Source organism: Streptomyces sp. NPDC030021 (assembly GCF_055574035.1).
This window is the reverse complement of sequence record NZ_JBVIAH010000027.1, coordinates 1-56171: the sequence shown is the minus strand read 5'-3', so window position 1 is coordinate 56171 and position 56171 is coordinate 1. Positions and strand designations below refer to the sequence as shown.

At 69.6% G+C, this 56171-nt stretch carries 54 protein-coding genes (1 of these 54 running past the window's edge); 15 read left to right on the top strand and 39 right to left on the bottom strand.

Features of this window, described 5'->3' with window-relative positions:
* The 4 genes from ACZ4YL_RS36245 to ACZ4YL_RS36230 all read left to right on the top strand — a co-directional run.
* Positions 1 to 642, top strand: the 3' end of a protein-coding gene (locus tag ACZ4YL_RS36245; RefSeq protein ID WP_468122339.1) for a dihydrolipoyl dehydrogenase family protein. The gene continues 786 nt to the left of window position 1, outside the view; only the last 642 of its 1428 coding nucleotides appear in the window; its start codon lies beyond the left edge, outside the window; its stop codon occupies positions 640 to 642.
* 225 nt (positions 643 to 867) lie between these two features.
* Positions 868 to 1407 (top strand): hypothetical protein, encoded by a 540-nt coding sequence (locus ACZ4YL_RS36240; RefSeq protein ID WP_468122274.1) that lies wholly within the window; start codon positions 868 to 870, stop codon positions 1405 to 1407.
* Positions 1408 to 1450: 43 nt separating this feature from the next.
* Positions 1451 to 3205, top strand: coding sequence for a hypothetical protein (locus ACZ4YL_RS36235; protein ID WP_468122273.1), 1755 nt, complete (start codon positions 1451 to 1453; stop codon positions 3203 to 3205).
* Positions 3206 to 3297: 92 nt separating this feature from the next.
* On the top strand, positions 3298 to 4098 hold the full coding sequence (locus ACZ4YL_RS36230) for a metallophosphoesterase (RefSeq protein WP_468122271.1): 801 nt from the start codon (positions 3298 to 3300) through the stop codon (positions 4096 to 4098).
* Here the strand turns inward: ACZ4YL_RS36230 and ACZ4YL_RS36225 are convergent.
* Positions 4071 to 4388 (bottom strand): DUF2087 domain-containing protein, encoded by a 318-nt coding sequence (locus ACZ4YL_RS36225; RefSeq protein WP_468122269.1) that lies wholly within the window; start codon positions 4386 to 4388, stop codon positions 4071 to 4073. The genes ACZ4YL_RS36230 and ACZ4YL_RS36225 overlap by 28 nt on opposite strands.
* Positions 4389 to 4552: 164 nt before the next feature.
* Between ACZ4YL_RS36225 and ACZ4YL_RS36220 the strand changes: the two genes are divergently transcribed.
* Positions 4553 to 7303, top strand: coding sequence for a penicillin acylase family protein (locus tag ACZ4YL_RS36220; protein ID WP_468122268.1), 2751 nt, complete (start codon positions 4553 to 4555; stop codon positions 7301 to 7303).
* An 87-nt stretch (positions 7304 to 7390) separates the two neighbouring features.
* Here ACZ4YL_RS36220 and ACZ4YL_RS36215 read toward each other — a convergent pair whose 3' ends face one another.
* The 6 genes from ACZ4YL_RS36215 to ACZ4YL_RS36190 all read right to left on the bottom strand — a co-directional run bounded on the left by ACZ4YL_RS36215 (position 7391) and on the right by ACZ4YL_RS36190 (position 11700).
* Positions 7391 to 8041, bottom strand: coding sequence for a hypothetical protein (locus ACZ4YL_RS36215; RefSeq protein WP_468122266.1), 651 nt, complete (start codon positions 8039 to 8041; stop codon positions 7391 to 7393).
* Positions 8038 to 8511, bottom strand: coding sequence for a DUF6114 domain-containing protein (locus ACZ4YL_RS36210; protein WP_468122264.1), 474 nt, complete (start codon positions 8509 to 8511; stop codon positions 8038 to 8040). The genes ACZ4YL_RS36215 and ACZ4YL_RS36210 overlap by 4 nt, the downstream gene beginning before the upstream one ends.
* The gene (locus tag ACZ4YL_RS36205) at positions 8502 to 9134 is read right to left on the bottom strand and encodes a DUF6230 family protein (protein ID WP_468122263.1); all 633 of its coding nucleotides are present in this window, start codon (positions 9132 to 9134) and stop codon (positions 8502 to 8504) included. The genes ACZ4YL_RS36210 and ACZ4YL_RS36205 overlap by 10 nt, the downstream gene beginning before the upstream one ends.
* Before the next feature lie 107 nt (positions 9135 to 9241).
* Positions 9242 to 10057, bottom strand: a complete 816-nt coding sequence (locus ACZ4YL_RS36200) for a MerR family transcriptional regulator (protein WP_468122261.1) — start codon at positions 10055 to 10057, stop codon at positions 9242 to 9244.
* 28 nt (positions 10058 to 10085) lie between these two features.
* The gene (locus tag ACZ4YL_RS36195; protein ID WP_468122259.1) at positions 10086 to 11288 is read right to left on the bottom strand and encodes a methyltransferase; all 1203 of its coding nucleotides are present in this window, start codon (positions 11286 to 11288) and stop codon (positions 10086 to 10088) included.
* Positions 11289 to 11349: 61 nt separating this feature from the next.
* Positions 11350 to 11700 carry a tetratricopeptide repeat protein gene (locus ACZ4YL_RS36190; RefSeq protein ID WP_468122257.1) on the bottom strand — a complete coding sequence of 117 codons (351 nt, stop codon included), beginning with the start codon at positions 11698 to 11700 and terminating at the stop codon, positions 11350 to 11352.
* 105 nt (positions 11701 to 11805) lie between these two features.
* Between ACZ4YL_RS36190 and ACZ4YL_RS36185 the strand changes: the two genes are divergently transcribed.
* Positions 11806 to 12771, top strand: a complete 966-nt coding sequence (locus ACZ4YL_RS36185) for a pirin family protein (RefSeq protein ID WP_468122255.1) — start codon at positions 11806 to 11808, stop codon at positions 12769 to 12771.
* Between the two features lie 550 nt (positions 12772 to 13321).
* Here the strand turns inward: ACZ4YL_RS36185 and ACZ4YL_RS36180 are convergent.
* The 5 genes from ACZ4YL_RS36180 to ACZ4YL_RS36160 all read right to left on the bottom strand — a co-directional run bounded on the left by ACZ4YL_RS36180 (position 13322) and on the right by ACZ4YL_RS36160 (position 18368).
* Entirely contained in the window at positions 13322 to 13900 is a 579-nt protein-coding gene (locus ACZ4YL_RS36180; RefSeq protein ID WP_468122253.1) for a hypothetical protein, read from the bottom strand.
* A 228-nt stretch (positions 13901 to 14128) separates the two neighbouring features.
* Positions 14129 to 14284 (bottom strand): hypothetical protein, encoded by a 156-nt coding sequence (locus tag ACZ4YL_RS36175; RefSeq protein ID WP_468122252.1) that lies wholly within the window; start codon positions 14282 to 14284, stop codon positions 14129 to 14131.
* Positions 14285 to 14682: 398 nt separating this feature from the next.
* Positions 14683 to 15519 (bottom strand): hypothetical protein, encoded by an 837-nt coding sequence (locus ACZ4YL_RS36170; RefSeq protein WP_468122251.1) that lies wholly within the window; start codon positions 15517 to 15519, stop codon positions 14683 to 14685.
* Between the two features lie 177 nt (positions 15520 to 15696).
* On the bottom strand, positions 15697 to 17964 hold the full coding sequence (locus tag ACZ4YL_RS36165; protein ID WP_468122250.1) for a hypothetical protein: 2268 nt from the start codon (positions 17962 to 17964) through the stop codon (positions 15697 to 15699).
* Between the two features lie 35 nt (positions 17965 to 17999).
* On the bottom strand, positions 18000 to 18368 hold the full coding sequence (locus ACZ4YL_RS36160; RefSeq protein ID WP_468122249.1) for a hypothetical protein: 369 nt from the start codon (positions 18366 to 18368) through the stop codon (positions 18000 to 18002).
* 260 nt (positions 18369 to 18628) lie between these two features.
* Here ACZ4YL_RS36160 and ACZ4YL_RS36155 point away from each other — a divergent pair, with 260 nt between their 5' ends.
* On the top strand, positions 18629 to 19066 hold the full coding sequence (locus tag ACZ4YL_RS36155; RefSeq protein ID WP_468122248.1) for a hypothetical protein: 438 nt from the start codon (positions 18629 to 18631) through the stop codon (positions 19064 to 19066).
* Positions 19067 to 19141: 75 nt separating this feature from the next.
* Here ACZ4YL_RS36155 and ACZ4YL_RS36150 read toward each other — a convergent pair whose 3' ends face one another.
* The 4 genes from ACZ4YL_RS36150 to ACZ4YL_RS36135 form a co-directional block, all read right to left on the bottom strand.
* Positions 19142 to 20326: a nitric oxide synthase oxygenase gene (locus ACZ4YL_RS36150; protein ID WP_468122338.1), complete on the bottom strand. Its 1185-nt coding sequence runs from the start codon at positions 20324 to 20326 to the stop codon at positions 19142 to 19144.
* 74 nt (positions 20327 to 20400) lie between these two features.
* On the bottom strand, positions 20401 to 21621 hold the full coding sequence (txtE, locus tag ACZ4YL_RS36145; RefSeq protein WP_468122247.1) for a 4-nitrotryptophan synthase: 1221 nt from the start codon (positions 21619 to 21621) through the stop codon (positions 20401 to 20403).
* Complete coding sequence (locus ACZ4YL_RS36140; RefSeq protein ID WP_468122246.1) at positions 21618 to 22151, bottom strand: quercetin 2,3-dioxygenase; 534 nt, start codon at positions 22149 to 22151, stop codon at positions 21618 to 21620. Before ACZ4YL_RS36140 ends, txtE begins: the two co-directional genes overlap by 4 nt.
* Positions 22152 to 22162: 11 nt before the next feature.
* Positions 22163 to 23689, bottom strand: a complete 1527-nt coding sequence (locus ACZ4YL_RS36135) for a cytochrome P450 (protein ID WP_468122244.1) — start codon at positions 23687 to 23689, stop codon at positions 22163 to 22165.
* A 414-nt stretch (positions 23690 to 24103) separates the two neighbouring features.
* Between ACZ4YL_RS36135 and ACZ4YL_RS36130 the strand changes: the two genes are divergently transcribed.
* Positions 24104 to 26629 carry a sensor histidine kinase gene (locus ACZ4YL_RS36130; protein ID WP_468122242.1) on the top strand — a complete coding sequence of 842 codons (2526 nt, stop codon included), beginning with the start codon at positions 24104 to 24106 and terminating at the stop codon, positions 26627 to 26629.
* An 86-nt stretch (positions 26630 to 26715) separates the two neighbouring features.
* Here ACZ4YL_RS36130 and ACZ4YL_RS36125 read toward each other — a convergent pair whose 3' ends face one another.
* From ACZ4YL_RS36125 to kdpF (ACZ4YL_RS36105), 5 genes are all read right to left on the bottom strand, one after another.
* A complete protein-coding gene (locus ACZ4YL_RS36125) occupies positions 26716 to 27273 on the bottom strand; it encodes a hypothetical protein (RefSeq protein ID WP_468122240.1) in 558 nt (185 codons plus the stop codon).
* 111 nt (positions 27274 to 27384) lie between these two features.
* Positions 27385 to 27609, bottom strand: coding sequence for a hypothetical protein (locus tag ACZ4YL_RS36120; RefSeq protein ID WP_468122238.1), 225 nt, complete (start codon positions 27607 to 27609; stop codon positions 27385 to 27387).
* 66 nt (positions 27610 to 27675) lie between these two features.
* Positions 27676 to 28110, bottom strand: a complete 435-nt coding sequence (locus tag ACZ4YL_RS36115; RefSeq protein WP_468122236.1) for a hypothetical protein — start codon at positions 28108 to 28110, stop codon at positions 27676 to 27678.
* A gap of 55 nt (positions 28111 to 28165) precedes the next feature.
* Positions 28166 to 30712, bottom strand: a complete 2547-nt coding sequence (locus ACZ4YL_RS36110; RefSeq protein WP_468122235.1) for a sensor histidine kinase — start codon at positions 30710 to 30712, stop codon at positions 28166 to 28168.
* Positions 30713 to 30714: 2 nt separating this feature from the next.
* On the bottom strand, positions 30715 to 30804 hold the full coding sequence (gene kdpF / locus ACZ4YL_RS36105; protein WP_107093322.1) for a K(+)-transporting ATPase subunit F: 90 nt from the start codon (positions 30802 to 30804) through the stop codon (positions 30715 to 30717).
* A gap of 182 nt (positions 30805 to 30986) precedes the next feature.
* On the opposite strand from kdpF (ACZ4YL_RS36105), the gene ACZ4YL_RS36100 reads away from it, so the two are divergent.
* Complete coding sequence (locus ACZ4YL_RS36100) at positions 30987 to 32579, top strand: Na+/H+ antiporter (protein WP_468122234.1); 1593 nt, start codon at positions 30987 to 30989, stop codon at positions 32577 to 32579.
* Between the two features lie 84 nt (positions 32580 to 32663).
* On the opposite strand, the gene ACZ4YL_RS36095 is transcribed toward ACZ4YL_RS36100, so the two are convergent.
* A complete protein-coding gene (locus ACZ4YL_RS36095; protein ID WP_468122233.1) occupies positions 32664 to 33752 on the bottom strand; it encodes a magnesium and cobalt transport protein CorA in 1089 nt (362 codons plus the stop codon).
* Positions 33753 to 34042: 290 nt separating this feature from the next.
* Here ACZ4YL_RS36095 and ACZ4YL_RS36090 point away from each other — a divergent pair, with 290 nt between their 5' ends.
* Positions 34043 to 35191, top strand: a complete 1149-nt coding sequence (locus ACZ4YL_RS36090) for a magnesium and cobalt transport protein CorA (RefSeq protein WP_468122231.1) — start codon at positions 34043 to 34045, stop codon at positions 35189 to 35191.
* A gap of 75 nt (positions 35192 to 35266) precedes the next feature.
* Here ACZ4YL_RS36090 and ACZ4YL_RS36085 read toward each other — a convergent pair whose 3' ends face one another.
* The 3 genes from ACZ4YL_RS36085 to ACZ4YL_RS36075 form a co-directional block, all read right to left on the bottom strand.
* Positions 35267 to 36085 carry a GNAT family N-acetyltransferase gene (locus tag ACZ4YL_RS36085; RefSeq protein ID WP_468122230.1) on the bottom strand — a complete coding sequence of 273 codons (819 nt, stop codon included), beginning with the start codon at positions 36083 to 36085 and terminating at the stop codon, positions 35267 to 35269.
* A 469-nt stretch (positions 36086 to 36554) separates the two neighbouring features.
* Positions 36555 to 37784: a hypothetical protein gene (locus ACZ4YL_RS36080; protein WP_468122228.1), complete on the bottom strand. Its 1230-nt coding sequence runs from the start codon at positions 37782 to 37784 to the stop codon at positions 36555 to 36557.
* Entirely contained in the window at positions 37781 to 38770 is a 990-nt protein-coding gene (locus tag ACZ4YL_RS36075) for a hypothetical protein (RefSeq protein ID WP_468122227.1), read from the bottom strand. Before ACZ4YL_RS36075 ends, ACZ4YL_RS36080 begins: the two co-directional genes overlap by 4 nt.
* Before the next feature lie 560 nt (positions 38771 to 39330).
* On the opposite strand from ACZ4YL_RS36075, the gene ACZ4YL_RS36070 reads away from it, so the two are divergent.
* Both ACZ4YL_RS36070 and ACZ4YL_RS36065 read left to right on the top strand, forming a co-directional pair.
* The gene (locus tag ACZ4YL_RS36070; protein ID WP_468122225.1) at positions 39331 to 40017 is read left to right on the top strand and encodes a response regulator transcription factor; all 687 of its coding nucleotides are present in this window, start codon (positions 39331 to 39333) and stop codon (positions 40015 to 40017) included.
* A 319-nt stretch (positions 40018 to 40336) separates the two neighbouring features.
* The gene (locus ACZ4YL_RS36065; RefSeq protein ID WP_468122223.1) at positions 40337 to 41761 is read left to right on the top strand and encodes a hypothetical protein; all 1425 of its coding nucleotides are present in this window, start codon (positions 40337 to 40339) and stop codon (positions 41759 to 41761) included.
* A gap of 63 nt (positions 41762 to 41824) precedes the next feature.
* On the opposite strand, the gene ACZ4YL_RS36060 is transcribed toward ACZ4YL_RS36065, so the two are convergent.
* The 5 genes from ACZ4YL_RS36060 to ACZ4YL_RS36040 all read right to left on the bottom strand — a co-directional run bounded on the left by ACZ4YL_RS36060 (position 41825) and on the right by ACZ4YL_RS36040 (position 44416).
* Positions 41825 to 42655 carry an alpha/beta fold hydrolase gene (locus tag ACZ4YL_RS36060; protein ID WP_468122221.1) on the bottom strand — a complete coding sequence of 277 codons (831 nt, stop codon included), beginning with the start codon at positions 42653 to 42655 and terminating at the stop codon, positions 41825 to 41827.
* A 17-nt stretch (positions 42656 to 42672) separates the two neighbouring features.
* On the bottom strand, positions 42673 to 43035 hold the full coding sequence (locus tag ACZ4YL_RS36055) for a GNAT family N-acetyltransferase (protein WP_468122219.1): 363 nt from the start codon (positions 43033 to 43035) through the stop codon (positions 42673 to 42675).
* Complete coding sequence (locus ACZ4YL_RS36050; protein WP_468122218.1) at positions 43032 to 43448, bottom strand: hypothetical protein; 417 nt, start codon at positions 43446 to 43448, stop codon at positions 43032 to 43034. The genes ACZ4YL_RS36055 and ACZ4YL_RS36050 overlap by 4 nt, the downstream gene beginning before the upstream one ends.
* A 72-nt stretch (positions 43449 to 43520) precedes the next feature.
* Complete coding sequence (locus ACZ4YL_RS36045) at positions 43521 to 43595, bottom strand: 50S ribosomal protein bL37 (protein ID WP_466395514.1); 75 nt, start codon at positions 43593 to 43595, stop codon at positions 43521 to 43523.
* A 14-nt stretch (positions 43596 to 43609) separates the two neighbouring features.
* Positions 43610 to 44416, bottom strand: coding sequence for an SDR family NAD(P)-dependent oxidoreductase (locus tag ACZ4YL_RS36040; RefSeq protein WP_468122217.1), 807 nt, complete (start codon positions 44414 to 44416; stop codon positions 43610 to 43612).
* 743 nt (positions 44417 to 45159) lie between these two features.
* Here ACZ4YL_RS36040 and ACZ4YL_RS36035 point away from each other — a divergent pair.
* Positions 45160 to 45576 (top strand): hypothetical protein, encoded by a 417-nt coding sequence (locus ACZ4YL_RS36035; RefSeq protein ID WP_468122215.1) that lies wholly within the window; start codon positions 45160 to 45162, stop codon positions 45574 to 45576.
* Positions 45573 to 45905, top strand: coding sequence for a winged helix-turn-helix domain-containing protein (locus tag ACZ4YL_RS36030; RefSeq protein ID WP_373040477.1), 333 nt, complete (start codon positions 45573 to 45575; stop codon positions 45903 to 45905). Before ACZ4YL_RS36035 ends, ACZ4YL_RS36030 begins: the two co-directional genes overlap by 4 nt.
* Before the next feature lie 63 nt (positions 45906 to 45968).
* Here the strand turns inward: ACZ4YL_RS36030 and ACZ4YL_RS36025 are convergent, their stop codons facing one another.
* From ACZ4YL_RS36025 to kdpF (ACZ4YL_RS35985), 9 genes are all read right to left on the bottom strand, one after another.
* Positions 45969 to 48512 (bottom strand): DUF4118 domain-containing protein, encoded by a 2544-nt coding sequence (locus ACZ4YL_RS36025; protein WP_468122213.1) that lies wholly within the window; start codon positions 48510 to 48512, stop codon positions 45969 to 45971.
* 58 nt (positions 48513 to 48570) lie between these two features.
* Positions 48571 to 49260, bottom strand: coding sequence for a response regulator (locus ACZ4YL_RS36020; protein ID WP_468122211.1), 690 nt, complete (start codon positions 49258 to 49260; stop codon positions 48571 to 48573).
* A 123-nt stretch (positions 49261 to 49383) separates the two neighbouring features.
* On the bottom strand, positions 49384 to 50100 hold the full coding sequence (locus ACZ4YL_RS36015) for a potassium-transporting ATPase subunit C (protein ID WP_468122209.1): 717 nt from the start codon (positions 50098 to 50100) through the stop codon (positions 49384 to 49386).
* 6 nt (positions 50101 to 50106) lie between these two features.
* Complete coding sequence (kdpB, locus tag ACZ4YL_RS36010; protein WP_468122208.1) at positions 50107 to 52212, bottom strand: potassium-transporting ATPase subunit KdpB; 2106 nt, start codon at positions 52210 to 52212, stop codon at positions 50107 to 50109.
* Entirely contained in the window at positions 52209 to 53873 is a 1665-nt protein-coding gene (gene kdpA / locus ACZ4YL_RS36005) for a potassium-transporting ATPase subunit KdpA (protein WP_468122207.1), read from the bottom strand. Before kdpA ends, kdpB begins: the two co-directional genes overlap by 4 nt.
* Before the next feature lie 6 nt (positions 53874 to 53879).
* On the bottom strand, positions 53880 to 53969 hold the full coding sequence (gene kdpF / locus ACZ4YL_RS36000) for a K(+)-transporting ATPase subunit F (protein WP_037789535.1): 90 nt from the start codon (positions 53967 to 53969) through the stop codon (positions 53880 to 53882).
* Positions 53966 to 54121, bottom strand: a complete 156-nt coding sequence (locus ACZ4YL_RS35995) for a hypothetical protein (RefSeq protein ID WP_008734570.1) — start codon at positions 54119 to 54121, stop codon at positions 53966 to 53968. Before ACZ4YL_RS35995 ends, kdpF (ACZ4YL_RS36000) begins: the two co-directional genes overlap by 4 nt.
* Positions 54122 to 54208: 87 nt before the next feature.
* A complete protein-coding gene (locus ACZ4YL_RS35990; RefSeq protein WP_468122205.1) occupies positions 54209 to 54967 on the bottom strand; it encodes a DUF4118 domain-containing protein in 759 nt (252 codons plus the stop codon).
* 34 nt (positions 54968 to 55001) lie between these two features.
* Positions 55002 to 55091: a K(+)-transporting ATPase subunit F gene (gene kdpF / locus ACZ4YL_RS35985; RefSeq protein WP_468122203.1), complete on the bottom strand. Its 90-nt coding sequence runs from the start codon at positions 55089 to 55091 to the stop codon at positions 55002 to 55004.
* 241 nt (positions 55092 to 55332) lie between these two features.
* On the opposite strand from kdpF (ACZ4YL_RS35985), the gene ACZ4YL_RS35980 reads away from it, so the two are divergent.
* A partial coding sequence (locus ACZ4YL_RS35980; RefSeq protein WP_468122202.1) for an APC family permease occupies positions 55333 to 56171 on the top strand: 839 nt, incomplete at its 3' end.

The following is a 56171-nucleotide window of genomic DNA, read 5'->3' as shown; positions in this document are numbered from 1 at the left end:
GAGGGCGACGAACTGCTGATGGCGACGGGCCGCGCGCCGCGGACCGAGGACATCGGGCTGGACACCGTCGGCCTGCCCGCCGGCCGGTGGATCGACGTGGACGACACCTGCCGGGTGCCCGGGCACGACTGGCTGTACGCCGTCGGGGACGTCAACCACCGCGTGCTCCTCACCCACCAGGGCAAGTACCAGGGACGGATCGCGGGTGCCGTGATCGCCGCCCGCGCGGCCGGCACCCCGCTGGACACCGCACCCTGGGGCGCGCACACGCCGACCGCCGACATCCGCGCCCTCCCGCAGGCGGTCTTCACCGATCCGGAGGCCGCCGCCGTGGGCCTGACCCTGGCCGAGGCCGAACGGGCCGGGCACCGGGTGCGCGCGGTCGACTACGACATGTCCAAGGTCTCCGGGGCCGGTCTGTACGCCGACGGTTACAAGGGCCGGGCCCGAATGATCGTCGACCTCGACCGCGAGGTCCTCCTCGGGGTGACCTTCGTCGGCCCCGGCGCCGCGGAGATGATCCACGCGGCCACCATCGCGGTCGCGGGGGAGGTCCCGATCCAGCGCCTGTGGCATGCGGTGCCTTCGTTCCCGACCATCAGCGAGGTCTGGCTGCGGCTGCTGGAGACCTATCGGGGGTGAGGGTCCCCGGCGTCCTGGACACGGCCCGGCCGCGCCGCACGGCGCAGCCGGGCCGTTTCGTTGCCCCTCGCTCCTCCCCGGCCTCCGGATCGGCGTGCGCGGGACCGGAGCTGACCGGCCGTCACGGCATGGGAGATGGCGTGAAGTAGGTGCGCAACCTTGATCGATATTAGGTTAGCCTTACCTCAATTCTTCGACTCCCTGTGCCTGAAAGGTGTTCCAGTGATGCGTGCTGCCTCCCTGCCCCGTACCGCCGCCCGCGCGGCCGTCGCCGCCTCCGCCGCCGTCGCGCTCGCCGTCGGCGCGGCCGGTTCCGCCTCGGCCGCCACCTCGACGCGTACGGTCACCGACGGCGCGACCACCTTCAGCCTCGGCCTCACCGCGCCCTCCTCCGCCGCCGCGGCCGGTCAGAACGTCACGGTCACCGGCAGCGGATACAACACCGCCAAGGGCATCTACGTGAGCCTCTGCGCCGTCAGCGGCGCACCGGGTGCGAGCAAGCCCACCCCCTGCCTGGGCGGTTCGGACCAGTCGGGCACCACCGGGGCCTCGCACTGGGTCAACAACGTCTTCGGCGGGACCCTGGCCAACACCTCCAAGTTCGGTACGGGCGGCACCTTCAGCGTCACCATCCACGTCAAGGCCGACCTCGGCGGAGGCCAGATCTGCGGCGAGACGGTCGAGTGCGCCATCGTCACGCGCGCCGACCACTTCAACTCCTCGAACCGCAAGTACGACGTCCACGTCCCGGTGACCTTCAACTGATCCCGCTCCGGGACCGATTCCCCGACCCGCCGACGAGGAAGCCATGACACCCCGACACCCCCTCACCCCCGGTCGCGCGGGCGCCGCATCCGCCGCGCTCGCGCTCGTACTGGCCTCGGCCGCCACCGGAAGTCCCGTATCGGCAGCCGGGGGTGAGGGGGCCGACGTACCGCAGGGCACCGTCGCGTACCGGTCGGTGGCGCAGTTCACCACGGCGGGCAAACCCCGTGACCTGCTGCTGCACCCGGACTCGAAGAAGCTGTACGTCGGTTCGGACGACCTGCCCGAGACCGCCGGCGTCAACGAGAGCGGGCTGCACGTCCTGGACCCCGCCGACGGCAAGCTGCGCAGCACCGTCGGCCAGGCTCCCGGGCCCACCGGCACGCTCGGCCGGCGGGCGGTGCGGCAGCTGCTCGCGCCGCTGCCCGGTGACGGGGCGGTCTTCCTCTATCCGCTCCGCGGCATCGGCAGCGCGAAGGACGGCGACGCCGCCGCGGCGGGCGCGTGGGTGCCGGGTGCGGCCGTCACCCACGCCACCGCCGGGCTCACCCCCTCGACGGTGCTGGTCGCGCAGGGCCCCGTACTGTCGGAGGTCGAGATCGCGACCGCCGCCGTGAAGCGTTCCGTCACGCTGGAGGGCGGGGACGGGTTCGCGGTGGACGCGGCGCGCGGCACGGTGTGGTTCACGGACACCGGCAACCGCCGGATGTACCGGATCGACGCGGCCACCTTCCAGGTCGCCGCGACCGTCGAACTCCCGGGCGACGGGGGATTCGGCGGGTTCACGGAGGTGGATCCCGAGACCGGCGCGGTCTGGGTCGGGCTGGACTCCTCCGTCGTCGTCCACGACGCTACGGGCAAGCGGCTGGGCACCCTCCGGGGCGCGGGCACCGACATGCCGCGCGCGGCGGGTTTCGACGCCACCACGCACGAGGCGTTCGTCGTGTGGCAGGACGCGGGGGACACCTCGCAGCCGGGCAGCGACAACGACGGAACGCTCACCGTCCACCGCACCCGCGACCTCCAGGAGGTCGTGAAGCCGGTCGTACTCCCCGGAATGCACGTGCAGTTGGGCAGTGCGGCCGTCGCCGTCGAGCCCGGCGGCGCGGCCGTCTTCGTATCGGACCCGGTCGCCGGCCGGATCACCCGGCTGGAGCGGGCGGCGTCCCCGAAGGTCACCAGGAACCCGGCGGACCAGGCGGTCACGGCCGGCTCGCGGGTCTCGCTCACGGCGGAGGCCGAGGGGACCCCGCGGCCCACCGTCGCCTGGCAGGTCAGTACGGACGCGGGCCGGACCTGGCAGGCCGTGGCGGGCGCCACCTCGCCGACGTACACGTTCACGGCGGCGCTCTCCGACAGCGGCCGCCGCTACCGGGCGGAGTTCGGCAACGACGTCGGTGTGGGCCGTACCGTTGCCGCCACCCTCAACGTCACCATCGCGGACCCCACGACGGGCGGCAGCGGCGAAGGCGGCTCCGCCACGACCGGGGGCACCGGCGGGACGGGCTCCACCGGCTCCACGGGCTCCACCGGCTCGGCCGGTTCGGCCGGTTCGGCCGGGAGTGCGACAGGCGGCTCCGGTGGTGCGGGCGGCCCCGACGGCACGTCCGGCACCCCCGGCAGCGTCGGCGGCGGTTCGGCCGGTGCCACGGCCGGCGGCGGCGATCACACCGCTACCGGCGGCGGCGCGCTGGCCTCCACCGGAGTGGCCGTGGCCTCCCTCGCCGGGAGCGCCGTCGTGCTTACAGCGGCCGGGTGGGTGCTGATGCGCCGCGCACGGCCGCGCAGCAACGGCTGAGGGCCGGCAATCCGCAGCGCGCGGGCGGTGGTTCGGCGTGTTGAATGGGTGTCCACCCCCTCTCTTGACCAGAGACGAAGGAGACACCGCACGTGATCGTGATCGCCCACCTCAGCGACGTCCATCTCGACGGTGACCGGCGCGCGGCCGACCGCACCCGCGCCGTCATGGAGTACCTCGACGCCCTTCCGTACGACCTGGACGCCGTACTCGTGAGCGGCGACATAGCCGACCACGCCGAGGACGCCGAGTACGAGGAGGCCGCGAAGCTGCTGCGCTCGCGCCACCCCCTGGTGGTCTGCCCCGGCAACCACGACGAGCGCGCCGCCTTCCGCCGCGGCCTGCTGGGGGAGGGCTCCCCGGGGGAGTCTCCCGAGGCGGCACCCGGGGAGTCCCTCTCCACCGGGCCCGTCGACCAGGTGCTGCGCGGCGAGGGCTTCGTCCTCGCCGTGTGCGACTCGTCCGTTCCCGGCGAGCACCACGGCTTCCTGGAGGAGTCCACCCTGGCCTGGCTGGACGGCGTACTGACCGACACCCCGCAGGAGATCCCGGTCCTGGTCGCCTTCCACCACCCGCCGGTGCCGCTGCACACGCCGTACGTGGACGAGATCCGCCAGTTCGGGGAGGAGCGGCTCGCCGCCCTCGCCGAGCGCCACCCGCACCTGACCGCTTTCCTGTGCGGGCACGCGCACACCGCCGCGGCCACCACCTTCGCGGGGCGGCCGGTGCTCGTCGCGCCCGGGGTGGTCTCCACGCTCCGGCTGCCGTGGGAGGCGCCGACCGGGTCCTCCGAGCACGTGCACCTCGACGAGCCGCCGGCCGTCGCCTTCCACGTGATCGGCGACGACGGTCGGCTGACGACCCACTACCGGGTGATCGTCGCCCGCCGGTAGGTACGTCCGTCACGGGTCCGCGTGAGCCGGCCCGAGGTGATCAGATAGCGCCGCAGCGCCGAGCAGTCCTCGTGCACGGTGCGCAGCGCGTCGTTCACCTCGGGCTCCGTGTACTCCCGGTCCGCCGTGAAGAGGGTCTCCGCGAGGTGGTCGAGCAACTGCTCGCGCCGGGCGGCCTTGCGCGGGATCACGGTGAGGCGACCGCCGGAGAAGAGGTCGGAGACGTCCCGTCGTGTCGGGCGCGGGGCGGCGGCGGACTGCGACGGCTGGTGTTCGGTGCTCTGGGACATGTCGGCGAGCTTCGTCCGTCCGCGCCGGTGGCGGCAACGCATTTTCCGCACGGGGGCGTTCGGCCGGGCCGTCGGCAAGAAGTGACGGTCGCTCATCTTACTGAGCGGTAGTTCCGCCGGTACCCTCCCCGTGACCGGTTCCTGCCCCCCACGGAGGAGCACGTATGCGACGTCCCACCGCACGCATGAGAACCGTCGTGGCCACCGGGCTGTTCGCCCTCGGTGCCGCGCTGCTGTCCCCCCTCGCCCCCGCTGCCGCCGCCGCGGACCCCGTACCGCTCCCCATCGCCGACTACTGCGGCAACCAGTGCTCCGACATCCTGCCGCCCGGCCAGAACGGCAACGCGACACTCGCCCAGATCCTCCTGCACAAGGCGTTCGGCACCATGCCCGCCCACGCCTCCGACCAACTGGCGCGCTACGACTCCCTGGTGGCCGGGTATCCCGGGCTCACGGACGCCAAGGTCAACGACTTCTTCAACAGCGCCTCCTTCGAGGTCCCCGCCGACCAGGTCGAGTCCACCACCAGCCCGCGCCCCGACGTCACCATCACCCGCGACAAGAAGACCGGCGTCCCGCACATCAAGGGCACCACCCGCTACGGCACTTCCTTCGGCGCGGGCTACGCCGCGGCCCAGGACCGCCTCTGGCAGATGGACCTCTTCCGGCACGTCGGCCGCGGGGACCTGACCCCCTTCGCCGGCGGTGCCCTCGCCAACCAGGGCCTGGAGCAGCAGTTCTGGCCGCAGGCCCCGTACACCGAGACCGACCTCCAGGCCCAGGTGGACCGGATCCGCACCACCGAGGGAGAGCGGGGGCGCCTCGCCATGGAGGACGCCCAGGCGTACGTGGACGGCATCAACCTCTACCGCACCCAGTCCAAGAACGGCCGCTACTTCCCCGGCGAGTACGTCCTCACCGGCCACATCGACTCGATCACCAACGCCGGTGAGATCCAGCCCTTCAAGATCACCGACCTGATCGCCCTCGCCTCCGTCGTCGGCGGCCTGTTCGGCGGCGGGGGAGGCGGCGAGGTCCAGGCCGCGCTGTCCCTGCTGGCCGCCCAGCAGAGGTACGGCCTGGAGGAGGGCACCCGGGTCTGGGAGTCCTTCAGGCAGCGCAACGACCCCGAGGCCGTGCTCACCGTTCACGACGGCACGAGCTTCCCGTACGCCCAGAAGCCCGCGAACCCGCAGGGCACGGCGCTCCCGGACGCCGGATCGGTCGTCGCCGAGCAGCTCGTGTACGACCGTACGGGCGCGGCGACGGCCCGGGAGGCCGCCGACCCGCCGAAGCCGGTCAGACCGAGCATGTCCAACGCCCTGCTCGTCTCCGGAGCGCACACCGCGAGCGGCCACCCGGTGGCCGTGTTCGGGCCGCAGACCGGCTACCTCGCGCCCCAGCTCCTCATGCTCCAGGAGATCCAGGGCCCCGGCATCAGTGCCCGCGGCGCCTCCTTCGCGGGCGTCAGCATGTACGTCCAGCTCGGCCGCGGCCAGGACTACGCGTGGAGCGCCACCTCCGCCGGGCAGGACATCACCGACACCTTCGCCGTCGAGCTGTGCGAACCGGGCGGGCAGGCGCCCACCCCGGCCAGTGCGCACTACCTCTACCGCGGCACGTGCACGCCCATGGAGAAGCTGGAGCGCACCAACGCCTGGAAGAAGTCCGTCGCCGACCCGACCCCCGACGGCTCCTACCGGATGCAGGTGTGGCGCACGCACTACGGCATCGTCACCCACCGGGCCACCGTCGCGGGCACACCCGTCGCGTATGCGGCGCTGCGCTCCACCTACCGCCACGAGGCCGACTCGATCATCGGCTTCCAGATGCTGAACGACCCTTCCTACGTCAAGGACGCCCGCACCTTCCAGCAGGCCGCCGAGCACATCGGCTATGCCTTCAACTGGTTCTACGCCGACTCGCGCGAAGCGGCGTACTACAACAGCGGGTCGAACCCGGTCCGGGCGCCCGGGGTCGACGCCTCCCTGCCCGTGCACGCCCGGCAGCAGTACGAGTGGCAGGACTTCGACCCGGCCGCCAACACCGCCGCCTACACCCCGCCCGCCGAGCACCCGCGGTCCATCGGTCAGGACTACTACATCAGCTGGAACAACAAGCAGGCCAAGGACTACGGGGCGGCCGGCTTCGGCATGGGCGCCGTGCACCGCGGCGACCTCCTTGACCGCCGCGTCAAAGCGCTGGTGGCGGCGGGCGGGGTGACCCGCGCGAAGCTGACCCAGGCCACGGCCGAGGCCGCGGTCACCGACCTGCGCGCCGAGAACCTGCTGCCCGAGCTGCTCGCCGTCCTGCGCAGCGCACCGGTCACCGATCCGGCGGTGAGCGCGGCGGTCGACAAACTGGCCGCCTGGCAGGCGAGCGGCGCCAAGCGCAAGGAGACCGCCCAGGGTTCGAGGACGTACGCGCACGCGGACGCCATCCGGATCATGGACGCCTGGTGGCCGCTGCTGATCGAGGCCGAGTTCAAGCCCGGCCTCGGGGCCCCGCTGTACGACGCCCTGCGCGCCTCGCTGACGGTCGACGAGGCGCCCAACGCGGGGCACGGGCCCACCGGTTCGCACGCCGGATCGGCGTTCCAGTACGGCTGGTGGAGCTACGCGGACGAGGACCTGCGCATGGTGCTCGGGCGGCCGGTCGCCGATCCTCCGTCCCAGGTCCACTGCGGCGGCGGCTCGCTCCCCGCGTGCCGGGACACTGTGGCCGCGACGCTGAAGCAGGCGGCCGCCGCCACCCCCGCGGCCGTGTACCCGGCCGACGGGACCTGCGCCGCCGGCAACCAGTGGTGCGCCGACTCGATCGTCCAGCGCCCGGTCGGAGGGCTGGCCCACCCGCAGATCAACTGGCAGAACCGGCCCACCTACCAGCAGGTGGCGGACTTCGCCGCGCACCGCTGAGCAAGCAGCCGGGGTGCAGGGTGCACAGCGGCCCGCCCGGTCCCGGATTCCTCCGGGACCGGGCGGGTTCGTCCGGCGCGCAGCGGGTCAGGGACCGACGGTGATCTGCTGCGCCGGGTCGGTGGTGTCGGTCACCTTGTAGACCGCGTTGAAGGTGGAGGTGGTCGCGCTCGTCGGGCAGCCGAACCCGCCGGTGACCGTGACCGGTACGGAGGCGTTCGTGAAGGTCAGCGTCGACGGAGCACCGTTGACCCAGGTGCCGCCGACGTTCGCCGGGGCGGTGGGGGCGGCGGTGACCGTACAGGAGGCGAGCCCGCTCGTCTGGACCACCAGACCGCCGACCGGCAGACCCATGGTGGCGGTGATCGGGGCGCCGTCCTGCATCGACACCGACCAGGCGCCGCTGGTGGTGACCGTGGGCGTCACTCCCCACATGCTCGAAGTGCACGAGCTGTACGTGGGCGCCGAGATCGGCGAGGACACGGGCCCGGCCGGGTTGCTGTTGCCGGGGGCTCCCGGCACGCCGCCGGTGGCGACGGAGACCGTACACGTCACGGTGACCGAACCGGCCTTGAGGGTGGCCTTCCCGCTGAGGGTGGCCTTGAACGCGTGCCCGGCCGGGGTGACGGTGGTCGACCCGGCCAGCGGTAAGGGGGCGGCGGAGGCGGTGACCGAGGCGAGCGCGATGGCTCCGGCGACGGCGGTCCCGAGGGCGAGCGCGGTGCGCGTACGGCTCATGGCTGTGCTCCTTGGGGATCGTGGTGCGGGGTGGGGGGAGGGGGTGCGGCCACGGCGGACTCCGCTTTCCCGGCTGTTCCGGCTTCCCCTGCTTCCCCGGCTTTGCCGGTACGCCGGGCGGCGTGCGGCTGCCAGGCGAACATCAGGCCGCCGCCGAGGATGCCGAGCAGGGTGCCGATCAGGAACCCGCCGAGGTTCGACAGGACCAGAGCGGCGGTGGCGATCAGGGTGGTGAGGACACCCGCGAGAGAACGCTGAGGGGGAGAGAACCAGGCGGTGAGCCCGAGCACGATCATCACGATGCCCATCAGGACGGACGGGATCCCCGCCACCCCCTGCTGGAGCATGATCTTCAGCGGTGCCAGCGGCAGGACGCAGATCCACGACCCGGCCAGGACCGCGAACAGCCCGCCCCAGAAGGGTCTGCTGCGCCGCCACCGCCGCCAGCGCAGCAACAGGTTCAGAAGCATTCCTTCTTGCCCTTGCTGACGTCCATGCTGAGCCCGGAGAGCTTGAAGGTGCCGGCGTTCGTCGCCCACGCCGTCTGCTGGAGATCGGTGATGCTGACCGTGTCGGCCTGCTGGGCGAAGAGGTCCTGCATCCCCTGGGCCTCGGCCGGACCCTTGTCGAGGGTGGAGGCGTCGCGCCCGATCTCTATGTTGGTGAAGACGGCGTCGCCCGCGAGCTGGGTGGCGTCGACGAAGAGGTTGCTCGCCTCGACCGGGGTCTTGCGTCCGGCGGTGAGGTTGAGCGAGATGTCCCCGATCACCGGGAGCGAGGTGACCACGGACTGGCAGAGGCTGTGGAGCTTGGCCTCCCGGATGGCGGTGACGGCCACCGGGATGAGCTCCTGGCGTGCATTGACGTCCACGCTGCCGTACTGGGCGAAGCCCTCGCCCTCCAGGCTGCTCGCCGACACCTTGAACTGCTGTCCCGACACGGCGAACGAGGCGGCCAGCACGCCCTGCGCGAGGGCGATGCCGAGGCCGGCGGTCACGGCGACGGCGGGGATGGTCAGGACGGCGAACCGGCGCCAGCGGACACGGCCGGAGTCATCGTCGGAAGGGTCGGATAAATGCGGGGAACCGGTCATGAGAACGTCCCTTATTTCGGCTGTGCACCGTTGTTACCGACGAGTTGAATGTAAGAGTGCCAATGGGGGTTGGCAAGGTTGTGCGAGTGCACCCTTTGAGCCGACTCCTACTGCTCCGTACGCAGCAGTTCGGCGACCTCCGTGTCCACCCGCCGGGCCATCGCCCGCGCGAACTCCGTGGCCACCACGTCACCGGCCACCGGCCGCAGAGCGGCCACCGCCGCCGTGATGTGCTGCAGCTGTGTGGCCGAAAGCCGCTCCAGGCCCTCCGGGCCCGCCGCACCCGCCGAGCCGTCCGGGCCCGCCCCGCCCGCCGAGCCGTCCATGCCCGCCGCGTCGATCACGTACCGCCGGAAGAGCCCCACGAACCGGTCCGCGACCGCCGCCGCCTGCGCCTGTACGAACTCCCCGGCATCCAGGATCTCGGCGAGCGGCACCCCCTGCCGCACCAGCGCCAGCGTCGACTCCAGCAGCCGGCGGTTCGGGTACGTGACCAGGTCCCCGTCGATCGTCACGTAACCGAGCTCCGCCGCGCGCCGGGTGTCCGTGGCGGTCGCCGTCGGACCGAACAGCTCCCGCAGCTCGCCGCGGGAGAGCGTCACCGGCTCCTCCTGGACCCAGTCCCGGGTCATCTCCCGTTCCAGGCCAAGCAGTCGGGACAGGCCGCCACCCTGCTCCCACGCGTGCAGCAGCTCGGCGATGCCGTTGACCGTGTAGCCGCGCCCCAGCAGATCGCTGATCAGCCGCAGCCGGGTCAGGTGATCGTCGGAGTACCAGGCGATCCGGCCCTCCCGGCGCGGCGGCGGCAACAGCCCGCGCTCCTGGTAGTAGCGCAGGTTGCGCACCTTGACGCCGGCCGCCCGGGCCACGTCCTCGCGGCGGTAGCGCCCGCCACCGCTTCCGTCCTCCACCTGGCTGCTCACGCGCCAGAGTGTAGGAGCTACCGGCAGCTCACATGGGCCGTGGACGATCCTGCTTGACCGCCCGCAGGACCACGAACTTCGGCTCGCTCGCGACGACTTCGCTGTTGCCGAACAGCCGGCGCAGATGGGTGTGGTAGCCCATGTGCCGGTTGGCGACGATCCACAGCTCGCCGCCCGGCCGCAGCACCTTGCGCGACTGCGCGAACATCCGCAGCGCCGTCGCGTCCGTCGTGGCCTGGTGGGAGTGGAAGGGCGGGTTGCTCAGCACCAGGTCCACGGAGGCGGGGGAGAGCATCGCGACCCCGTCGCCGACGTGGAACTCGGCGGTGCGCCGGCCCTCGCGGATGTTCGCCCGGTAGGTCGCCCGCGCCGAGGCGACGGCCTGGTAGGACTCGTCGGTGAACACGACCTCGGCGTCCGGGTCATGGGCCTGGACGGCCGTGCCGACGACGCCGTTGCCGCAGCCCAGGTCCACGACCCGGGCACCGTCGGTGTTGGTCGGCAGGTTCTGCAGGAAGAAGCGGGTGCCGACGTCGAGCCGGTCGGCGCAGAAGATCCCGGCGTGGTTGACGACGGACAGGCCGGAGGCCGAGCCGGCGTCCTCGTCCACCGTGTACGTCAGCGGCCAGGGCCCGGCGGACGTGGGGCGGGTCGCCCCGGGGGTGCCCGGCGTGCAGAAGATCAGCCGTGCCTTCTTCTCCGCGAGCGAGGTCTTCGTCGGGCCGAGGATCTTCTCGAAGAGGCGCAGCGTGGAGGTGTGGATCTCCTTGACCATGCCGGTGCCGACGACGACGGTGCCCGCGTGCACGTGCGGAGCCAGCCGGTACAGCTGGTCCTCGAGCAGCGCCAGGCTCTTGGGCACGCGCACCAGCAGGACGTCGATCCGCTCGGGCGGCGGGTCCTGGGTGGTCAGCAGGGTCACCGTCGACTTGGACGTCCCGATGCCGGCCCGGTCCAGGTTCGCGGCGGTGGCGGCGCGGGTGAGGGCGGAGTCGGTGATCTGCGTCGGCCGGTACGCGGCGAGCGCCGTCGTCAGCGTCCCCCAGCGGTCCCCGAGTACGACGATCCGGCCGGCGGCGGCCAGGTCCACCGGGCCGCGTTCCCCCGTACCGGAGTCGAGGTGGCCCAGCAGGTACTCGTCGGCGGCGTCCCAGGCGCGGAGCCGGTCGCGCGGGTCCTCGGGGAAGCGGGTGAGCTCGTAGGAGCCGAAGGGTGTGGTGAGGCGGTTCATATGGGCCCCAGGCTATCCGAGCCGGAGGCCCGACCCCGCATGCGCGGGGCCGGGCGGCGCGCTACTCGGGGAACTCTCCCGCCATGGCGGCAGCCATCCGCAGATGAGCACGGGCCTCGGCGGCCCGGCCGAGACGCTCCAGGGTGCGACCGAGCATCAGCTGTGCGTAGTCCTCCACCGGCCAGCGCTCCAGGATGGCGCGGAGCTCGCGCTCGGCACGGGACAGCTGGGCGGAGTGGTAGTAGGCGCGGGCCAGCAGCAGCCGGGGCGCCAGCTGCCTGGGGGCCTCGCCCGCCAGCGCCTCCAGGATGCGGGCGGCCGTCGCGTACTCCTTCGCGTCGAAGAAGAGCTGGGCGCGCGCCCAGCGCTCGGCTGCCGTCCCGTGCTCGAAGTACGTCGTCGGCGCGTTCATCGCGTCCCTTCCGCCGTTCAGGTGATCTGTCCGGTGCCTCCAGCACGCCTGGGCCGTGGGACATTCCGCTCTCCGCCGCCACCGCCTCGGGGCTAGGTTGTCCGCATGAGCAATCTCGATCGCCAGCCCGCTCTCTCCGCCTGCGGCGGCCGCGGCTTCGTCGTGGCCGAACCGGTGCGCGAGCTCCTCAGCCCGCGCACGGTCAAGCTCGGAGAATCCACCGAGGTCCGCCGACTCCTGCCCAACCTGGGCCGCCGCATGGTGGGCGCCTGGTGCTTCGTGGACCACTACGGCCCGGACGACATCGCCGACGAGCCCGGCATGCAGGTCGCGCCGCACCCGCACTCCGGGCTCCAGACGGTGAGCTGGCTGCACGAGGGCGAGGTGCTGCACCGCGACAGCGTCGGAAGCCTGGAGACGATCCGGCCCCGGGAGCTGGGCCTGATGACCTCCGGCCGCGGCATCAGCCACTCGGAGGAGAGCCCGCGCCCGCACGCCCGCTTCCTGCACGGCGCCCAGCTGTGGGTGGCCCTGCCGGACGCCCACCGCAACGTGGAACCGCACTTCCAGCACCACGCCGACCTCCCGCGGGTGACGGCCCCGGGCCTGACGGCGACGGTCATCCTGGGCACCCTGGACACGGCCACCTCGCCGGGCACGGCGTACAGCCCGATCGTGGGCGCGGACCTGACCCTCGCGTCGGGCACCGAGACCCGCCTCCCGCTGGACCCGGACTTCGAGTACGCGGTCCTGTCGATGTCGGGCGAGGCCCACGTCGACGGCGTCCCGGTCCTCCCGGGCTCGATGCTCTACCTCGGCTGCGGCCGCACCGAACTCCCCCTGCGGGCGACCTCGGACGCGAGCCTGATGCTCCTGGGCGGCGAGCCGTTCGAGGAGGAGATCGTGATGTTCTGGAACTGGATCGGCCGCAGCAACGAGGAGATCGTCCAGTTCCGCGAGGACTGGACGAACGGCACCCGCTACGGCGAGGTGAAGGGCTACGACGGCCCTCCGATTCCGGCTCCTGAACTGCCCCCAACTCGCTTGAAGCCTAGGGGTAGAACGCGCTGAACAGTGCTGATGTCAGCAAGGGTGAGAGCTGTACGCGTCGGTTCGCATCGTTCCGCTTCCGAGGGTTCGGCGGGAGTCGACACGATCTCTGCAGCGGCATTTTGATCTTGATGTCGAGTCTCATGTGTACCAAGCTGTGGTCAGGTCTAGTCAGGCGAATGCTGACTCTACTGACGAGTAGTTAGATGTCTGGAGGGAGAGTCGGACGGTTCCTCGTGGCAGAGGCGCGTCACGCCGAGGTGCCGGTCACGAACCGTTCGACTGCCCCGGACAGGGTCGGTTCGGTTCCCCCTTCAAGGTCGAAGCCCGCAGTTGGCCCGCGGCGATGCCTGCGTCCAGGCGCGGGCCATGTCGAGGCCCTGGGTACGCAGCCGCTCCGCGCGGTCCTTTTCGGTGGTGTTCTTCAGCTCCTGGAGCCACGTGGCGGTGAGGCGGCCGGCCGGATCGTCCTGGTAGGCGGACAGGGTGGCCTGCTCGTGCAGCAGGTGGTCGACGACGATGCCGCGCCATCTTTGGGCCTGCTCGGTGCCCTGGCTCGTGACGGCGTCGGCTATGCCGTCCAGGATGCCGAGAGCGCGGGCGCTCTTCGTCGGCGGCAGCGAGAGTTCTGCGCCGGTCGCGTCCGGGGGACGGCGGCGAGACGCCCGGCTGCGGTGCGGGTCTCTGCCATCCGCAGAACGGCGGATGCCGCGGGGTTCTCGGCCACCGCGCGCAGGATCTGCCTGAACATGTTGTTGTGGACCGATAGGTGGTAGGTACCGTCGGCTCCCCAGTGCGGGGGGTCGCGGCCCGCCTTCATTACGTTCTCGCTGTCGAGGCCAGCGAGCATCTCGTGCAGGTCGGGTGCGTAGTCTGCCAGCGCGGTGGCGAGGGGGACGCGCAGCGCGGGGTCGAGGTCGAGCTTCTTCGACTGGCCGAAGCCGAGCGCGAAGAGCGCGTCTTTCATCGCCTGTGCCTGTGCCTCGGTGTGACGGCCTGGTTCGCTGCCCGCAGTCGCTTTTCCGATGGCCGCTCCGAGTGCCGTGCAGCTCATGCCGGAGTGAACAGCTGCCCCCACCGATTTCTGCACGCTCGCGTCCTCGGCCAGGCCGTTGCACGGTGGGGACGTCTCACGCCCGAGGAAGAACATGCCGCGACTGCGCCCAGCAGTGCCAGGCAGACTCCGGCGGCGGCTCACGCCTTCACCGGCACGGCTCGGAACCTCGTGCTTCCGGTCATGGTTGTCCCCATTCCGATACCTCGCTGCCCGATCAGGGCGGCGCGCGCCGGGGGGCGCCGACGTGCTCGTGGAGCCTTTGGGGACACGGGTCACTTCCGTTCGCGCAGCGGGTCGTAGGCGCTTTCCCGCCCGTTGGTGTTAACTCTGCTGTGCTTCGCGCTGGGCAGTGCTGACCGTGGTCGCCGACTGCTGGGTCTCGTCGCCCCAGCTCTTGAAGAACCGGCTGAGGTCCGTCTGCGCCGCGTCGTTGCCGGAGCTGATGCGTTCCCGGGCCAGGAGTCCCTCATCGGCCATGCACCGCCTCTCGGACTCGTGCAGGAGGAATTAGTTCTCCGGGTCCTCACACACTCCGGGCAGCAGGCTGCTCCTGCTGTTCTGGATCTGGGAGCGGTCGCCGTTCGCCAGCGCATCGTCCTGTAGTCGAACAGATTGACGAGGGATCTGTTTGAAACGACGTCGCGCCAGGTCAGCATCAGCTGGCACTCAGCGCCGAAACCGCCCATCCCCCCGGTGCTCGATACCTGGTGCGCGCGAATGCCACGATCAGGGCTACAGGCCACGTTGCGCGAGTAGCCGCACGCCTGAACGGAGCTGCCCCGAAGGCCAGTCCGGGGCGCTGGGCAGCGTAGCCGCCGCCCCGTCTCCGGGCAGGCGCAGGCATCCGTCGGCTTGGCCTGCCAGGCGGGTTGCCGTCACGGTTTGATCTCGCGGTAGGCACTGAGTGCGCTGCGTTCGACTTTGGCGAGCAGTCCTTGCTGGGTCTGTTCGTCCAGCTTCCGTTCCTGGGACCATGCACGGGCCATGTCGACACCTTGTGTACGCAGCCGGTCGAAGAGCTCCTCCTCGGAGGCATTCTTCAGGCTCTGGAGCCATGCCGCTGTGAGATGGGCGGCCCGGGGATCCTGATCGCTCTTCGGGGAGGCCTGTCCGTTCAGCAAGGTGTTCAGGACGGCCGTACGCCACGCGCGGGCCTGCCCCTCGTCCTTGCCGTGGGTGACCGCGCCGGCGATGCCGTCGAGGATGCCGAGTGCTCGAGCGCTCTCCGTCGGGGGAACGCTGAGGCTGTAGTCCGTGGCGTCGGCGGGTACCGCCGCGAGCCTCTGCGCCGCGGTCCGGGTCTCCGTCATGCGCAGCAACGCATAGGCCTCGGGATCCTCCGCGACAGCGCGGACGACGCCCCTGAGGGTGTCGCCGAGGACGGTGAGGTGGTGGGTGCCGTCGGACTGCCACGGCGGGGCCTGGGGTGCAGCCTTGGCCAGGAAGTCGGTGACGCCGATACCGCCGAGCATCTCGTGCAGATCGGGCGCGTAGTCGGCCAGGGCGGTGGCAAGGGGGACACGCAGTGCGGGATCCATGGCGAGTTCCGCTGGCTCCCCGGATCCGAGGGCGACGAGCACGTCCTTCAGAGCCTGGGCCTGAGCCTGGGTGTGACGCCCGGGTGCGCCCCCGGTCGACGCCTTCACGATGGCCTCGGCAAGAGCTGCGCAGCTCATACCCGGGCGGACGGCCGCGCCCACTGACTTCTGCACACGTTCGTCCCTGGCCAGGCCATTGCACGGTTCAGCGGTCTCCCTGCCGAGCAGCAGCCATGCTCCGACACCTCCCAACAGAGCCAGACATAGCCCGAGCACAATGAATGCCTTGGCTGGTGTCGTGCGGCCGGGGGTCTCCTGCGGCATGGCTGCCTTTCCTGTATGGGGTGCGCGTCAGTTGGTGGTGTCGGTCAGGTACTTGTGTGTGGTGTTGCTTCCCCGGTCGTGACCGTCGAGGATCTCGTCCTTCAGGCCGGCCCTGGCATCGGCGTTGATGTCCTGTCGGCCGTTCGCCCATGAGTCGACCATGAGACCCATCTGGTTGTTGGCGTTGAGGTAGAGGTCGGCGATACCCGCGTTCGCCTTGACGTCCGCCGCGGCCTTCATGTCGTTGCCCATGACCCAGGCCCACGTGTCGACAGCACGCTGCATCGAGTCGCCGATGGCAATGGAGGTAGGACCCACGGTGAAGTACAGCGGTGTCACGGCGCCGCCGATGATGTGGTAGGCCATCTTGGACTTCCAGTCCGCTGAGCTGTAGGCGGCCATGCGGTCGTCGTTGAGGACGTCTTCCCTGATGGCGCTGTACGCACCGAGAGTGGCCCCGGCGTTGCTCAGCGGATTGCTCTGTGCGAAGCCGGTGGCGCCCTGCGGGATCTTCTCCATTTCCAGACTGATGTAGCGGGACTCCGCCTTGTGCAGGGTGGCGTAGGCCTCCGGGTCGTCGGAGAGACCCCGCATGAACTGGGTCAGGTCCTTCTGCGTCACCGCCATGTGGGTTTTGTCGCCGTCCCTGAAGAAGCCGTCACCTGTCGCGGAGGTCACGTACTGGCTGCTGCCCATGCCTCCCAGGATCTGGTGGGTGTCCTCGGTGTAAGAGGCCAGGGAGCGGGCCAGTGGCTCGCGCAGGTTCTCGTGGATCTTCTGGTCAGGGCCGAGTAGGCCGATGGCGTCGTGCATGACGCGCGCCTGGGCGTCGGTGTGCGGGGTCACGGGCCAGGGGTCCTGCTTGGAGCCGAGCGGCGTGTGGCCGGTGGTCGCGGCCTCCAGCGCGGCACCGAGGCCGACGCGGCTGGTCGGGTCGACCAGGTCCGTGTTGTGATAGCCGAGGACCGTGTTGGTGGGCCAGTCACGGGTGCCGTCACCGCTGCCGGCCAGGTAGCGCAGGTGGTCGTTGGTGACCTTGTCACCGTCCGGGCCGTTGCCCTTGGCGTCGAAGAAGGCCGTCGCCGCGTCGGGGTTCTTGCTCATGACGTCGAGCAGCCCGTCGATGGCGTCCGTCTCGATGCCGTCGTGACCGGCTCCCCACATGGTGAACATGCCGGGCTGCTTCTTCTCGGCCGATATGAGGTCGTCACCGAGGTCGTACAGGAACTGGTCGTCGAACTTGGTATCGGCGTGCTGCATCATGCTGACGAACGACTGGTAGCCGTACAGCGGGTTGGCTTTGGTTTCCGTCGCGTGGACGCCCGCCTTGTCCAGGCCGTCGGTGAACTCCCGGTAGAACTTGCCGTCGGGGCTGGCCAGCCACTCCTTGAACTTCTTGGACCCGGGCGGGGAGTCGGAGACCTTCCCTGGGACCTCGGTGGCACCCGCCACCGTGTTGGCCAGGCCCTTCTGAAGGTTCTGGTACCGGTCGCCGTTCTTCTTGTCCGAGTGAAGCGCCCGGTCATTGAGCTTGTCCGTCAGCGTGATCGTGCCGCCCGGACCGAGACCGGACAGGAAAGTCTGACTGAACGCCTTGTTGCCCGTGTTGTCCCGGAAAGAACGGTCGAGTTCCGCGTAGTCGGCGGCCGAGACGCTCCCACCGCTGTTGATGCGAGTGGCGATCTCTTCGGCGTTGCGGGCCTCGTAGACCTCGATGTCGCCCTGTGCGTCGGCGTTGAAGCCGTTCAGGGTTCCGTCGTTGCCCTTGCCGAAGGCGTCCTTGTTGCTGTCCACCACGACCGCCTCAAGGGCGATCTTGACGCCTTGGTCGGCTTCGGAGACGGCCTTGACCTGATCGTCGATGTGCTGCTGCCACTTGGTGACCGTGTCGCGGATGGTGGCTTGGCCGTCGGGGTCGTGGTGCCAGGCACTGCGTTCGGCGGGGGTCAGCTTGGGGTAGTCGAAGGCGACATGGCCCGCTTCCGAGACGGTCATGCCCGCTTTGATGGCGTCGTCGCGCGCTGACTCGACTCGCTTCTTGAGGTCGGCGAACTGGGTGTGGGCATCCCGCAGCAGGCTCGCGACCGCCTTGGCCTGAATCTGGGCGGCGGCGTACTCGTACCGCGTGGCGGTGAAGCTCGTCTGAGCGACGCCGACACTGATACCAGTCCAGTTGGGCCCCATGGTGATCTTCTGGACACTGTCGCCGTAACGAGCCTCGACCTTCTTCAGCTCGCCTGCCATCTCGTCCCACTTGCCGGCGGCTGTCGTCAGCAGGCTCAGGTCAGTCGTCATTACTTCGTTGTACGTCAGCATGTATTGCTCCCCCCCTACAGACCGTGGAGCTTCGACCGGGTGTTCAGTGGACGGAATCCGTCACCCGTGGCCAGGTCGTTCTGCACGAACAGACCCGAAGCGCCGCGTAACGATCCCTTTTCCGAGCCGAGCCGGCCCATCAGGACCTTGACCTGCTGGTCCCACGTGTCCGCCACCTTCTTCAACCCCACCGACGCGTCCCAGCCCTCGAAGCCCTTGACGGCCGTGTTGGTGCTCTCGTCCGCGCGCTCCGTCGCCTTCTTGGTATTCGGCTCCAGCTCCGTCTCGATGGTGTTCGCCGCAGCCTTCTTCTCCGTCGGCGTCGACGCGAAAGTCCCCGACCCCCCCGAACCGCCGACTGTTGGAACGCCGTTGAGCCGCATCACTGCTGCCTCGGCGGCCCTTCCCCGCTCGCTGCCCCAGCCTTGCGTGAAATCCCCTGACACGATCGCCCCCGTTCGACTCAAGATCATTCATCGTACGGAGAGATCAAATGGCCGAATACGAAAGCGCGTGTTCTTGTCGGAGAATTGACGATTCCCTGGCGCTTTGTTGATCTTCCGCCGCGGCGGCGGCGGCGGCGGGCATGGCAGCGGGCGCAGCTGATCGCGGGCAGCCAAGAGCCGTAGGTTGGTTTCGCCCCGTGACGTCACTGGTGCAGGTATACGACAGGGACTTCCTTGAACGCGCCACCCATAAGCAGTCCTTGGGGGTGTGCCTGCTCATCGCGACGGGCGGGATCTGGCTTTGGATCGCCTACCTGCTGCTGGTCCCCTTCACCCTCGGCAATTGCACCAACGGCCACAGCAACGGCCGGGAATGTGCTTCCCGGGTCTTTGATGGCGCCGGGGAATCCGGCGACAAACGTACCTATGTCGACCTCGAGGGCGAAGGCTGTGCCGCCGAACGGGACGTGGCGGACAGCCTTGCTCTGCTGTTGGTTGCCCTCCCGTTCGCAACGATCGGTCTGTTCCACTACACCGCGGGTACCCTCAGCCTCCAGATAGCCCAGCACGCCTCCGAGAGGATCCGCCTCGCGAAGTCCGAGGAGAGCGGGACGGCAGCTAGCGGGGGCCGCTAGGTCGATGGGGGCCGGTCTACCTGCCAAAACCCTTGCAGGCCGGTTGCAGTAGGTGGGCTCCGGTCACGGGTCAGGTCAGGCCGCGGGCGGGTGCGGGCATCCGCCTTGGCCGGACTCGTTGCCGCTGCCGCCGTCGTGGTGGTCGCGGGCGTCGGGGTAGAAGTTGGGGCGCTGGTCTGCGGCGTCGTAGTAGCGGTGGAAGACCGGGGTGATGCCGCCGGAGACCGGGGGGACGATCCAGCTCCAGTCGGCGGGCACGGTGCGGCCCTGGCGCTGTTCCCTGGTCAGGTGGGCGAGGAAGCGGCGGGATTCTGTGTGGTGGTCGCTGATCCGGGCGCCCGCGGCGCGGAAGGAGTGCAGGACGGCGACATTGAGCTCGACCAGTGCCCGGTCGCGCCACAGCGTGCCCTCACTGCTGGTGTCCAGGCCCAGGCGGGCGGCGACGGCGGGCAGCAGGTTGTAGCGGCCTTCGTCGACCAGGTTGCGTGCGCCGATCTCGGTGCCCATGTACCAGCCGTTGAACGGGGCGAGGGGGTAGTCGATGCCGCCGATGCGCAGGCGCATGTTGGAGATGGCCGGTACGGCGTGCCAGCGCAGGCCCAGATCAGCGATCCCCGGGCAGTCCGGGTGGGTGATCGCAACCTCCAGGACCAAGTCCTGCGGCAGGTCGAAGAGCTGGGGTTTGTCATCGGCGGTTTCGACGGCGAGGGGCAGTACGTCGAAGGGTCCCTCGGGGCCCTGCCAGCCGAGTCGGCGTACCAGCTCGGTGAAGTCCGCGTTCGCCGCGTCGCCCAGCACCGTGCCGTCGTCCCGGCGGAGGCCGGCGTAGCGGATCAGCTGGTCGTTCCAGACCCGGGGGCCGGGTCGGTCGGGGGTGTCGGGGGCGAAGACGGAGATGACGGGGCGGATGCGGCCGTGGTTGGTCGCCTGGCGCAGATGCTCGCACAGGTGGTGGTGGATCTCTTCGGGGGTGGTGGCGTCGCGGCGGTCCAGGACGCGGAGGCTGTTCCAGTAGAGGCGGCCGATGCAGCGCCGGGAGTTGCGCCAGGCGACGCGGGCACCGAAGGCGAGTTCGCTGGGAGTGTGGCGGTAGGTGCCCGCGTCGTCGATGGCGGCTCGAACCTGTTGGAGACGCCGGCTGAGCTGGATGGGCTGTCCGGGATGCTCGGTGTGGAACTGGCGCAGGAACTCCTCTGCCTCGTCCCGGTCGGCGACCGAACGTGTCTGCGGTCCCCAGGAGGTGGCATGGTGGGCAGGTATCGGGGTCGGGCGGGCTTCGGAGTTCACGGTTTCCTCGTAGGAGGCGGGGGTGCCGGGTGGGCTTCTTTCGGCCGTCAGCTGAGCCTGAGGGGCAGCGACTGCAGGGACCGGAATTCGAGGTTCGGGTTCCAGGTGGGCTCGCCGGCTGGCCGGATGCCCGGGAAGCGGGCGAACAGCGCCGTGAAGAACCACTTGAGCTGCAGGTTGGCGATCTGCCTGCCGAGGCATGAGTGGAGCCCGAGGCCGAACGACAGGTGCTTGCCGCTGTTGGGTCGGCCGAGATCGAAGGCGTCCGGCCGCTCGAACACGTCCGGGTCCCGGTTGGCCGCACCCAGGAACAGGGCGACGCTCTGCCCCGCCCCAATCCGTACGCCGCCCATGTCGATCTCCGTCGTCGCGACGCGCCAGGTGAACTGGTTCGACGCGTTGTAGCGGACGATCTCGTTCGCCGTGTTGTCGACGCACACCGGGTCCGCCATGAAGCGCGCGATCTGATCCGGGTTCCGGGCGAACGAAAGCATGCCGCTGCTGAGGGAGCCCGGTGTGGTGGGGGCGAACAACGCGATGAACAGAAGGACGAGTTGGTGCACGGTCTGCTCCGGCGTGGTCTCGGTCAGGTCGTCCCGGGTGGCTGCGAGGCGCGCGATCACCGTGTCCGGGACAACTTTCCCCCGCTTGCCCTGGACGAGTTCCAGTGCGTAGGCGTGCAGGTCCGTGAGCAGTTCGAGGAGACGTTTCAGCTCCACCGGCTGGTCCTGCGGCCCGGACCAGTACGTCATCAGCGTGTCCACGCACGGTATGACGATGGCCAGGTCGTCCTCCGGAACCCCGAAGGCGTGCACGGCCGAACGTACGGGGAGCTCGGCGGACAGCACGGAGACGGCGTCGATCTCCCGCGCACCTTCCGGGACCGAGGCGACCAGGTCGGCCGCGACGTGTCCGATGACCTGGCTGTAGTGCTCGTGAGCGGCACGGGTGAAACCCGGCTGGGTGGACCTGCGCAGCGCGTCGTGGAGCGGCGGGTCCGTGTACATCATGACATTCTTGGTGAACCGGTGGTAGATGCTGTCGGGCGGCAGCGGCCGGCCCGGGAACTTCGCGTCCAGTACCTCTTCCATCCGCTCGGCCTTGAGCCGGTGGTCCTTGAGCGCGGCGGCGCAGTCGGCGTACTTCATGACCGCCCAGGCGTTGAGCCCCTCGGACCAGTGGACCGGTTCGCGCAGCGCGAGGTCGGCGTAGACGGGGTAGGGGTCGGGAACGATGCCGGGGTCCGAGAGCGGGGAGGGTGTTGTCACCAAGTCTCCTTGTCGTGTCCGAAGGTCGGGATGCCGGTGGGGATGCCGGGCGGTCCGAGCACCTCGATTCCGTACTCGGCGGCGATGGCCGGCAGCCTTTCCAGGTCGAGCGGGGCGATCTCGTCCGACGGAATCTCCAGGGAAGAGGTAGGCCTGCCGAGAGAACGCGTGAAGCCGTCGAATCCTCCGGGCTCGGTGACATGGAGGAACCGGGCCTCGTCGGAGGCGACGAGGAACGTGTGCGGCACATGGCGGGGGCCGTAGACGAAGGATCCGGCTGCTGCCGAAATCACCTCGCCGGCCACCCAGAACGTCATCTCCCCGTCCAGGACGTACCACCACTCGTCGTCGTGGTGGTGAACGTGGAGCGGCGATCCGGAGCCGCGCCGGCCGAGGTGTTCGATGACCGAAGCCGCCCCGTTCATCTGGGCCGAGGGACCTTTGACCGTCGCCAGGAAGTCAAGAAACCACAGTGCTTCACCCTCGCCTTTGCGTAACGCGATCGGCGCGGTCCTGCGATCCTCCGACATGCGTGGTCCTTTCATCGTGGGACAAGCCTGACGGGCACGGCCGACGGCACCACGGATATCGTTGAATGGAATTCCACGTCGATGTGCTCGACGGGAATGATCTGGAAGTTCTTCAGGATTTCGGTCAGCATGACGATGCACTGCTGCTCGGCGAGCCGGTTTCCGACACAGTGGCGCGGGCCGGCGCCGAAGGGCAGGAAACTGTTGATGGTGTCGTGCTCTCCGCCGTCCGTCGAGAATCGGTCGGGGTTGAAGCGTTCCGCCTCGCGGAAAACACCCGGGTCCTTCCCGACGGCGTTCTTCATCCACATGACGACCGTGCCCGGCGGGATCTTCTCGCCCCTTTCCTCCAGAACCCGCTCGTTCGTGAACTTCGCACTGAAAGGGACCGGCGGGAACAGGCGCAGCGTCTCGTAGACGATGTTCCTGACGTAGGGGTCCTGGTTGAGGTCGCCGCCGTCCGGGGAGGCCGCCTCGATCGACTTCCGGGCCTTTTCCTGAACGTGCGTGTCCAGGGACAGCATGACCAGAGCCTGCGACAGCACGTAGGACATGGGATCCGCGCCGCCGAGGATGAGGGACATCATTTCCTCGACGCGGTCCTCGGGGGACCACGGCGCCTGCGTCACCCGATTGAGCAGGTCGTCCGGCCGTTCATGCGCGGGGCAGGAGGCGGGGACACGTTGCTCGCGCCGGCTCATCACTGCACCGAGGACGGCTGCGACCTGGCGGTACGCGGCCGTGACCCGGCGCAGCCGCCTCGGGAAGATCCACCTGACGAAGAAGGGGTGGAAGGCCCGGAAGCTGACCTCTTCCTCGATGGCGCCGAGTGCGCGGTGGTACTCGTGCAGATCCGCCTGGACATCCCATTCCTCGCCGAAGAGGTACGCGCTGAGGCAGTGCACGCTCCAGTCGCGCAGGTCGGACTGCAGTCCGTCGTACGACTCGTCGACATGCTTCCACTTGTCCACGTACCGGGTGGACACGTCCCTGAGTACATGCGCTCGCTCCGTGACGCTGCGATGCGTCAAGGCCGGTGACATCACCTGCCGGTGGCTCCGGTGGAGCTCACCCCCCTCCACGCCCATGAGACTTCGGGCCAGTACGGTCCGGTCGGCCCGGCGGTGCGAGTCGAGTTCCTTCTTGTGGAGATTGGGGGACACGTACGACAGCGACACGAACGGCGAGCTCCCCCAGGCCGAGTGAAGTCGCACGATCGGCCCGAACTCGTCATGCAGTGCCTGCAGGGTTTCGTGTCTCCCGCCATGGCCGTCGGCCAGTAGGTCGCCCATGTTCCCCAGAAGGAACGCGGGCTTCGGCCCCGGCAGGTGCCTCAGTGAGTGAAATCCGGTCAGACGGCTGGTCACGACGAGAATGAGGAGCGCGGCGAGGATCGCCGCTACGAGAACTGCGGTCCGGCTCGGCCGGCTGAGACCGAACCATAATCCGAGCGTTGCCGCCAGAAGAATGCTGACCACGCCTGCCGTGTAGATGGCTCGATAGAGCGAAAGTAACGGGCGTGCGCTTTTCATGCTCATGGGAATTTCCCTTCACGGCTTGCGCGAGCCTCCCGCCAACTCATCCGGCTGGTGCGGGGTGTGATCATAAGGGACCCTCGATGCCTCACCAATCTATGGAGCTGCTTACCGGCGCTGCAATAGGGGCCCGAGGGGATGGCCGGTTCCTGCTGAGGAATTCGATACGCGGAGCACTCTCGGCACTCCTCAGGCGTTCCAGGCAGCCGTCGGGCCAGCGCATACCTGACTGCGTACTCGGAAGCGCCCCGGCCCCGGAGGATGGTTTGTTCCTGGCCATGCGAATATGCCCTTGCATCAGGGAAACGACAAGATTTCCGCTCCAACGAAACCGGCGCGGCAGTGCGCGGAGGCGGTCATGGCGGAGCACCATGGAGAGGAGGGCGAAAGGCGTGACGACCGGGCAGGAATCCGACCATGGCGCGTGGACGGTTGCGGATCTACCTCGGGGCTGCCCCCGGGGTCGGAAAGACGTACGCCATGCTCGAGGAGGGACAGCGGCTTGCCGCGGTCGGCGCTGACGTGGTCGTCGGCTTCGTCGAGCCGCACAGGCGGCGCCCCACCGCTGCCCTTGCCGAGGGGCTGGAGATCCTTCCCCGACGCACCGTGGAGTACCGCGGGGCGACCTTCACCGAGATGGACATGGACGCGGTGCTCGCCCGCCGGCCGCAGGTCGCCCTGGTCGACGAACTGGCGCACACCAATGTGCCCGGCTCCCGCCATGCCAAGCGATGGCAGGACGTCGAGGAGCTTCTGGACGAGGGGATCGACGTCGTCACCACGCTCAATGTCCAGCACCTGGAGTCCCTGGGTGACGTGGTCCGGCAGATCACAGGTGTCCCGCAGCGCGAGACCCTCCCCGACGAGGTGGCACGCCGGGCGGACCAGATCGAGTTGGTCGACCTGCCGCCGGAGCTGCTGCGCCGCCGCATGCTGCACGGTGAGATCTATCCCTCGGACCGTATCGAGGCGGCCCTCACCCACTACTTCCGCGTCGGCAACCTCACGGCTCTGCGGGAACTCGCGCTGCTGTGGCTCGCCGACCGCGTCGAGGAGGGGCTGCAGCGCTACCGGGCGGAACACGGCATCACCGCGCCATGGGCGACGCGCGAGCGCATCATGGTCGCCCTGACCGGGGGCCCGGAGGGCGAGACCCTGATCCGCCGCGCCGCCCGGGTCACCGCCCGCATCCCCGGCAGCGAGCTGCTGGCGCTGCACGTCGTACCGAGCGACGGTCTCGTCCGTGGGGATCAGGCAGCCCTGGCGGCCCAGCGTGCCCTGATGGAGTCGCTGGGCGGCAGCTACCACCAGACCACCGGCGACGACATCCCCGACGCACTGCTCCGGTTCGCGGAAGCCGAGAGCGTGACGCAGATCGTGCTGGGTGCGAGCCGGCGGGGCAGACTCTCCACCTTCCTCCGCGGGGGCGTGGGGCACCGGACGATCCGGCGGTCCGGGCCCATCGACGTACTCGTCGTGACCCACGAGCACGCGGCCGGGATGCCCTCCGCCCTGCGGCTGCCACACCCGAGCCGCTCCACCGGGCCACGGCGCTTCTGGACGGCGATCGTGCTCGCGGCGATCACGCTCCCGGTACTGACCTTCCTGCTGGTCCTCTTGGGCGAGCACGTGGACCTCGCCCTCGCCCTGGTGCTCTACCTGCTGGCCGTCGTTGTGATCGCCCTGGTCGGAGGCCTCGTCCCTGCGCTGCTGGCGGCACTCGCCGCGGGGCTGCTCGCCGACTACTACTTCACCCCGCCGCTGCACTCGCTGCGCGTCGAGCACCTCGCCGACGTCCTCGCGCTCGTCGTGTACGTCGTTACGGCCGTCGTCGTCGGCATGGCCGCGGGCACGGCCGCGCGCCGCACGTATCAGGCGGTCCGCGCGAGCTCCGAGGCCCGGGCGCTGAGCCGGCTGGCCACCGCCATGATGCACGGCCAGGACCTGCCTGCCCTCCTCGAACAGGTACGGGAGGACTTCGGCCTGGAGGCGGTGAGCCTGTTGGAACGCGATACGGGGCATGCTGCCGAGCCCCGCTGGTACGTCGTCGCCAGCACCGGCGCGGATCCGCCGGAGCGCCCGTACGACGCCGATGTGGACAGCTCTGTCGGCGACGACCTCACCTTGGCCGCCCGAGGGCACTCGCTGAGCAGCGACGATCAGCGCGTACTGGGCGCGTGCGCGGCCCAGTTGGGTATGGCTTACTCCCACGGCCGGCTCGCTGCCCACGATGCCGAAAGCGGCCTGCGCGCTGAAGCCGAGCACACCAGGGCCTCGCTCCTCCTCACCGCGAGCCGCGATCTGCGGGGCCCACTACGCACAGCCGACGAAGCGCTGGATGGCCTCGGCGTCGGCGTCGGCACGGATATGAGGGAGAGCCGGGCCCTGTCCATAGCCCGGTCGTCGGTGCGGCGTGCGGTCCAGCTTGTCTCGGATCTCGACGAGCTGAGCCGCCTGCATGCTGGGGCACTGGATCTGTATCTGCGACCGGTTGATCTCGACGAGCTGCTGACTGCCGTTCTGGACGACCTGGGCCCCGGCGGCCATACGATCCAATGCAGCCTGCCGGAGCAGCTGCCCGACGTGATCGCCGACGCGGCCGTGCTCACTCGCGTGCTGACCGCTTTGGCGGCCGAGGCCCAGCGCCGCAGCCCGCCGGACCGGCCCGCGCGGCTGACAGGCAAGACCCGGGCTGGTCAGGTGGAGATCCATGTGACGGACGGCACCAACGACGCAGTGCAGGGCGCGGAACGCGGCACACATCCGAGTCGCACGCCGGACAGTCTGACCCTGCGGATGTGCCGTGACCTCACGGAGACGATGGGGGGCACCCTTGAAACCGCAGCCGTCGGCCCCGGCTTTGCCGTGACGCTCGCGCTTCCGGCGGCGGCATCCCGGCGGCCGATCACACCGTCTGCGCCTTCCCCGACGGGGGAGCAGTGACTCGCGTCAGCCACTGTCCGGTGGCGATTGCGTCGTTGGCCACCGCTTTGGTCATGACCGTGCGTACGGAAGTCACAGACCACCGATCATTCGAGGCCGGAGACCTTGAAGACCGTGAGAGCCGTCTCGCGGTCGATGCGCTGGGCCAGCCGTCGCAGGGCTGTCTCGCCGCACAGCAGAGTGCCGCGCTGGATCGACGTGCGGGTGTCCGTGTCGACGCGGCGCCACATCGCGGGATTGCGGACCAGGACGGTCGGATCGATCTCGACCTGGCCTCCCTCCGTGTCGCGGAGGACCATCCGCTGGGCCACCCCGTCGGACCACCTGACCGAGACGAGGGAGTCGGTGCGGACAGCGTGTTCCACCAGCAGTCCTCGGGCGCTCAGCAGACCGGGACCTACGGAGACCCTGGATGGCAGCAGGATCACAAACAGGAGGGCGGCCAGGCCGGTCCAGAGGGCGCCGCGGGTCGCGTCGAGCTCGCCGAAACCCGCGTCCATGGCGAGCAGGGCCGAGTACAGGAGGGACGCGACACCGATGGCCGAGCGCATCTCGCCGGCCCAGTGGATGTCGCGTGCGAGAGGCCCTCGAGGCTCCGCGCCGGCGTGAATTCCGGTCGCGGACTGCGCGAAACGTCGTCCCATGGGGGTGACGTTAGGGCCGGTACGGGCCTCGACACCGGACCCCGACGCACCGCTGATGTGATGGATACGGCATTTTGACGGGGCTCCGGTTCGAGGCCAACCCCCGTCGGTTCAGTGGCCTGGCGGGCCGGTGGTGACCGGCGCGCGATTCCACGGTGCGGGGGCAGGCGGTGGCTCGAACGGTCCGGCCCGGTTGGCCATGAGGATCAGCAGCGTCCCGACGACGAGCACGGTGATGACGGTGAGGGCGAGCCCGACGGGGTTGCGCGGGTTGTAGTAGTAGCGGTTCGTTCCCCACTTGCTCCGCTTGAAGACCGGTTCGTCGTCGTGATGCACAGGCTGCGTCCTAGCTCGCTCGGTTGACGGTATGGGGCGGCGTGCATTCCCCAGCGGCCATTCCGGTCAGGAGGCGCAGCCCACTGCCTTCTGGGCCGCGGGGAAGTACACGGTCATGAGACGGGTGAGGGCCTCACGGCGTTCGGGCACGTCGGAGGCCTTGATGGGCGGGTAGATCTCGACGACGAACTGGCTGGGTTTGCCCTCGTAAATGCACCGTGCGACCGCGACGGCCATGGAGTCGGCAACGCGGGCGGCGTCGCCGTAGGTGAGGGCAACCGCCGCGGCACGCTCGACGCCGGCCTCCCGGAGGGTCTGCTCGTCGGGCCGCGCGGAGATGAGCAGCTCCACGGGGGAGCGCGGATCCCGGTGCAGGGCGACGACCTCGGCGCCGTGCCCCTCGTGGCGCGACGGCAGGACGACCGTGACGGCCTCGCCGCACACGGCGTCGAGTTCCTGTGCCAGGCGGTGTGCGAGGCCGTCGTCACCACAAATGATCATGTGTGCGGAGCGCTGCCCGACTCGCGCTCGGAGCTGGAGGGTTGCGGACATGCGGTCAGAACCGCCCTGCTGTCACATCGGTGGCGACCGGCAGGGACAGGACCATGGTCAGTCCTCCGCCGGGGGTGTCCTCGGGTGTGAGCGTGCCGTCCATGGCCTCGGTGAGTCCCCTGGCCAGGGCGAGGCCGAGGCCGAGTCCGGCGGTGTTGTCGCGGTCGCCGAGGCGCTGGAAAGGTTCGAAGGCGCGCTCGCGGTCGTCGGCAGCGATTCCGGGGCCCCGGTCGGCGATCCTGATGTCGACCCGCCCGGCCAGGGCGCTGGCTGTCACCAGCACCGGGCGCTCCGCGGGTGCGTGGCGGACCGCGTTGCCGACGAGGTTGGCCAGCACCCGTTCCAGCAGCGGCGGGTCGGCCCGAAGCGCCGGTACCGATTCGAGGTTCTGCACATCGACGGCGGGCCCGCCATCGGGCGTCAGGTCCAGCGAGTCCAGCGCGGCCGGCAGGACTTCCTCCAGTGTGGTGGCCCGCAGGTCGAGCGCGAGGGCGCCGGCTTGGAGGCGGCTGAGATCGAGCAGGTTCTCCACCAGGCGGTTGAGCCGGTTCAGGGACACCTCGGCGGACGCCAGGAGTTCCGCGCGGTCCTCGGGGGAGAACTCGATCTCCTGGTTGCGCAGTGAGCTGACCGCGGCCAGTGCCCCTGCCAAGGGGGTCCGCAGGTCGTGGCTGACGGCCCGGAGCAGGGCGGTGCGCAGGCGGTCGGCGGCCTTGATCGGTTCGACCTCGGCGGCGGCCTCGGCCAGCCGGGCCCGCTCGACGGCCGCGCCGACGTGCGCGGCGAAGGCGGCCAGCACGCGGCGTTCGGAGGACGGCAGCGTACGGCCGCGCAGGACGAGGAAGGCCTCGGGGCCCGCCGCCACCACGAGGGCGGGGTCGGTCGCGCCGCCTGTGTCGCAGGCTTCGGGAGCCAGCTCGACGGTGTCCATGCCGAACGTTTCACGCGTACGTTCCAGCAGCGCCGGGATCGTCTGGTCGCCGCGGACGATGCTGCCGGCGAGGGACGACATCGTCTCCGCCTCGGCCGTGGCTCGAGCCGCACGGCGGGAGAGCCGCAGGGACCTGTCAGCCGCGGCGGCCACGGTGGCGGCGACGACGGCGAAGACCACGAGCGCCAGCACGCTGTCCGGGTCGCTCATGGTGAACTCGCCTATGGGCGGCATGAACCAGTAGTTGAGGAGCAGTGCGGCGGTCAGCGCCGCGATCAAGGCGGAGGGCACTCCGCCGATGCAGGCCACGCACACGACGGCCACCAGGAAGAGCAGCGCCTCGCTGGTGAGGTTCAGTGTGCCGCGCATGCGGTCGAGGCCGAGGGTGAGCAGCACCGGGAGTACCACCCCGGCCACGGGTCCGGCGATGAGCCGGGAGGTGGGGAGAGTACGGCGCCGGGACGGGAGCAGCCGGCCGTGGCCCGCCCGCTCGTGCGTGACCATGTGGACGTCGATGTCCTCGGACAGAGCCACGACGGTCTCGCCGATCCCGCGGCCGGTGAGGAAACGTTCCAGCCGACGGCGGCGGCTCGTACCGAGGACGAGCTGGGTGGCGTTCTCCGCCATCGCGAAGTCCACCAGTGCGGTGGGCACTTCGTCGCCGACGACGGAGTGGTAGCTGCCGCCCAGGTGCTCGACGAGGGCCCGCTGGCCGGCCAGAGCCGCGTGCGAGACCCCGGCGGCGAGCCCGTCGCTGCGCGCGATGTGCACGGCGAGCAGTTCACCGCCGGCGGACCGGTCGGCGATGCGTGCCGCGCGACGGATGAGGGTCTCGCCCTCGGGACCGCCGGTGAGGGCGACCACGACGCGTTCCCGGGTCTCCCAGACATCTCCGATGCCGTGCTCGGTACGGTACTTGTGGAGGGCCTCGTCCACCCTCCCGGCCAGCCACAGCAGGGCCAGCTCCCGCAGCGCGATGAGATTGCCGGGGCGGAAGTAGTTGGCGAGCGAGGCGTCGATCCGCTCCGGGGGATAGATGTTGCCGTGTGCCATGCGGCGGCGAAGGCCCTCGGGAGGTATGTCGACCAGCTCGACCTCATGGGCGCGGCGCACGAACTCGTCGGGCACCGTCTCGCGCTGCGGGACTCCGGTTATCTTCTCGACGACGTCGCTCAGCGACTCAAGGTGGTGAATGTTGAGCGTGGTGACGACATCGATCCCGGCGGAGAGGATGTCCTCGACGTCCTGCCACCGCTTCGGGTGCCGGCCGCCCCCAGGGACATTGGTATGGGCGAGTTCGTCGATCAGCACCACCTGCGGCCGCCTCGCCAGCAGCGCTTCACGGTCCAGCTCCGTGTACCGGCCGCCACGGTATTCCTGTTCGGCCGGCGTGAGGATCTCCAGGCCGTCGAGCTTCTCCTCGGTGTGCCGGCGCCGGTGGCACTCCACGAAACCGGCCACCACATCCGCGCCGCGGGCGGCCCGGCGGTGTGCCTCGTCGAGCATCCGGTACGTCTTGCCGACGCCGGGGGCCGCACCCAGAAAGACCTTGAGCCTCCCCGGCCGTACGGCAGGGTTTCCCGCGCCGGCCACCGGGCCCGCCTCGTGCGCGGTCGTCATGCTCAGAACTTCTCGGGGAAGAACAGCGCCAGGACCAGGTACCCGACCAGGCTGACCGCGACGATGATGCCCACGACAGTTTCCGTACTCACCGGTACCCGACTCCTCCGCACGTCCTCAACTTCACCAGCGAACATCAGCCAAGACCTGATGGAAACGGCCCTGACGCACTCCTGACGCGAGTCGACTGGGACTTTGACGGTGTATTGACGGCCGTTGCATCGATAGGGTGAAGGCGGTGTGCCGGGAAGCCTGGTCGGCGTCGCGTGACCGCATGGTCCGCGTCGACTCGGGTGGGGGCGGAATGCGCAGCGTCGGTACGGTCTTGTTCCTCGTGGTGCTGGCCACGGTCGTGGCCACGGGTGCCCGCCGCTGGCGAATCCCCGCGCCCTCACTGCTCGTTGTCGCCGGGCTCGTGGTCGCGCTGATACCGGGCACTCCGGAGATCCGGGTCAGTCCGGAGGCCATCGGCCTCATCGTTCTGCCGCCGTTGCTGTACGCCAGCGCCGAGGAACTGTCCTGGCGCGAACTGCGGCTGGTGTGGAAGCCGGTCAGCGTGCTCGCGGTCGGTCTGGTCTTGGCCTCGGCGGCCGCGGTGGGTCTGGTCGCGTCGCTGCTCACCCCGCTGACCTGGCAGATGGCGCTGGTCCTGGGGGCCGTCCTCGCGAGTACGGACCCGGTGGCGGTCACCGCGCTCGGCCGGCGCCTCGCCCTGCCTCCCCGCGTCCAGGTCCTCGTACAGGCCGAGAGCCTCTTCAACGACGCCACTTCGCTCGTCCTCTTCCGGGTCGCGATCGTCGTCGCGGCAGCCTCCGCCGGGGTGTCCTGGCAGGCGGCGGGCACCGAGTTCGCGCTGCTCGCCGGCGGCGGCATCCTCATCGGAGGTGCGGTCGCCGGGGTCGTTGCGCTGATGCGCCGTAGGACCGAGGATCCCGTGCTGGAGACCGTCATCGCCCTGGTGACCCCGTACGCTGCCTATGTACTGGCCGAGGCGGTGCACGCGTCGGGTGTGACCTCCGTCGTCGTGGCGGGGGTCGTGCTCGGAGGCCGGGCCGACCGGTTCACCAATGCCCGCATACGGATCCAGCTGCACGCCGTCAACGGCACCGTGGTCTTCCTGCTGGAGAGCGTCGTCTTCAGCCTGATCGGCCTCACCCTGCCCGGCCAGGTCGCCGCGCTGACCGCTGCCGACGGGCTCTGGCCGCTGTACGCGCTGGCGGTCGCCGCGACCTTGATCACCGTTCGCCTGCTGTGGGTCCTGCCCCTCTCGGCCGTCGTCCAGCGGAACGCGGGCGTACGTCCGTCCTGGCGCGTTCCGGCCGTGCTGACCTGGGCGGGCACGCGGGGTGTCGTTCCGCTGGCTGCGGCTCTGTCCATCCCCGTCGTGGCGGACGACGGCGCCCTGCTGGGCCAGCGCCCGCTCGTACTCGTACTCACCACGTCGGTAGTGGTGGCCACCCTTGTCGCCCAGGGCTTCACCCTGGCCGGCGTGGTCCGTCGCTCCGGAATCGCCCTCGAACCGGATCACACCGAGCGCGAGGAGGCCTCCGCCCGGTGCGCCCTTGCCGCAGCCGGCATCCGCCGCCTGGACGAGATGTCCGACCTCGAAGCCGTCCCGGACGTCGTGGCGGACCGGCTGCGGCGCAGCCTGCAGGCGCGCCTCGATCATGCCCACGACCGCTTGGAGGAAGCAGACCTGGCCGAATCGGCGGACCACGTCTATCGGCTGCTGCGTCGGGACCTGATCCGGGTGGAGGCCGTCGAGCTACAGCGCCTCTACGACGAACACCGGATCAGCGACTCCACTCGCCGACGGCTGCAGCGCACCTTGGACCTGGAGGAGGCCCGGCTTGATCTGGCGAGCTGAGGCACGTGGGCTGCTGCGATCCTGCGATTCCGGGGCTTCTCCTGGGGCAAGCACCGCATCCTCGCGTTCGTCCAGAGGTATGGATCAGATCCAGCCGTTGCGCCGGAAGGCGCGGTGGATGACGACGCAGGCCGCCGAGATCAGGCCAAGGACGAGGGGATAGCCGTATCGCCATTTCAGCTCGGGCATGTGGTCGAAGTTCATGCCGTACACGCCGCACACCATCGTCGGCACGGCAATGATCGCCGCCCATGCCGTGATCTTGCGCATGTCCTCGTTCTGCGCGACGGTCACCTGCGCGAGATGGGCCTGGAGGATCGAGTCGAGGAGTGCGTCGAAGGCCGTGACCTGGTCGGTGGCGCGGGACAGATGGTCGGCGACGTCACGGAAGTAGGGCTGGATGTCCGGGGCGATCGACGGTGACGGCTTGGTCGCGAGGGCCTGCAGTGGCCGCTCCAGCGGTGAGACGGCCCGCTTGAGCTCCATCAGCTCGCGTTTGAGCTGGTAGATGCGGCCCGCGTCGCCGTGGCCGGCGTGCTCGGTGAAGACGGCGGACTCGACCGCGTCGACATCGACCTCCATCGCGTCGGTCACGGCGAGGTAGTCGTCCACGACGTGCTCGGCTATGGCGTGCAGGACGGCGGAGGGCCCCTTGGCGAGCTGCTCGGGCGTAGCCTCCAGGGCCTCCCGCAGAGGACCCAGCGAACCGTGTCGGCCGCGCCGGACCGTGACGACGAAGTCGGGTCCGACGTAGGCCATGATTTCGCCGGTGTCCACGACCTCGCTGGTGGCCGTGAGTTCCTTGTGCTCGATGTACCGGACGGTCTTGAGGACCGTGAACAGCACGTCGTCGTACCGCACCACCTTCGGCCGATGGTGAGTGTGCGTCGCGTCCTGGACCGCCAGCGGATGCAGCCCGAACAGCTCGGCGACGCCGACCAGCTCCTCCGGGCCGGGTTCATGGAGCCCGATCCAAACGAAGCCGTCGCCCGTTTTGCGTACCCGCCGGATCGCTTCGTCGGCCAGGCAGTTCCCGGTCTGCCGCACGCCCTCCAGGTAGACCACGCAGTTGACCACGGCACTGCCGAGCGGAGACCGTGCGGGATGGCTGAGGTCCACGGTGCGCCGGTCGGTGCGGCGCACCACGCGGCGGAGACTGCGGATGAACGACACGGTGAGCTCCTTCGGCGGATCGGCAGCCAGTGTGCCGCAGCCGGTGGGGGCGGCGAGAGCCGGGCCCATCACTGGTCCGAAGCGTTCACCTGGCGGGTATACCCTGCTCGACGGCCCAGTTCCGCTGCATACGAAAGGAAGGTGAGATCCACGATGTGTGGTGAACCTCCCAGTCGAACGCCGCGGGACGCTGCCATGGCCGGACCCTAGCCGGATCCGCAGGCGGCGTCTGCGGCGTGCCCTCGTGCATCCCTACGCCTTCTATTTCCTGCCTGCGGAAGGACTCCGTCGTGTCCGAGCGTCGTCCCCTGCGTGCCCTGCGCGCGCTCAAGAAGCCGGCCAAGCGCCCTGCCGAGCCCCGCCCCATTGCCGAACAGTCCGGCACGGCCGTAGCGGCCGAGCGGCAATCGCCCCGTGGAAACAGCGTGATCACTGCCGCGCTGTACCACGACGGTGTGCGCACCAGCACGCATGACTCGCTCGCCGAGACATTCCAGAAGCTCCGCGAGGCGGAAGGGGGCATGGCATGGATCGGTCTGCACCGGCCGACCGAGGCCGAGCTGCTCTCCGTTGCCGAGGAGTTCGACCTGCATCCGCTCGCGGTCGAGGACGCGCTGGAGGCACATCAGCGGCCCAAGCTGGAACGCTACGGCGACACCCTGTTCGTCGTATTGCGTGCGGCCCGCTATCTGGATGACGCGGAGGAGGTCGATTTCGGCGAGCTGCACATCTTCGTCGGACCCGACTTCGTGATCACCGTTCGCCACGGAGCCGCCCCCGACCTGGCAGCGGTCCGACGCCGCATGGAGAACAGCTCGGATCTCCTCAAGCGAGGCCCCGAATCCGTCCTGTACGCGATCCTCGACGCGGTCGTCGACGGCTACGCGCCGGTCGTGGCCGGCGTGGAGAACGACGTCGACGAGATCGAAACCGAGGTCTTCAGCGGCGACCCGAAGGTCTCCCGCCGCATCTACGAGCTCTCCCGGGAGGTCGTGGAGTTCCAGCGCGCCACCAGACCGCTGACCAGGATCCTCGAAGGGTTGACCGCCGGGTTCGAGAAATACGGAATCGACGAGGAACTGCGTCGCTACCTGCGTGACGTCGCCGACCACGCCACGCACGTCACCGAACGCGTCGACAGCTTCCGCCTCGCTCTCCAGGACATCCTCGCGGTCAACGCCACCCTGGTCACCCAGCAGCAGAACGAGGAAATGAGGCAGCTGGCCCACGCCGGCCACGCCCAGAACGAAGAGATCAAGAAGATCTCGGCCTGGGCCGCCATCCTCTTCGCCCCGACCCTGGTGGGCACGATCTACGGCATGAACTTCGAAACCATGCCCGAACTCGGCTGGGCACTCGGGTATCCCTTCGCACTGGGGCTGATGGCCGCCGTGTGCCTCGGGCTCTATGTGATCTTCAAGCGCCGGGACTGGCTCTGAATCCAGGCGGCACCAACGCGGCGCGGTGATCGGTCGACCTTGCCTCCTCTGCCAGATCAGGGGAGCCAGTGGGGCTTAAGCGGCAACCGGGGTCGCCCGGACCTCGCGTGCCATGGCGCGACCGGTGACGTGGTGGACGTATTCACGGGTCAGCCGGAAGCCGGCCGTCCAGGCCAGTAGTCGGCTGGGCCGGTTGTCGCGTGAGCAGCACCAGCTCGCGGTGTGTCCCCGTGCCTGGATGTCGGCCGTCAGGCCGGCGACGCAGGCCAGTGCGGTGGGGGCCCCTCCCAGCGGTAGCTGGGGGAGTTCGCGGCGGCGATCGGGCACGGTGACGACCGCGATGTCCTCGTAGGCGCTGCCGAGGAAGTAGGTGCAGGCGACGGAGAGGACCCGACCCTTGGCGAACGCGGCCCAGCCGTGGCCGGAGGCGGCGAGGCCGCTGGGTCCGCCCCAACTGGCGTGAATCCAGCCGTTCTCGGAGTCCATCGCGGCCAGTGCCGGAACGTCTTGGGGAGTCAGCCGCCGCACTGTCACGCCACGCGGCTTGCTGGGGAGGGACACCGGTGCCTGAGGCTGGTGGACGTACAGCATCCGTTCCCAGGGGACGACGCGTTCGAATGCCGAGCCGAGCGACGGCCAGAACGGGGCGGGCGTCTCTACGTACCGGCCGGCGAACTGGGCCAGGGCGTCCTGGGTGAGCACGCCCGGATCGCCGCGCAGCAGCACGTGGTCCGCGCAGCTGACGGCGAGGACGCGAGGCCGGTCGGGGCGGTCGGCCCACCAGAGGCCGACGCCCGTGGTCAGTACATGCTCGGCGAGAGTCCCGGGACCGGGTGAGCCGGTGGGGAACCAACGGCTCAGGGCGGGGAGCTGCTGCGGGGAGATCTCGATCACGAATGTCTCCAGGTGGTGCACGGGTTCTCGGGCAGGGGGAGGGGGCGGCACAGGGCAAGAGGCCGCGCAGCTCCGGGCCGTGGCTCGCCTTCAGGCGTTGTGGCCGACGGGCGCAGGCACCAGCAGGTTGGTGAGAAGGTGCGTGTGAGGCCCCGTGCCTGCCCGGGGCGGGGGCAGGCACGGGACGGAAGCGGCCGCCCGTCTTGCGGGTGACTGTCGGCGGCCGCGGATTGCGAGCGGTGCGTCAGCGCACCGGCAGGTGAGCAGCGCGCGAGGCCGGGCGCACCGTATGCGGTGGCCGGTCGTCATGGAGCAGACCGCTGTTCACGTCATTCATCCAACTGCTTGGTGAGACAGGGATCAAGGAGGCCGGCCAGTCCTTGACACGGCTCTGATACCGGTATGACCGGTCCCGGCCACGACGGGTGATACCGATCACGGGCCACACAACCCGCCCCGCCGCCGCGGCTCACCCGCGGGGCAGTGTCACCTTCTCCTGGCCGCAGCCGATACGGCTGGACTCCGCCTCGACATAGGCGGGCAGCAGGTCGTGGACGAACGTGAAGTCCTGCTCCCCGAACCCGTCCTTCTGCTCCAGCATGAAGATCACGTCCCCGCTCTGGCACCGCGCCCGGTACACGGCCCGGCTGACGTTGAACGATCCGAACCCGTTGGTGCCCTTGAAGGACCAGCCGCCCTTGAGGAGGTCCTGGGAGAAGACCTCGGCCAGTGCCGGGTCCACGACCGTGGTCATCCGGACTGCGGCCCTGGGGTAGCGGCCGGCGGCCTCGCAGATCCGGGCGGCGCCGCCGTCGCCGCTGACCCGGGCACGTGACAGGCTCTCGCGGTAGGCAGCGGGGAGGGCGAGGCCCTTGATCCCGCAGAAGGCGTCCGGCTGTGTGTCCCGCCACGCGACGACGTCCTTCGGCAGGTCCGGCGACCGGTAGACCCCGGAGCAGCCCAGCTCGCGTATGACGCCGTTGGCCGCGTCCACCGCAGCGTGCGCCAGAGCGGCGCGGTCCTCCCGCTCGTACTCCGACGAGATGTCAAGGCCCGCCGGCCCCATGCCGACGTCGACCACCACCGGGCCCTCGAACTGGGCGGGCCTGCCGGTACAGGACTGGGGAAGCGCCAGCCAGGCGCGGGAGGAGGACGCCATGCCGGGCAGGCCTTCTCCGAGGGCCACCATGCCTGCCGCGAGGAACTCCTCGGGCCACTGCCGCCCGTCGCTTCCGTGGAGACCGTCCAGCTTGTGCACCCGTACGGTCAGCTGCCTTCTGGCCCTGTCGTCCTTGTAACTGGTGATGCGGCACTGGCCGTAGGACAGTCCTTGGCCGTGGGGGTCGGTCTGCAGCATCTGCTCCTCGACCTCGGTCCTGCGGTCGCCGAAGAGGGACGACATGGTCGAGTCGCTGAGGGAATCCCAGCAGGGGGCGGGGCCGAGCAGCGGCAGGGTGTCCGTACGCCAGGCGACGGCGCCGGCCCCGAGAAGGCCGCCGGCCAGGACGGCCGCGGCGGTGGCCCGGACGGTGCGGTTCCGCAGCAGCCGGCGCACCAACGAGGGCCGCGCGGGAGAGGGAACCGAGGGAACCAGGTCCTGCTCCTTGTCCGGCTGTCGGGCCGGGGTCGTTTCGCTGTCCACTGCCGGTGTCACGCTCTCTCCGTTGTCCGCCGCGCTGCCGCTGTTGTCTACGGTCACCGGTTCTCCCCTGCCTGGCACCCGATGCGCTTGCTCACGGACGCGGTGAAGTTCGCGAACACCTGCTGGTCGTCCGGGCGGCTTCGGCCCTTGAGGCCGGGCTCGACGTTCCCGTAGAACACGGTTCGCCGACCGTCACAGGTGGCCCGCACAAGTCCTTGGCCGTTGCCCTCGGGAAGCCCGTCGAACAGTGCGACCATGCGGGGCTCGGACGCCATCACGAACTGCGCCGCCGGCTCATCGGGCACTCCCCGGGAGCGCCACACCATCGAACAGGTCTGGAGCCGCTCACCGACCACGCCCACCTGCTGCTGATAGGCGGAGTCCTTTCCGAACTCGAAAGTCACCCCCGGAATCCTGCACAGGGGAGTGGAGGCCCTCTCGTCCTTCTCCGCGGTGACCACCATCGGCGAGGTCAGGCGCAGCGGCCTTCCGGGCTTGCAGCCCGCCTTCGACGCGGCGGTGCCGGCCGCGTCCAGCAGCATCCGGGCGACGTCCATCCGGTTTCCGATGGTGAAAGGCATGGCCTTCTTGCCCAGGTGGCCGTCGCCCCAGCTCTCGCTCCGGATCGTGACCGCGGACGGTCTGCCGTCCACATTGCAGGTCTCGGGCAGCACCAGCATGGCCCGATCGCCGCCGACCAGCCCGTTCAATCCGTCGGGCAACGGCGAGGCCGAACCGTGGAAGAAGTGGGCTATCCATGCGCGGCGCTCCTCGGCCGAGGCCGGGACGGGGCCGTACGCGAGGGTGACGCGCTCATCGAAGGTGAGCGGCTCGGTGGAGTCGTCATCGGCGACCGACGAGGCGACGGTGACCGTGCACGTGGCGGTCGGCCTGGTGGACGAGGGCGGCGCCGACTCGGTGGCCCGGCGCGCGGAGCCGGACTTGCCGAGCGCCTCATCACCGAGGAAGGACGGACCGCTGTCCTCCTGCCACGCTCCCCAGCAGTAGCTCGCGCGGAACGGCCAGCTGCCCGTCGCGCTCAATCCGTACAACCCCGCACCCGAGGCAAGAACCACCCCACCTGCAACAAGGGCGAAGAACCTTCCCCGTTGCCTGCCGCCGATGCCCATGACATTCCCCCTGGTGAACCACGTAGATCACAGCAAACGCACCGATGCTACGTCCGATGCCGATGGTGTTTACGACTCATTTACGACACCCCGATGCCCGCCATCAGCAGCGCGTCAGGAAGTGCGGGTTTGCCGTAAGAAGGGCGTCAACGTGGTGCGTTGGCACGCGGTGGTGATCGCAGACTGAGTGGCAGGGGGAAGCGGACGACCGTCCGTGATGCGAGGTTGGAGGGCGCGTGACGATCACCGCCGAGGCCACGCCCAGTCCGGACCGCGGGGGGTCGGGCTGGAGCCGGGACGCATCACGGACGGGCCGTCCCGTGCACTGCCGCGCGAGCCTCGCCGTAAGGATGCCGTCAAAGTCGCACCCACGGCCGTATGGACGTTGTCAACGCCTGCCGAGGCGGCCGAAAACCGATGTTCCCTCCGGTTATCCGTGCTCATAGGACGTACAACAGGAAGGCGGCACGACGATGCCCCGGGTGCTGGTGGTGGATGACGAACCGCAGCTTGCGCGGTTGCTGGTGATCAATCTGAAGGCGCGGAAGTACGACGTGGACTGCGCGCAGGACGGGGGTACGGCCCTGGCGGCCGTGGCGGCCTGCCGCCCGGACGTGGTCCTGCTGGACCTCGGACTGCCCGACATGGACGGGATCGAGGTGATCAAGCAACTGCGCGGATGGTCGAAGGTGCCCGTCCTGGTGGTCTCCGCCCGCCACGGCTCCGAGGAGAAGATCCAGGCCCTGGACGCAGGCGCCGACGACTACATCACCAAGCCCTTCAGCATGGACGAACTGCTGGCCCGGCTGGGAGCCGTCATCCGCCGCACGCCGACACAGGAGTCGGCCGCCGCGGACGAAGCGGTCGTGGAGACCGAGGAGTTCACCGTCGACCTGCTCGCGAAGAAGGCGAGGCGCAGAGGGAAGATCATCAGGCTCACGCCGACGGAATGGCATCTGCTGGAGGTCCTGATCCGCAACCGGGGCCGGCTCGTCAGCCAGCGGCGTCTGCTCCAGGAGGTGTGGGGTTCGTCCTACGGAACGCAGACCAACTACCTGCGGGTGTACATGGCTCACCTCAGGCGGAAGTTGGAAGCGGACCCGTCACACCCGCGTCATCTGATCACTGCCCCCGGCATGGGGTACCGCTTCGAGGCGTGAGCGCGGCGGAGCCGACGGACAGGGGGCGCCGTCAAGACCCCGTCAATTCTGCGTCTCCCCGCGTATGAAGACCATCAACGTGCCTGGTGGGTCGAACTGTTGAGCCAGATGCTGGCGTGCACGCAGGGCCGTACGAACGGCCCGGGTGTGAGCTGGAGCGCGAGTGACGATCACCGCCGGTACCGAACAGACCCAGGGAGCGGGGGCTCCGGAGACTGTCACGCAGAGCCCCGCACCGGACGCCCGTCGCGTGAGCGTCCCACGTTCGCCGTCCGGAGGGGAGCTGGGAGGAGGGCCGCCGGGACCACGGCCTCCCACCATGATCGCCCGGGCGGCTCGCCTCCTCGCCGACCGCTACTGGGCCACCTTGCCCGGCCGGCTGCGCCTCGCTCGCGCGGCGTGCATGCTGCTCGTCGCCGGGCTGCTGATCCTGCTCGCGGTCGCGGCGACGGGCGCCACCACCGCTTGGGAAGAAACGGCCCAGCGCGACGCGCCCCGTACCGTTTCCGCGAGCCGGCTCAATCTCGCGCTCAACGACATGGACGCGCAGACGGCCAACATCCTGCTCTCCAGTGGTGATTCCGGTACCGGCAAGGGGCGCCTGGAAGAGTCGTACGCCAAGGCGAGCGGCTTCTACGGAGAGGCGCAGGAGACCATCAGCCGCTCCCTGCGTACGCTCGCCGCCGCCTCGGAAGGCGACCCGGCCACCGAGGCGACCGTCGTGCGGCTCACCGATGGCTTCGCGCACTACCAGGAGCTGATCGGGCGGGCACTGGAGAACGACAGCCGGCCCGGCGGCAAGGACGCCGCCCGCGAGGACTACCGGACCGCGACCGACCTCCTCACGGGTCGGCTGCTCCCGGAGGCGCGCAAGCTCGTTGACGCCAACAATGCGGTGTACGAACGGCAGTACGCCGCAGCGCGAGGCGACCTCGACGTGCAGCGGACCGCCGAAGCCGTCCTCGGCGTGCTGCTGATCGCCGCGCTGGTACTGCTCCAGATCCACCTCGCGCGCCGGTTCCACCGGGTCTTCAACCCTGGACTTATCGCCGCCACCCTCTGCGCTGTGGTCGCGGTCGTGTGCGGCGCCCAGCTGCTCACGATCACCTACGACCGGATGAAGGTCGCCCGCCGCGACTCCTTCGACTCCGTCATCGCGCTGTCACGGTCCAAAGCGATCGGTTACGACTCCAACGCCGACGAGAGCCGCTACCTCCTGGACCCCGACCGCCGCCCCGCGTACGAGCTCTCCTTCCTCGACAAGTCGCATCAGCTGTACGGGATTCAGGGCGCCGGACTCGATACGTACGACCGGAAGCTCGCCGACACGTGGGCCACGTACCTGAACAACCACGAGGACAAACGGTTCACCGGCGAGTACCGGCGCGAACTGGACAACATCACCTTCGCGGGCGAGCGGGAGGCCGCCCAGAAGACCGTCGAGGCGTACGCCGTCTACCAGCGCGACGACCGGACCTTCCGGCGGCTGGTGGCCGAGGGCAAGCAGCAGGAGGCCACGGTCTTCTGCATCGGCTGGGCATCTGACACCTCGAACGCCCACTTCGGGGAGTGGATGAAGGCTCTGGACCAGGTCACCGCCGTCAACCAGAGGCACTTCGATCTCGCTGTCCGGGAGGGCCGAGGGGCACTGACCACGCAGGGCCCGATGGCCGGCGCGTCGCTGCTGCTCACGGCCGGGTCGACGGTGCTGGGGCTGCGGCGCCGGCTGGCCGAGTTCCGGTGAGAGGGGCCGGCGAGCAGTACGGACGCGGGCAGGGGAGGGGAGATCGGCGTGCTTGATGTCCGCTTATACAAGGGCCGCCAGCCGGCCGGGGTGTTCCTCGATCACGAGGTGGCCGGCGTCCGGGATGACGTGCAGGTCGGTGCCGAGCATCGTGCGGACCGCCGGGGCGAGCCGTCGCGGTGGCAGGAAGGTGTCGTGCGCTCCCGTGATGACCAGCCGGGGAACGGCCCGCCCAGGGAGGTCTGCCACCCCAGGAGCTCCACTCGAGCGGGAGTGGCGTGCGACCAGCGTCATCCACTCCACCAGCTCTTCGCGGGGCTGGTGGCCGGGTGAGAGCATGGCCCGCAGGAGCCGGGTGCTGCGTGCCGGAGTCGGCCGGACGAACCAGGCGGCGGAGACGGCGAGCAGCCCGGGTGTGAGGCGCAGCCGGCCCAGTCCGCCGGGGGAGACTAGGACGAGCCGGTCGATGCGCGGTGACGGGCTGGACAGGGCGATGGCGGCACCGAAGGAATGCCCGACCACCACCACGGGCCCGGTCGCGGCAGCAGCGTCGAGGACCTCGCTCAGCCATGTGCCGTACCACGACAGGCGGCCGCCGGAGATCCCGCGGTCCCCGGAGCTGAGGCCGGGCTGTCCGGGGATGTCCGGCAGGAGGAGCCGGTGGCCGGCCGTGACAAGGGCGGTGGCCAGGGGCAGGGATGCGGCCGCGTTGAAGTTCGTACCCGGCACGAAGACCACCGTGGTCGGGCCGGAGCCGGCGCTCACCAGGTGGGTCTCTGCTCCGTTGGCGGTCACAACGGTCCGCTCGTGCGGCACCGGCCATGCGTCGAGCCGGCTGGTGCACCAGCGGCGGATCTGCTCCCGGCCCGGCGTGCTGCGGTAGATGGAGTCCACGCGGCGAGTATCGCCCCTCAACCCGCAGCCACTCTTCCGGCTGCCGCCGGTGTGCCGACGGCGTAGTGGGCGTACTCCCGCTCGGGACGGAAGCCGGCGGTCCAGGCGAGCAGGCGGCCGGGGCGGTTGCTCGCAGAGCAGGTCCAGCTGGGCGTGTGACCGCGGGCCGCTATGTCCGAGCACAGGGCGCTGACGCAGTCGAGAGCCAGGTACTGCAGGCGCGGGTCGGGCACGGTGACGCAGGCGACGTCCTCGTAGGCGGTGCCGAGGAAGTAGGTGCAGGCCATGGTCACGATGCGGTCGCCCTGGAAGGCGGCCCAGGCGTAGCCCGAGCGGGCGAGGGCGTCCGGACCGCCCCAGGTGCGGTGGATCCAGCTCATCGCGGGCGGAGGGTGGTGAGCGCGCGAGCGTCCCGCGCGTTCAGCCTCCGTACGGTCACACCCCTGGGCGGCCGGGTGGCGGGCACGGGACAGCGCTTGACGTACACCATGCGCTGCCACGGCACGACCCGGTCGAACGCGGCCCCGATCAGCGGAAGGAAGCGGCCCGGAGCCTCGATGGAGCGGTCCGCGAAGACCCTGAGATCCGTCGACGTCAGGGCCTGCGGGTCTCCGCGCAGGAGTACGTGGTCCCCGCATTCGGCGGCGATCACGCGCGGCTGGATGACGCGGTCCACCCACCAGCGGCCGGCCTCGGTGGTCAGCACGTGCTCGATCAGGGCGGTCGAGCCCGGGGCCCCGGTGGGGAACCAGCGGACGAGGGCCGGGAGTCGGTGGGACGGCAAGTTGATCACGAGGCTTCCTTGTCGGGACATGGAGGCGGGGCGGCCCTGTTCGGAGGGCCGCCTCGCGGAATGGGCTGATGGCTAGCAGGAGGGCTTGCTGCCGTGGTTGGAGCCCTTCTTGCGGCGGGCCCTCTTCTTCCGTGCGCGCTTGGACATGGACGGGTATCCCTTCAGGCGGTGTGGCCGACGAGGAGGTCGGCGAGCTTGTTGAGGCGCTTGATCGTGCGGTCCTCGGTGGCGGCGGCGGCCGGGGCGACGCGTTCGTCGCGGTCGTAATAGGCGCCGTTGACGATCTCGGTGGCGGGGTCGCAGAGGCGTACGACGTGCTGGGCGCCCTCGGCGGCGGATTCGCCTTCGTTGCCATAGAGGGGGAGCAGGCCGGTCTCGCAGACACCGGGGTGGACGGACACGGCGGTGACACGCGGGTCGGAGGCGAAGACGGTCAGCGCCAGCTGCGACTGCGCGTAGACGGCGAGCCGCGAGTAACGGCGCTCCCGGTTCGGGTCGCTCCACTGGATGGCGGCCGTGCGGTGGAGCGAGGAGGAGACGTTGACGACGCGCCCGCCCGGGTCGCTGGTGAGGGAGGGTTCCAGGAGGTTGGTGAGGAGGTAGTGCGCGAGGAAGTTGACCTGGAAGGCGGTCTCGTTGCCGTCGACGGTGAGGGTGTGACGCTCGGGGGCGGCGATGGCCGCGTTGTTGACGAGAACGTCGAGGCGCGGGTGTTCCCGTACGACCGCGTGCGCCAGGTTCTCGACCTCCTCCAGACGGACGAAGTCGGCTGCGAGCGGGCGCAGCAGGGCGCTGTCGATGCCCTCGGTGGTCACCAGACGGTCGGCCGCGGCCTGGGCCTCCTCGGGGATGCGGCCATGGAGGAGGACGACCGCGCCGCGCTGGGCGAGCAGGCGAGCGGTCTCGTAGCCGATGCCGGCGGTGGCGCCGGTGACGAGGACGGTACGTCCGGACAGGGATGAAGACATGTCGGATTCCTGGAAGCAGGCATGACTGACGCGCCCGGCGCCCCCGGCGTTGGGCAGGGGGCGAGGGCTCAGGTCATGCGGTGAAGGGGAGGACGCGTACGAAGCCCTGGCCGGAGTCCTTCAGGACACCGGTGGCAGGTACGCGGAGGACGCGCGGCCGATGTCAGAGGGCCGGGCGGACAGCGGGCGCCGTCGGCTGCACCTGATTCGGTGGCCGATCGTCGTAGCGCGGACCGCTGTTCATGACTCCATCCCAGCGCATCACGGATGCCGGGGCAAGATCCTGAACGGGACTTTGACGGCCTTCTGATGTAGGTCGGGTGACCGTGCGAATTCAGTCTTCGCGCAGGTCATCAAGGCCGCGTCAGAGATCGACGACCGCGCGGAAGGAATGCGTAAAGGAGCGTTGTCACGGACGTCGGCCGGGAACAGACTGGCGGAGCGACGGAGCCGGTGACGGTCCGGTGGCACGCGGCTGGAGGTCGGTGACCTGAACACCGCCGAAGATGCGCATGGTCCGGCCGTGGGGGTACGGGCCGATGCGACCGCGCGCTGGTCAACGTCGCACAACACATGAGCCGTCCAGCTTCCGGTGTGGGGATACCGAGCTGGGCGGCTCGCGTGTTTCGGTCGTCAACGAGCACGCGGGCAGGCATCCCTCCCGGCAAGTAGTTGCTAACATGGAAAATAGATGCCGAGTGGGCAGGTTCAAGGCTGCTCGGCGACGACGGGAGGGGTGTGCCATGTCTGAACAGGCCAATGCGGTCGCATCGTTGAAGGGGACTGCGCGGATCGAGGCGACCGCGCGGGGGCGAAGCGGCTGGTACGTCGGCTGTCTCTGGCTGTTCGCCGTGTGGCAGCTCGCTCTCGTCCCGGCGGTGCTGATGTGGCACGGGCGGACGGGGACGCTCGTCAGCACGTTGGCGAACGCCGTTGTGGTCATGGGGTTGTCCGTGTTCGCCACGAGGCAGCCCGTGGTCCCGCGCGGCTACGGCAGCAGGCATCTCAGGGTGATCGGCGCCTGGGCGGTTGCCTACGTCCTGACGCTCGTGCTCGGCTTCACCGTCTTCCTGGACAGTGTCGCCTTCGTGGTCGTGGCCGCTGTCGCCTGCGCGCTGCCGGCCGCTGCGGCGGCCTGGCGTGAGGCGCGCGCCGTATGACGCCGGAAGTCTCGGTGGGTGGCAGTCAGGGCCCTCATCCGCGACACGGACTCGCACCCCTTCTCGCATCGGCCGTGCGTCTGTCGATCGTCGCGGCTCTCGCTCCTGTGGAGAAGGCCGAGTTCGCCTATGTGCGGGACCTCGTGGAGATCACGGACTCTGCACTGTCGAAACAGGTCTCGCGCCTTGAAGAAGCGGGCTGGGTGACGGTGGAGAAGGGGCAGGTCGGGCGTCGGCCCCGGACCTGGCTGTCTCTGACCGAGGAGGGGATGACCACCTATCGGCGTCACCTCGCCGCCCTCACGGCCATCGCGGGCCTTCTAAGTTGATGCGGGGGGATCGCCGGCCACAGGATGTGACCGGCGATCATCGGGCCTGGTCCGCAGGCCGGTTCAGGTGACCGCCGACGTCGGGAGGTCCGCTGTGACCGGCGGTGCGCCGCCCGCTATGGGGAGGGTGATGACCATGGTGAGGCCACCGCCCGGGGTGTCCTCAGCGGTGAGCGTGCCGCCGATGGCCTCGGTGAAGCCGCGGGCGACCGCGAGGCCAAGGCCCACGCCCGCGCCTCGCGGGGCGTCGCCGTGGCGCTGGAAGGGCTCGAAGATCCGGTCCTTGGCCTCGTCCGGGACGCCGGGGCCACGGTCCACGACGCGCAGTTCCACGCGCTCGTGCAGGGCGCTGGCCGTGACGTTGACGGGCTGGCCGGCGGGGCTGTACTTGACGGCGTTCTCGACGATGTTGGCGACGGCCCGCTCCAGGAGGCCGCGGTCGACGGCGATCATCGGGAGCGTCTCGGGGATGTCGAGGTCGACACTGTCCTCCGGGACGCCGCCCAGCGCCATGGGTACGACCTCGTCGAGGTCGGTCTCCCGGATGAGGGGGACGACGGTGCCGGTGTTGAGGCGGGACATGTCGAGGAGGTTCCCGATCAGGGCGGCGAGGCGGTCGGCGCCGTCCTCGATGCCTTCGAGGAGTTCGGCCTTGTCGTCCTCGGACCATTCGACGTCGTCGGAGCGGAGCGAGCTGACTGATGCCTTGATGCCGGCGAGCGGGGTGCGCAGGTCGTGGCTGACTGCGGCGAGCAGCGCGGTGCGGATGCGGTTGGCCTCGGCGAGTTCGCGGGCCTTGCCGGCTTCGTCGACCAGGCGCTGGCGGTCGAGTACGACGGCTGCCTGGGCGGCGAAGGCGCCGAGGACGCGGCGGTCCTCGGCGGGCAGTACCCGGCCGGTGAGGGCGAGTGCCATGTTGTCGCCTATGGGCAGGTCCACGTCCGCGTCCTCGGGACGGGCGACAGGGTGGAGGCCGACGGCTGAGGCGGTGCTCCAGGGATCGACCTCACTGCTCCGTTCGAGGAGTACGACCGACTGCATGGCGAAGGTCTCTCGCAGGCGCTCGAGGAGGGCCTCGAGGGAGTCCTCGCCGCGCAGGACGCTCCCGGCGAGGAAGGAGAGGATCTCGGACTCGGCGCGCAGCCGGGCGGCCTGATGGGTCCGCCGGGCGGCCAGGTCGACCACGGAGGCCACCGACACGGCGACGCCGACGAAGATCGCGATGGCGACGATGTTCTTCGGGTCGGAGATGGTGAACTCGTGCAGCGGCGGGGTGAAGAAGTAGTTCAGGAGCAGCGACCCGAAGGCCGCCGAGGCCAGGGCGGGCAGCAAGCCTCCCAGGAGGGCCGCCGCCACCGTGAAGGTGAGGAACAGCAGCATGTCGTTGGCGAGCCCGAGGTCGGGAAGGACCTGGTTCAGCAGAATGGTGAGGAGCGCGGGTCCGGCGATACCGGTCAGCCAACCCCAGATGATGCGGGACCGGCCGAGACGGGCACCGCGGGCGATAGGCAGGCCGCGGCCCTTGGCGGCCTCGTCGTGGGTGACGATGTGGACGTCGAGATCGGGCCCGGATTCACGGGCGACCGTGGCACTCACGCCCGGCCCGAACACGTACTGCCAGGATCGCCTGCGGCTGACACCGAGCACGATCTGGGTGGCGTTGCACCCGCGGGCGAACTCCAGCAGCGCGTCGGCGACGCTGTCGCCTATGACGTGGTGGAATGTGCCGCCCAGGTCCTCGACCAGGGTGCGCTGGACGGCCAGCTCCTTGGGCGAGGCGGAGGTCAGGCCGTCGCTGCGGGCGATGTAGACGGCGAGGACCTCGCCGCCCGCGCCCTTCTCGGCGAGGCGGGCGGCGCGGCGGATCAGCTGACGCCCCTCCGGTCCGCCGGTAAGACCGACGACGATGCGTTCGCGGGCCTGCCAGGTGGAACGGATGTTGTGCTCGCCCCGGTACTCCTGGAGATACTCGTCGACCCGGTCGGCGACCCACAGCAGCGCCAGCTCGCGCAGGGCAGTGAGGTTGCCGGGGCGGAAGTAGTTGGACAGGGCCGCGTCGACCTTGTCGGGCTTGTAGACGTTGCCGTGGGCCATGCGACGGCGCAGGGCCTGCGGGGACATGTCGACGAGCTCGATCTGGTCGGCGCGGCGCGCGACCTCGTCGGGGACCGTCTCCCGTTGCCGTACCCCGGTGATCGTCTCGACCACGTCACCCAGCGATTCGAGGTGCTGGATGTTGACCGTCGAGACGACGTCGATGCCCGCCTGGAGGAGTTCCTCGACGTCCTGCCAGCGCTTGGCGTTGCGCGAGCCCGGTACGTTGGTGTGGGCCAGCTCGTCCACCAGAGCCACAGCGGGGCGCCGCGCGAGGATCGCGTCCACGTCCATCTCGGTGAAAGTGCTGCCCCGGTACTCGATCTCGCGCCGCTCGATGAGTTCCAGGCCGTGCAGCATCACCTCGGTGCGCGGACGGTTGTGGTGCTCGACGAAGCCGACGACGCAGTCGGTGCCCCGCTCGATCCGGCGGTGCGCCTCGGAGAGCATCGCGTACGTCTTGCCGACGCCCGGCGCTGCGCCGAGGTAGATGCGGAGCTTGCCGCGTCCCATGTTCCGACTCTTCATTCTCTGCTGGCGACGGGGTCCGTGCCGTGGATCGGGTGGGTGATCAGGGTTCGAAGCGGTATCCCATGCCCGGTTCGGTGATCAGATAGCGCGGATGCGAGGGGTCCGGTTCCAGTTTGCGCCGTAGCTGGGCCATGTATACACGCAGGTAATTGGTGTTCTCCCCGTAGGTCGGACCCCAGACCTCCAGCAGGAGCCGTCCCTGTGTGATCAGCCGGCCCGGATGGGTGATGAGGATTTCCAGCAGGTGCCACTCGGTCGGGGTCAGCCGTACGATGCGCTCGCCCCGGCGTACCTTCTTCGCGACCAGGTCGACGGTGAACTCGTCGGTCGTGACCACGGCGACTTCGTCGGCCTGGGAAGCCGCGGGCACTTCATTTCGACGGGCGGCTGCCCGCAGGCGGGCCAGGAGCTCGTCCATGCTGAACGGTTTCGTCACGTAATCGTCGGCGCCGGCGTCCAGGGCCCGGATCTTGTCCTCCGAAGTGTGGCGCGCGGACAGGACCAGGATGGGGACCTTGCTCCAGCCGCGGACACTCTTGATGACGTCGACGCCGTCCATGTCGGGCAGCCCGAGGTCCAGCACTATGACGTCCGGCTTGCGGGCCGCCGCGAGCCGCAGGGCCGAGGCGCCGTCGGAGGCCTCTTCGACCTCGAATTTGCGCGCCTGGAGATTGATCTTCAGCGCGCGGACGAGCTGAGGGTCGTCCTCCACCACCAGCACCCGGGTCATCGGTGTGCAGCCTTTCCTTCGTAACGGGCACGGTGAGAGCCGACGGGGCGCTGGGGGGCACCTCCCAGCAATAGCTGGGGGAGCTCCGCGCCCCGCCGGCTCTCAGTCCGTGCGATGTGGAGCTCAGCTCTTGGACAGCGCCTTCAGGGCGATGTTGAGCTCCAGGACATTGACGCGCGGCTCTCCCATGAAGCCGAGGGTCCGGCCCTGGGTGTGGTCGGCGACGAGCTTCTCGACCTGCTTGACGTCGAGCTTGTTCTGCTCGGCGACCCGGTGGACCTGGAGCTTGGCGTACGCGGGGGAGATGTTCGGGTCGAGGCCGGAGCCGGAGGAGGTGACGGCGTCGGCCGGCACGTCCGCGGGCTTGGCCTGGTACGAGGGGGTGGAGTTGTCCGCTACGACCGCGTCCTTGGCGGCGACGACCTGGGCGCAGAGCGTGCCTTCCTCCGCGTCCTTCGGGCAGATGCCGCCCACGGCACCGTTGTCGGCGGAGCGGTTGGTGGCGCCGGAGAGGATCAGCGAGTACTGCGTGTTGACGCTGTTGCTGCCCAGTCCGTTGGAGGGGCGGGGCTGGAACCACTTGAGGTCCGGCTTCGCGGCCTCTTCGTCGTCGTTCGGGTCGTTCTTCGGCAGGTTGTAGGTCTGCCCGATGAGGGAAGAGCCCACGACCTGGCCGCTCTTGTCCTTGATCTCGGAGCCGTTGGCCTTGTCGTTGAACAGGGCCTGGACGATCCCGGTGACGGCGAGCGGGTAGATGACCCCGCAGATCACGGTCAGAACGAGAAGTGCGCGGAGACCCGCACCGATCAGGCGCAGGGTGCTGGATACGGAATTGTTCATGGCAGATCAGCCGATTCCGGGGATGAGGGAGATGAGCAGGTCGATGATCTTGATGCCGATGAACGGGGCGATCAGGCCGCCCACGCCGTACAGTCCGATGTTGCGGCGGAGCATCTTGTCGGCGCTGGTCGGCTTGTACTGGACGCCCTTGAGGGCGAGCGGGACCAGCGCGATGATGATCAGTGCGTTGAAGATGACGGCGGACAGGATCGCCGACTCGGGCGAGGACAGGCCCATGATGTTGAGCTTGTCGAGGCCCGGGTAGACCACGGCGAACATGGCCGGGATGATCGCGAAGTACTTCGCCACGTCGTTGGCGATGGAGAACGTGGTGAGGGCACCCCGCGTGATCAGCAACTGCTTGCCGATCTCGACGATCTCGATGAGCTTGGTGGGGTTGGAGTCCAGGTCCACCATGTTCCCGGCCTCCTTGGCGGCCGAGGTACCCGTGTTCATCGCCACGCCCACATCGGCCTGCGCGAGCGCCGGGGCGTCGTTCGTACCGTCGCCGGTCATCGCGACGAGCTTGCCGCCGGCCTGCTCCCGCTTGATGAGGGCCATCTTGTCCTCGGGAGTGGCCTCGGCGAGGAAGTCGTCGACACCCGCCTCCTCGGCGATGGCCTTCGCGGTCAGCGGGTTGTCACCCGTGATCATGACCGTCTTGATGCCCATGCGGCGCAGTTCCTCGAACCGCTCCCGCATGCCCTCCTTGACCACGTCCTTGAGGTGAATCACGCCCAGCACCCGGGCGCCCTTGTCATCCTTGACGGCGACGAGCAGCGGCGTACCGCCGGCCTCCGAGATCTTGTTGGCGAGGATGTCTGCGTCGTCGGAGACCTGGCCACCCTGCTCCCGGACCCAGGTGATGACGGATCCTGCCGCGCCCTTGCGGGTCTGCTTGCCGTCCACGTCCACGCCCGACATCCGGGTCTGGGCGGTGAAGGCGATCCACTCGGCCTGCGACAGCTCGCCCTGGTGGCGCTCGCGCAGACCGTACTTCTCCTTCGCCAGAACAACGATGGAGCGGCCCTCGGGGGTCTCGTCCGCGAGGGAGGACAGCTGGGCGGCGTCGGCCAGTTCCGCCTCCGTGGTGCCCTTGACGGGCACGAACTCTGAGGCTTGGCGGTTGCCGAGGGTGATGGTGCCGGTCTTGTCGAGCAGGAGCGTCGAGACGTCGCCCGCGGCTTCCACCGCACGACCGCTCATCGCGAGGACGTTGCGCTGGACGAGCCGGTCCATGCCCGCGATGCCGATAGCGGACAGCAGGGCGCCGATGGTGGTGGGAATGAGGCAGACCAGCAGGGCGGTGAGCACGATCATCGACTGCTCGGCGCCCGCGTAGATCGCGAACGGCTGCAGGGTCACCACGGCCAGCAGGAAGACGATGGTGAGGGACGCCAGCAGGATGTTGAGGGCGATCTCGTTGGGCGTCTTCTGCCGTGCGGCGCCCTCGACGAGGGCGATCATGCGGTCGATGAAGGTCTCGCCGGGCTTCGTCGTGATCTTGATGACGATCCGGTCCGACAGGACCTTCGTGCCGCCGGTGACCGCACTGCGGTCGCCGCCGGACTCCCGGATAACGGGGGCGGACTCACCCGTGATGGCTGACTCGTCCACCGAGGCGACGCCTTCGACGACGTCGCCGTCGCCGGGGATGATGTCGCCGGCCTCGCAGACCACCAGGTCGCCGATACGGAGCTCCGCGCCGGGCACCTGCTCCTCGCCCTTGCCGTCCTGGGTCAGACGGCGGGCGACGGAGTCGGTCTTGGCCTTGCGCAGGGTGTCCGCCTGGGCCTTGCCGCGGCCCTCGGCGACGGCCTCGGCCAGGTTGGCGAAGATCGTGGTCAGCCACAGCCAGGCGGTGATCGCCCAGCCGAACCAGTTCGTCGGGTCCTTGACCGCGAGGACGGTGGTGACCACCGAGCCGATCAGGACGACGAACATGACCGGCGACTTGATCATGATCCTGGGGTCGAGCTTGCGGATCGCGTCGGGGAAGGACTTCAGCAGCTGCTTCGGGTCGAAGAGGCCGCCGCCCACGCGCCCGCCGCCCGGCTTGTGGCCGGTGGGCACGTCCTGGTGCGGAGCCCTTGTGGGTGTGGCGGTGCTCATGATGCGAGCCCTTCGGCGAGCGGACCCAGTGCCAGGGCCGGGAAGTAGGTCAGACCGGTGACGATGAGGATCGTGCCGACGAGCAGGCCGGTGTAGAGCGGCTTGTCGGTGCGCAGCGTGCCCGCGGTCTCGGGAACGGGCTTCTGCTCGGCGAGGGAGCCGGCCAGGGCCAGGACGAACACCATGGGCAGGAAGCGGCCGAGCAGCATGGCGATGCCGATGGTGCTGTTGAACCACTGCGTGTCGGCGTTCAGGCCGGCGAAGGCCGAGCCGTTGTTGTTGGCGCCCGAGGTGTAGGCGTAGAGGATCTCCGAGAAGCCGTGAGCCCCGGTGTTGGTCATCGAGTTGGCCGGGGTGTCCAGCGCCATCGCCGCGGCGGTGAAGCCGAGGACGAGGGCCGGGGTGATGAGGATGTAGCAGGCCGCGAACTTGATCTCGCGGGTGCCGATCTTCTTGCCCAGGTACTCGGGGGTCCGGCCGACCATCAGACCGGCGATGAACACCGCGATGATCGCCATGATCAGCATGCCGTAGAGGCCGGATCCCACACCACCGGGCGCGATCTCGCCGAGCTGCATGCCCAGCAGCTGGATGCCGCCGCCGAGGCCGGTGTAGGAGGAGTGGAAGGAGTTGACCGCTCCGGTCGAGGTCAGCGTAGTCGCGACCGAGAAGATCGCGGACGCGCCGATCCCGAAGCGGGTCTCCTTGCCCTCCATCGCCCCGCCCGCGGCCTGGAGCGCCGGGCCGTGGTGGGCGAACTCGGTCCACATCATCAGCGCGGTGAAGCCGATCCAGATGGTGGCCATCGTGGCGAGGATCGCGTAGCCCTGGCGCAGGTTGCCGACCATGCGGCCGAAGGTGCGGGTGAGGGCAAACGGGATGACGAGGATCAGGAAGATTTCGAAGAGGTTGGAGAACGGGTTGGGGTTCTCGAAGGGGTGGGCCGAGTTGGCGTTGAAGTAGCCGCCGCCGTTCGTGCCCAGCTCCTTGATGACCTCCTGCGAGGCAACCGCCCCGCCGTTCCACTGCTGCGTGCCGCCCATGAACTGGCCGACCTCGTGGATGCCGGCGAAGTTCTGGATCGCGCCGCAGGCGACCAGGACGATCGCGCCGATCACCGAGATCGGCAGCAGGATGCGGACGACACCGCGGACCATGTCGGCCCAGAAGTTGCCCAGCTCACCCGTGCGGGAGCGTGCGAAGCCCCGTACGAGGGCGACGGCGACGGCCATGCCGACGGCGGCGGAGACGAAGTTCTGCACGGCGAGGCCGCCGGTCTGTACGACGTGGCCCATGGCCTGCTCGCCGTAGTACGACTGCCAGTTCGTGTTGGCCACGAAGGAGGCGGCGGTGTTGAAGGCCTGGTCCGGGTCGATCGACACGAAGCCGAGCGAGCCGGGCAGGATCCCCTGCACACGCTGCAGGAGGTAGAGGAACAGGACGCTGACGGCGGAGAAGGCGAGGACGGCACGCAGGTAGGCGGGCCAGCGCATCTCGGCCGACGGGTTGGCGCCGATGGCCTTGTAGATCCACTTCTCCGGCTTGTGGTGCTTCTCGGAGGAGTAGGCGCGGGCCATGTAGTCGCCCAGCGGGCGGTAGGCCAGCGCGAGCGCGGCGATCAGTGCGAGGAGCTGGAGCACACCAGCGAGAACGGGACTCATCGGTGGCTAGAACCTCTCCGGGTACACAAGGGCGAGGACGAGGTATCCGAGCAGGGAGACGGCCACTACGAGGCCGACGATGTTTTCGGCGTTCACAGCTTGGTCACCCCCCGGGCGATGAGAGCCACCAGCGCGAACACCGCGACCGTGGTGACGACGAAGGCCAGATCGGCCACCGTGAGCTCCTGGATGAAGAGGGAGGAAATGAATCGGCCAGATGGCCGATGTCGAGATAACCGTGTCTTCATCCCGGCGTTAAGACACCTTGATGGGGTCCATACGGACGCAGGGGAACTCTTAACGCCACGCATACGCGAAAGGCCGCGATCCGCCGGTCAGCGCTGCTGGGACAGGCCGGCCGTGTCCAGCGCGGCACCGGCCTGTGCGGCCAGCGCGACCGCCACCAAGCGGGCCTCTTCGGGAGGCAGGGGACGGTCCGGGAGCGGATCGAGGAGGAAGCGGCCGTAGTAGTGGCCGCCGCCGACGGCCCGCAGCTCGGTGTCGCCCTCCGGCCAGTCGGCGTACTCGGTGATCCGGCTGCCGCTGCGCAGCCACAAGCCACCGTCGTGCTCCAGCCGTGGCAGGTTTCCCATGAGGGTCCCGTACTCGAAGCGGCAGCCGCGCAGCCCCAGCAGGCCGACGAGCTCCCGGCGCACGTACTCGACCACCGCTTCCGGCGAGCCGCCGTCCTCGACCAGACGTGCGGTTCCCTGGAGGCTCGACAGATGTGCGGCGTCGGTGACCACGACCGTGCGAAGCCGTTGTACCCGTACGGCCAGCTGCGAGACGATCAGTCCGACGACGAGCAGGAGGACGGCCGTCTGGATCTCGTCACCGTCGGCGATGGTGAACTGCTGGTAGGGCCTGGTGAGGAAGAAGTCCCACCAGCCAGCCGCAGAGAGTGCGGCCAGCGCCCCGGCCGCCCGGGTACCGAGCGCGGCGACTGCGACCACCGCGACGACCATGATCAGAGCTTCGTTCGTCGCCGAAAGGCCTGTGCGGAACGGCACGAGCGCGAGCGCCACGAGGAAGGGCACCACGAGGGCCGCGAGCAGGACGGCACGGTCGTGGAGTCGGTGCGAGTATCCGGACATGTGATGCCTCCCGTCCGGACAGGACGGTCTCGAATCAGAACCTCTCGGGCCTGATCAGGGCGGCCACGAGGTAGCCGAGCAGAGCGACGGCAACGATGAGCCCGACCACGTTCTCCGCGTCCATCAGCGGCTACTCCCTCGACTCCGCCGGACATGTGTCACGCACATCAAGCGTGCCCCCGGCCGATGAAGGAGCCACGCGCCCTGGCGAGGTCTTGACGCACCTCATACGACTTTGCGGCCCCGGCGTCAGGGGCACGTGAAGAGTGGCGCGGCGGTCGTATGGATTACGCCAAGAGCACTGGTCATTCGGCCATGCCGTCCCGACGCTGTCCTCACTTTGTCCAATCGGAGGAACAGCGAAGATGGCCATAGACATGGGAAAGACGACCGCGGCAGGAAAGGCACCGGGCACGGAGGAACCTCCTGATACCGGCGTAGGGACGCCTCCCGCATCGGGGGACCGGCACCGGCTGACCGCCCTCCAGGGCCTGGCCGCACTGTCGCTGGACGCGATGGCTTCCGTCGCGTACGGGCCCGAGTCGATCGTGCTGGTCCTGGCGGCAGCCGGCGCCTACGGCCTCGGCTTCACCCTCCCCGTCACTCTGGCGATCGCGGCGTTGCTGGCCGTGCTGGTGGCCTCGTACCGGCAGGTGATCGCGGCGTTCCCGGACGGTGGTGGCTCGTACGCCGTCGCCAAGAAGCATCTCGGCCGGCGCACGAGTCTCGTGGCCGCGGCCTCGCTCATCCTCGACTACGTACTGAACGTCGCAGTCTCCGTCACGGCCGGTGTCGCCGCGCTGACCTCGGCCTTCCCTGAGCTGTACGGGGAGCGGGTGTGGATCTGCCTCGGGGTTCTCGTCCTGGTCACGGCGGTGAACCTGCGCGGGGTCGTGGATTCCGCGCAGGCGTTCCTCGTTCCGACCGCGGTGTTCGTCGGGTCGATCCTGACCATGGTCGCGGTCGGCCTCCTCCGCGACGGCCCGGTCAGCACCGCCTCGGCGGCCGGCCATGCCTCCGCTCTCGGCGAAGGGGCCACAACCGTCGGCGCACTGTTGCTGCTGAAGGCCTTCGCCGCCGGCTGCTCCGCGCTGACCGGCGTCGAAGCCGTCGCCAACGCCGTGCCGTCCTTCCGCGCCCCGGCCGCCCGCCGCGCCCAGCGCACCGAGGCCGCGCTCGGCGCCCTGCTCGGCGTCATGCTGAT

Excerpts from the sequence above, each read along its gene's own strand:
- ACZ4YL_RS36240 (WP_468122274.1), top strand. The coding sequence starts at position 868 with ATGCGTGCTGCCTCCCTGCCCCGTACCGCCGCCCGCGCGGCCGTCGCC.
- ACZ4YL_RS36235 (WP_468122273.1), top strand. The coding sequence starts at position 1,451 with ATGACACCCCGACACCCCCTCACCCCCGGTCGCGCGGGCGCCGCATCC.
- ACZ4YL_RS36225 (WP_468122269.1), bottom strand. The coding sequence starts at position 4,388 with ATGTCCCAGAGCACCGAACACCAGCCGTCGCAGTCCGCCGCCGCCCCG.
- ACZ4YL_RS36220 (WP_468122268.1), top strand. The coding sequence starts at position 4,553 with ATGCGACGTCCCACCGCACGCATGAGAACCGTCGTGGCCACCGGGCTG.
- ACZ4YL_RS36215 (WP_468122266.1), bottom strand. The coding sequence starts at position 8,041 with ATGAGCCGTACGCGCACCGCGCTCGCCCTCGGGACCGCCGTCGCCGGA.
- ACZ4YL_RS36210 (WP_468122264.1), bottom strand. The coding sequence starts at position 8,511 with ATGCTTCTGAACCTGTTGCTGCGCTGGCGGCGGTGGCGGCGCAGCAGA.
- ACZ4YL_RS36205 (WP_468122263.1), bottom strand. The coding sequence starts at position 9,134 with ATGACCGGTTCCCCGCATTTATCCGACCCTTCCGACGATGACTCCGGC.
- ACZ4YL_RS36195 (WP_468122259.1), bottom strand. The coding sequence starts at position 11,288 with ATGAACCGCCTCACCACACCCTTCGGCTCCTACGAGCTCACCCGCTTC.
- ACZ4YL_RS36190 (WP_468122257.1), bottom strand. The coding sequence starts at position 11,700 with ATGAACGCGCCGACGACGTACTTCGAGCACGGGACGGCAGCCGAGCGC.
- ACZ4YL_RS36185 (WP_468122255.1), top strand. The coding sequence starts at position 11,806 with ATGAGCAATCTCGATCGCCAGCCCGCTCTCTCCGCCTGCGGCGGCCGC.
- ACZ4YL_RS36180 (WP_468122253.1), bottom strand. The coding sequence starts at position 13,900 with ATGTTCTTCCTCGGGCGTGAGACGTCCCCACCGTGCAACGGCCTGGCC.
- ACZ4YL_RS36175 (WP_468122252.1), bottom strand. The coding sequence starts at position 14,284 with ATGGCCGATGAGGGACTCCTGGCCCGGGAACGCATCAGCTCCGGCAAC.
- ACZ4YL_RS36165 (WP_468122250.1), bottom strand. The coding sequence starts at position 17,964 with ATGACGACTGACCTGAGCCTGCTGACGACAGCCGCCGGCAAGTGGGAC.
- ACZ4YL_RS36160 (WP_468122249.1), bottom strand. The coding sequence starts at position 18,368 with ATGCGGCTCAACGGCGTTCCAACAGTCGGCGGTTCGGGGGGGTCGGGG.
- ACZ4YL_RS36140 (WP_468122246.1), bottom strand. The coding sequence starts at position 22,151 with ATGTCGGAGGATCGCAGGACCGCGCCGATCGCGTTACGCAAAGGCGAG.
- ACZ4YL_RS36135 (WP_468122244.1), bottom strand. The coding sequence starts at position 23,689 with ATGAGCATGAAAAGCGCACGCCCGTTACTTTCGCTCTATCGAGCCATC.
- ACZ4YL_RS36130 (WP_468122242.1), top strand. The coding sequence starts at position 24,104 with ATGGCGCGTGGACGGTTGCGGATCTACCTCGGGGCTGCCCCCGGGGTC.
- ACZ4YL_RS36125 (WP_468122240.1), bottom strand. The coding sequence starts at position 27,273 with ATGGGACGACGTTTCGCGCAGTCCGCGACCGGAATTCACGCCGGCGCG.
- ACZ4YL_RS36115 (WP_468122236.1), bottom strand. The coding sequence starts at position 28,110 with ATGATCATTTGTGGTGACGACGGCCTCGCACACCGCCTGGCACAGGAA.
- ACZ4YL_RS36110 (WP_468122235.1), bottom strand. The coding sequence starts at position 30,712 with ATGACGACCGCGCACGAGGCGGGCCCGGTGGCCGGCGCGGGAAACCCT.
- ACZ4YL_RS36100 (WP_468122234.1), top strand. The coding sequence starts at position 30,987 with ATGGTCCGCGTCGACTCGGGTGGGGGCGGAATGCGCAGCGTCGGTACG.
- ACZ4YL_RS36070 (WP_468122225.1), top strand. The coding sequence starts at position 39,331 with ATGCCCCGGGTGCTGGTGGTGGATGACGAACCGCAGCTTGCGCGGTTG.
- ACZ4YL_RS36065 (WP_468122223.1), top strand. The coding sequence starts at position 40,337 with ATGATCGCCCGGGCGGCTCGCCTCCTCGCCGACCGCTACTGGGCCACC.
- ACZ4YL_RS36055 (WP_468122219.1), bottom strand. The coding sequence starts at position 43,035 with ATGAGCTGGATCCACCGCACCTGGGGCGGTCCGGACGCCCTCGCCCGC.
- ACZ4YL_RS36040 (WP_468122217.1), bottom strand. The coding sequence starts at position 44,416 with ATGTCTTCATCCCTGTCCGGACGTACCGTCCTCGTCACCGGCGCCACC.
- ACZ4YL_RS36035 (WP_468122215.1), top strand. The coding sequence starts at position 45,160 with ATGTCTGAACAGGCCAATGCGGTCGCATCGTTGAAGGGGACTGCGCGG.
- ACZ4YL_RS36030 (WP_373040477.1), top strand. The coding sequence starts at position 45,573 with ATGACGCCGGAAGTCTCGGTGGGTGGCAGTCAGGGCCCTCATCCGCGA.
- ACZ4YL_RS36025 (WP_468122213.1), bottom strand. The coding sequence starts at position 48,512 with ATGGGACGCGGCAAGCTCCGCATCTACCTCGGCGCAGCGCCGGGCGTC.
- ACZ4YL_RS36020 (WP_468122211.1), bottom strand. The coding sequence starts at position 49,260 with ATGACCCGGGTGCTGGTGGTGGAGGACGACCCTCAGCTCGTCCGCGCG.
- ACZ4YL_RS36015 (WP_468122209.1), bottom strand. The coding sequence starts at position 50,100 with ATGAACAATTCCGTATCCAGCACCCTGCGCCTGATCGGTGCGGGTCTC.
- kdpB (WP_468122208.1), bottom strand. The coding sequence starts at position 52,212 with ATGAGCACCGCCACACCCACAAGGGCTCCGCACCAGGACGTGCCCACC.
- kdpA (WP_468122207.1), bottom strand. The coding sequence starts at position 53,873 with ATGAGTCCCGTTCTCGCTGGTGTGCTCCAGCTCCTCGCACTGATCGCC.
- ACZ4YL_RS35995 (WP_008734570.1), bottom strand. The coding sequence starts at position 54,121 with ATGAAGACACGGTTATCTCGACATCGGCCATCTGGCCGATTCATTTCC.
- ACZ4YL_RS35990 (WP_468122205.1), bottom strand. The coding sequence starts at position 54,967 with ATGTCCGGATACTCGCACCGACTCCACGACCGTGCCGTCCTGCTCGCG.
- kdpF (WP_468122203.1), bottom strand. The coding sequence starts at position 55,091 with ATGGACGCGGAGAACGTGGTCGGGCTCATCGTTGCCGTCGCTCTGCTC.